Source organism: Treponema denticola ATCC 35405 (genome assembly GCF_000008185.1).
GTDB classification, from domain to species: Bacteria; Spirochaetota; Spirochaetia; order Treponematales; family Treponemataceae; genus Treponema_B; species Treponema_B denticola.
The window spans coordinates 1,899,940-1,957,610 of the sequence record NC_002967.9 but is presented as its reverse complement, the minus strand read 5'-3'; the positions used below and the strand labels follow the sequence as shown (position 1 = coordinate 1,957,610).

The 57,671-nt window shown below is 40.1% G+C and carries 50 protein-coding genes, 2 tRNA genes and 3 pseudogenes (2 of these 55 only partly in view); 34 read left to right on the top strand and 21 right to left on the bottom strand.

What is annotated here, in order from left to right:
• A protein-coding gene (locus TDE_RS09205; RefSeq protein WP_002679659.1) for a hypothetical protein crosses the window boundary here: on the top strand, positions 1-1,016 show its 3' portion. It extends 1,765 nt beyond the left edge of the window; the window shows 1,016 of its 2,781 coding nt (coding positions 1,766-2,781); its start codon lies off the left edge, out of view; it ends in the stop codon at positions 1,014-1,016.
• Positions 1,013-2,077: a hypothetical protein gene (locus tag TDE_RS09200; RefSeq protein ID WP_002679657.1), complete on the top strand. Its 1,065-nt coding sequence runs from the start codon at positions 1,013-1,015 to the stop codon at positions 2,075-2,077. Before TDE_RS09205 ends, TDE_RS09200 begins: the two co-directional genes overlap by 4 nt.
• Before the next feature lie 38 nt (positions 2,078-2,115).
• On the opposite strand, the gene TDE_RS09195 is transcribed toward TDE_RS09200, so the two are convergent.
• The 3 genes from TDE_RS09195 to TDE_RS09185 all read right to left on the bottom strand — a co-directional run bounded on the left by TDE_RS09195 (position 2,116) and on the right by TDE_RS09185 (position 4,385).
• A complete protein-coding gene (locus TDE_RS09195; RefSeq protein WP_002669765.1) occupies positions 2,116-2,874 on the bottom strand; it encodes a helix-turn-helix transcriptional regulator in 759 nt (252 codons plus the stop codon).
• 90 nt (positions 2,875-2,964) lie between these two features.
• On the bottom strand, positions 2,965-3,831 hold the full coding sequence (locus tag TDE_RS09190) for an Rpn family recombination-promoting nuclease/putative transposase (protein WP_002679655.1): 867 nt from the start codon (positions 3,829-3,831) through the stop codon (positions 2,965-2,967).
• A 365-nt stretch (positions 3,832-4,196) separates the two neighbouring features.
• Positions 4,197-4,385 carry a hypothetical protein gene (locus TDE_RS09185; protein ID WP_002679651.1) on the bottom strand — a complete coding sequence of 63 codons (189 nt, stop codon included), beginning with the start codon at positions 4,383-4,385 and terminating at the stop codon, positions 4,197-4,199.
• Positions 4,386-4,909: 524 nt separating this feature from the next.
• Between TDE_RS09185 and TDE_RS09180 the strand changes: the two genes are divergently transcribed.
• The 3 genes from TDE_RS09180 (at position 4,910) to TDE_RS09170 (ending at position 8,533) form a co-directional block, all read left to right on the top strand.
• Complete coding sequence (locus TDE_RS09180) at positions 4,910-7,921, top strand: hypothetical protein (RefSeq protein WP_002679636.1); 3,012 nt, start codon at positions 4,910-4,912, stop codon at positions 7,919-7,921.
• 190 nt (positions 7,922-8,111) lie between these two features.
• Complete coding sequence (locus TDE_RS09175; RefSeq protein ID WP_002679634.1) at positions 8,112-8,390, top strand: DUF4469 domain-containing protein; 279 nt, start codon at positions 8,112-8,114, stop codon at positions 8,388-8,390.
• A gap of 69 nt (positions 8,391-8,459) precedes the next feature.
• Positions 8,460-8,533, top strand: a tRNA-Arg gene (locus TDE_RS09170).
• Here the strand turns inward: TDE_RS09170 and TDE_RS09165 are convergent.
• Positions 8,531-8,941 (bottom strand): cytidine deaminase, encoded by a 411-nt coding sequence (locus TDE_RS09165; protein WP_002674983.1) that lies wholly within the window; start codon positions 8,939-8,941, stop codon positions 8,531-8,533. The two genes, TDE_RS09170 and TDE_RS09165, sit on opposite strands and share 3 nt — an antisense overlap.
• Before the next feature lie 23 nt (positions 8,942-8,964).
• Between TDE_RS09165 and TDE_RS09160 the strand changes: the two genes are divergently transcribed.
• Together TDE_RS09160 and TDE_RS09155 are read left to right on the top strand one after the other, a co-directional pair.
• On the top strand, positions 8,965-10,089 hold the full coding sequence (locus TDE_RS09160; protein WP_002679631.1) for a hypothetical protein: 1,125 nt from the start codon (positions 8,965-8,967) through the stop codon (positions 10,087-10,089).
• A complete protein-coding gene (locus TDE_RS09155) occupies positions 10,090-10,947 on the top strand; it encodes a hypothetical protein (RefSeq protein WP_002679630.1) in 858 nt (285 codons plus the stop codon).
• A 20-nt stretch (positions 10,948-10,967) separates the two neighbouring features.
• On the opposite strand, the gene TDE_RS09150 is transcribed toward TDE_RS09155, so the two are convergent.
• The 5 genes from TDE_RS09150 to TDE_RS09130 all read right to left on the bottom strand — a co-directional run bounded on the left by TDE_RS09150 (position 10,968) and on the right by TDE_RS09130 (position 15,494).
• Positions 10,968-11,723, bottom strand: coding sequence for a sugar phosphate isomerase/epimerase family protein (locus tag TDE_RS09150; RefSeq protein ID WP_002669752.1), 756 nt, complete (start codon positions 11,721-11,723; stop codon positions 10,968-10,970).
• A 9-nt stretch (positions 11,724-11,732) separates the two neighbouring features.
• Positions 11,733-13,487: a phenylalanine--tRNA ligase subunit beta gene (pheT, locus tag TDE_RS09145; protein WP_010957104.1), complete on the bottom strand. Its 1,755-nt coding sequence runs from the start codon at positions 13,485-13,487 to the stop codon at positions 11,733-11,735.
• Between the two features lie 209 nt (positions 13,488-13,696).
• Positions 13,697-13,768, bottom strand: a tRNA-Gly gene (locus TDE_RS09140).
• Between the two features lie 119 nt (positions 13,769-13,887).
• Positions 13,888-14,874, bottom strand: coding sequence for a Gx transporter family protein (locus TDE_RS09135; RefSeq protein ID WP_002679628.1), 987 nt, complete (start codon positions 14,872-14,874; stop codon positions 13,888-13,890).
• A gap of 71 nt (positions 14,875-14,945) precedes the next feature.
• Positions 14,946-15,494, bottom strand: coding sequence for an FKBP-type peptidyl-prolyl cis-trans isomerase (locus tag TDE_RS09130; RefSeq protein WP_002669747.1), 549 nt, complete (start codon positions 15,492-15,494; stop codon positions 14,946-14,948).
• Between the two features lie 406 nt (positions 15,495-15,900).
• Between TDE_RS09130 and TDE_RS09125 the strand changes: the two are divergent.
• The 9 genes and pseudogenes from TDE_RS09125 to ruvB all read left to right on the top strand — a co-directional run bounded on the left by TDE_RS09125 (position 15,901) and on the right by ruvB (position 26,632).
• A pseudogene (locus tag TDE_RS09125) lies at positions 15,901-16,608 on the top strand (Rpn family recombination-promoting nuclease/putative transposase).
• A gap of 183 nt (positions 16,609-16,791) precedes the next feature.
• Positions 16,792-17,202: a hypothetical protein gene (locus tag TDE_RS09120; RefSeq protein WP_002669743.1), complete on the top strand. Its 411-nt coding sequence runs from the start codon at positions 16,792-16,794 to the stop codon at positions 17,200-17,202.
• Positions 17,203-17,243: 41 nt separating this feature from the next.
• Positions 17,244-17,603, top strand: coding sequence for a lipoprotein (locus TDE_RS09115; protein ID WP_002679626.1), 360 nt, complete (start codon positions 17,244-17,246; stop codon positions 17,601-17,603).
• A gap of 27 nt (positions 17,604-17,630) precedes the next feature.
• Positions 17,631-19,202 carry a spiro-SPASM protein gene (locus tag TDE_RS09110; protein WP_002679625.1) on the top strand — a complete coding sequence of 524 codons (1,572 nt, stop codon included), beginning with the start codon at positions 17,631-17,633 and terminating at the stop codon, positions 19,200-19,202.
• A complete protein-coding gene (locus tag TDE_RS09105) occupies positions 19,177-20,130 on the top strand; it encodes a hypothetical protein (RefSeq protein WP_002679623.1) in 954 nt (317 codons plus the stop codon). Before TDE_RS09110 ends, TDE_RS09105 begins: the two co-directional genes overlap by 26 nt.
• Positions 20,127-22,757 (top strand): cytidylyltransferase domain-containing protein, encoded by a 2,631-nt coding sequence (locus TDE_RS09100; RefSeq protein WP_002679616.1) that lies wholly within the window; start codon positions 20,127-20,129, stop codon positions 22,755-22,757. Before TDE_RS09105 ends, TDE_RS09100 begins: the two co-directional genes overlap by 4 nt.
• A complete protein-coding gene (gene glpK, locus TDE_RS09095) occupies positions 22,754-24,244 on the top strand; it encodes a glycerol kinase GlpK (RefSeq protein ID WP_002669730.1) in 1,491 nt (496 codons plus the stop codon). Before TDE_RS09100 ends, glpK begins: the two co-directional genes overlap by 4 nt.
• A gap of 173 nt (positions 24,245-24,417) precedes the next feature.
• Positions 24,418-25,593 carry an iron-containing alcohol dehydrogenase gene (locus TDE_RS09090; protein ID WP_002679610.1) on the top strand — a complete coding sequence of 392 codons (1,176 nt, stop codon included), beginning with the start codon at positions 24,418-24,420 and terminating at the stop codon, positions 25,591-25,593.
• A gap of 7 nt (positions 25,594-25,600) precedes the next feature.
• Positions 25,601-26,632, top strand: a complete 1,032-nt coding sequence (gene ruvB / locus TDE_RS09085; RefSeq protein WP_002679608.1) for a Holliday junction branch migration DNA helicase RuvB — start codon at positions 25,601-25,603, stop codon at positions 26,630-26,632.
• A 21-nt stretch (positions 26,633-26,653) separates the two neighbouring features.
• Here the strand turns inward: ruvB and TDE_RS09080 are convergent, their stop codons facing one another.
• Together TDE_RS09080 and TDE_RS09075 are read right to left on the bottom strand one after the other, a co-directional pair.
• Positions 26,654-27,661, bottom strand: a complete 1,008-nt coding sequence (locus TDE_RS09080) for a class I SAM-dependent methyltransferase (protein ID WP_002679607.1) — start codon at positions 27,659-27,661, stop codon at positions 26,654-26,656.
• A 1-nt stretch (position 27,662) separates the two neighbouring features.
• Positions 27,663-28,295 carry a redox-sensing transcriptional repressor Rex gene (locus TDE_RS09075; RefSeq protein WP_002669725.1) on the bottom strand — a complete coding sequence of 211 codons (633 nt, stop codon included), beginning with the start codon at positions 28,293-28,295 and terminating at the stop codon, positions 27,663-27,665.
• Positions 28,296-28,683: 388 nt separating this feature from the next.
• On the opposite strand from TDE_RS09075, the gene dxs reads away from it, so the two are divergent.
• From dxs to TDE_RS09055, 4 genes are read left to right on the top strand one after another with little or no spacing between them, the layout of a single operon-like run.
• Entirely contained in the window at positions 28,684-30,645 is a 1,962-nt protein-coding gene (gene dxs, locus TDE_RS09070; RefSeq protein ID WP_010957098.1) for a 1-deoxy-D-xylulose-5-phosphate synthase, read from the top strand.
• 3 nt (positions 30,646-30,648) lie between these two features.
• Complete coding sequence (cdaA, locus tag TDE_RS09065; protein ID WP_002669723.1) at positions 30,649-31,473, top strand: diadenylate cyclase CdaA; 825 nt, start codon at positions 30,649-30,651, stop codon at positions 31,471-31,473.
• The gene (locus tag TDE_RS09060; protein ID WP_002669712.1) at positions 31,463-32,422 is read left to right on the top strand and encodes a CdaR family protein; all 960 of its coding nucleotides are present in this window, start codon (positions 31,463-31,465) and stop codon (positions 32,420-32,422) included. The genes cdaA and TDE_RS09060 overlap by 11 nt, the downstream gene beginning before the upstream one ends.
• Position 32,423: 1 nt before the next feature.
• Positions 32,424-32,795: a holo-ACP synthase gene (locus TDE_RS09055; RefSeq protein WP_002679605.1), complete on the top strand. Its 372-nt coding sequence runs from the start codon at positions 32,424-32,426 to the stop codon at positions 32,793-32,795.
• 28 nt (positions 32,796-32,823) lie between these two features.
• Here the strand turns inward: TDE_RS09055 and TDE_RS09050 are convergent, their stop codons facing one another.
• The gene (locus TDE_RS09050; protein ID WP_002679604.1) at positions 32,824-33,588 is read right to left on the bottom strand and encodes an Rpn family recombination-promoting nuclease/putative transposase; all 765 of its coding nucleotides are present in this window, start codon (positions 33,586-33,588) and stop codon (positions 32,824-32,826) included.
• A gap of 256 nt (positions 33,589-33,844) precedes the next feature.
• Here TDE_RS09050 and TDE_RS09045 point away from each other — a divergent pair.
• Positions 33,845-34,324, top strand: a pseudogene (locus tag TDE_RS09045) (hypothetical protein); the annotation flags it as partial.
• A 91-nt stretch (positions 34,325-34,415) separates the two neighbouring features.
• Here TDE_RS09045 and TDE_RS09040 read toward each other — a convergent pair.
• The 3 genes from TDE_RS09040 to TDE_RS09030 form a co-directional block, all read right to left on the bottom strand.
• Positions 34,416-35,054 (bottom strand): ABC-2 transporter permease, encoded by a 639-nt coding sequence (locus TDE_RS09040; protein ID WP_002679601.1) that lies wholly within the window; start codon positions 35,052-35,054, stop codon positions 34,416-34,418.
• A 177-nt stretch (positions 35,055-35,231) separates the two neighbouring features.
• Positions 35,232-36,080 carry an ABC transporter ATP-binding protein gene (locus TDE_RS09035; RefSeq protein ID WP_002679599.1) on the bottom strand — a complete coding sequence of 283 codons (849 nt, stop codon included), beginning with the start codon at positions 36,078-36,080 and terminating at the stop codon, positions 35,232-35,234.
• Positions 36,081-36,092: 12 nt separating this feature from the next.
• Positions 36,093-36,383 carry a GntR family transcriptional regulator gene (locus TDE_RS09030; RefSeq protein ID WP_245522462.1) on the bottom strand — a complete coding sequence of 97 codons (291 nt, stop codon included), beginning with the start codon at positions 36,381-36,383 and terminating at the stop codon, positions 36,093-36,095.
• Between the two features lie 247 nt (positions 36,384-36,630).
• On the opposite strand from TDE_RS09030, the gene secA reads away from it, so the two are divergent.
• From secA to purH, 3 genes are read left to right on the top strand one after another with little or no spacing between them, the layout of a single operon-like run.
• Positions 36,631-39,399 carry a preprotein translocase subunit SecA gene (secA, locus tag TDE_RS09025; protein ID WP_002679596.1) on the top strand — a complete coding sequence of 923 codons (2,769 nt, stop codon included), beginning with the start codon at positions 36,631-36,633 and terminating at the stop codon, positions 39,397-39,399.
• Positions 39,400-39,411: 12 nt separating this feature from the next.
• Positions 39,412-39,996 (top strand): phosphoribosylglycinamide formyltransferase, encoded by a 585-nt coding sequence (gene purN, locus TDE_RS09020; protein ID WP_002679594.1) that lies wholly within the window; start codon positions 39,412-39,414, stop codon positions 39,994-39,996.
• A 19-nt stretch (positions 39,997-40,015) separates the two neighbouring features.
• On the top strand, positions 40,016-41,617 hold the full coding sequence (gene purH, locus TDE_RS09015; RefSeq protein WP_002679591.1) for a bifunctional phosphoribosylaminoimidazolecarboxamide formyltransferase/IMP cyclohydrolase: 1,602 nt from the start codon (positions 40,016-40,018) through the stop codon (positions 41,615-41,617).
• Between the two features lie 6 nt (positions 41,618-41,623).
• Here purH and era read toward each other — a convergent pair whose 3' ends face one another.
• Positions 41,624-42,508 (bottom strand): GTPase Era, encoded by an 885-nt coding sequence (gene era, locus TDE_RS09010; RefSeq protein WP_002679589.1) that lies wholly within the window; start codon positions 42,506-42,508, stop codon positions 41,624-41,626.
• 1 nt (position 42,509) lies between these two features.
• Positions 42,510-43,358: an RnfABCDGE type electron transport complex subunit B gene (locus TDE_RS09005; RefSeq protein ID WP_002669703.1), complete on the bottom strand. Its 849-nt coding sequence runs from the start codon at positions 43,356-43,358 to the stop codon at positions 42,510-42,512.
• 145 nt (positions 43,359-43,503) lie between these two features.
• On the opposite strand from TDE_RS09005, the gene lepA reads away from it, so the two are divergent.
• Positions 43,504-45,309 carry a translation elongation factor 4 gene (lepA, locus tag TDE_RS09000; protein WP_010957093.1) on the top strand — a complete coding sequence of 602 codons (1,806 nt, stop codon included), beginning with the start codon at positions 43,504-43,506 and terminating at the stop codon, positions 45,307-45,309.
• Positions 45,310-45,500: 191 nt separating this feature from the next.
• On the opposite strand, the gene TDE_RS08995 is transcribed toward lepA, so the two are convergent.
• A complete protein-coding gene (locus TDE_RS08995; protein ID WP_002679585.1) occupies positions 45,501-46,265 on the bottom strand; it encodes an Rpn family recombination-promoting nuclease/putative transposase in 765 nt (254 codons plus the stop codon).
• A gap of 367 nt (positions 46,266-46,632) precedes the next feature.
• Between TDE_RS08995 and brnQ the strand changes: the two genes are divergently transcribed.
• From brnQ to TDE_RS08965, 6 genes are all read left to right on the top strand, one after another.
• Complete coding sequence (gene brnQ, locus TDE_RS08990) at positions 46,633-48,021, top strand: branched-chain amino acid transport system II carrier protein (protein ID WP_002669699.1); 1,389 nt, start codon at positions 46,633-46,635, stop codon at positions 48,019-48,021.
• On the top strand, positions 48,021-48,398 hold the full coding sequence (locus TDE_RS08985) for a bactofilin family protein (RefSeq protein ID WP_002669698.1): 378 nt from the start codon (positions 48,021-48,023) through the stop codon (positions 48,396-48,398). The genes brnQ and TDE_RS08985 overlap by 1 nt, the downstream gene beginning before the upstream one ends.
• Entirely contained in the window at positions 48,388-49,029 is a 642-nt protein-coding gene (locus TDE_RS08980; RefSeq protein WP_002679583.1) for a tetratricopeptide repeat protein, read from the top strand. The genes TDE_RS08985 and TDE_RS08980 overlap by 11 nt, the downstream gene beginning before the upstream one ends.
• A 3-nt stretch (positions 49,030-49,032) precedes the next feature.
• Positions 49,033-50,439: a tRNA (N(6)-L-threonylcarbamoyladenosine(37)-C(2))-methylthiotransferase MtaB gene (mtaB, locus tag TDE_RS08975; protein WP_002679581.1), complete on the top strand. Its 1,407-nt coding sequence runs from the start codon at positions 49,033-49,035 to the stop codon at positions 50,437-50,439.
• A 65-nt stretch (positions 50,440-50,504) separates the two neighbouring features.
• Entirely contained in the window at positions 50,505-51,647 is a 1,143-nt protein-coding gene (locus TDE_RS08970; RefSeq protein ID WP_002675036.1) for a hypothetical protein, read from the top strand.
• Between the two features lie 31 nt (positions 51,648-51,678).
• On the top strand, positions 51,679-52,611 hold the full coding sequence (locus TDE_RS08965; RefSeq protein ID WP_002679579.1) for a DMT family transporter: 933 nt from the start codon (positions 51,679-51,681) through the stop codon (positions 52,609-52,611).
• Between the two features lie 32 nt (positions 52,612-52,643).
• On the opposite strand, the gene TDE_RS08960 is transcribed toward TDE_RS08965, so the two are convergent.
• The 3 genes from TDE_RS08960 to TDE_RS08950 are packed head-to-tail and all read right to left on the bottom strand — an operon-like array spanning position 52,644 to position 54,936.
• Positions 52,644-53,927, bottom strand: coding sequence for a glycoside hydrolase family 1 protein (locus tag TDE_RS08960; protein WP_002679578.1), 1,284 nt, complete (start codon positions 53,925-53,927; stop codon positions 52,644-52,646).
• Positions 53,920-54,471 carry a 16S rRNA (guanine(966)-N(2))-methyltransferase RsmD gene (gene rsmD, locus TDE_RS08955; protein WP_002669684.1) on the bottom strand — a complete coding sequence of 184 codons (552 nt, stop codon included), beginning with the start codon at positions 54,469-54,471 and terminating at the stop codon, positions 53,920-53,922. Before rsmD ends, TDE_RS08960 begins: the two co-directional genes overlap by 8 nt.
• A 21-nt stretch (positions 54,472-54,492) precedes the next feature.
• Positions 54,493-54,936, bottom strand: coding sequence for a hypothetical protein (locus TDE_RS08950; RefSeq protein ID WP_002669683.1), 444 nt, complete (start codon positions 54,934-54,936; stop codon positions 54,493-54,495).
• A gap of 139 nt (positions 54,937-55,075) precedes the next feature.
• On the opposite strand from TDE_RS08950, the pseudogene ettA reads away from it, so the two are divergent.
• From ettA to TDE_RS08935, 3 genes and pseudogenes are all read left to right on the top strand, one after another.
• Positions 55,076-56,822, top strand: a pseudogene (ettA, locus tag TDE_RS08945) (energy-dependent translational throttle protein EttA).
• A 13-nt stretch (positions 56,823-56,835) separates the two neighbouring features.
• Positions 56,836-57,561: an HAD family hydrolase gene (locus TDE_RS08940; RefSeq protein WP_002679577.1), complete on the top strand. Its 726-nt coding sequence runs from the start codon at positions 56,836-56,838 to the stop codon at positions 57,559-57,561.
• A gap of 48 nt (positions 57,562-57,609) precedes the next feature.
• On the top strand, positions 57,610-57,671 hold the 5' portion of the coding sequence (locus TDE_RS08935) for a S41 family peptidase (RefSeq protein ID WP_002679576.1). The gene runs 1,417 nt beyond the window's last position; 62 of the gene's 1,479 nt are visible here — the first part of the coding sequence; the start codon lies at positions 57,610-57,612; its stop codon lies off the right edge, out of view.

Here is a 57,671-nt window from a genome sequence, read left to right as displayed (position 1 = left end):
CAAGGTTGAGCTCGAACCTTTATTGCGGAAAGGGAACAAACAATGTTCCATTTGCTTATTGGGTAAGCGGAACAAACCTATATGCCCTAAATTTAGCCGATAGACAATTAAAATCGATTAAACTTGATGATAAGGCCTATTTAAACCTCGATATTAAAAAGGGGGTTGTGGATTCCGTTTGGGCAGTATCTGCTCGAGGAACCGTTTACAAAACGGATTATAATCTGGAAGTGTCCTCAGGCTTTCCGATTCTAACCGGAGAAAAGTTAAGCTCTTCTCCGGCGATTATACAGGACAAGATAGTTGTTCCCGTTGCCAATAAGCCCGTTCTTTTATATGTCGACAGTGCAGCTTCCTTTTATTACTCGGATGAGATGAATACGCGTTTAAAGACTGCTCCCGCAGTGTACGGCAATTTTATTGCGGCTATTCCCCGTTCTTTTGACAGCTACATGTATGTTTTTGACGATAAGGGAAAAATTATTTCGGGTTATCCGAAAGAGCTTGACGGTATTTCGGCAGTTCAGCCTATTCTATATAAAAATAATACTTATGAAGCCGTTTTAACGGAGCAGGGCTTGTTCTCTCTTAAGCCTTCACTTATACAGGGAAAAGAGGAGTCGGTTTATTCCATAGACCTTAACAGCTCTTGTAAAACTCAACCCGTTTATTCCGAAAAGCTAAAAATGTTCTTTTTGATTACCGATAACGGCTTTTTATATAAGATAGATACCGAATGTAATATAATAGACAAAATTCCTTTAAAGCAAAAAAATGCATCCGATTATCTTATTACCCTCATCGATCTTGATTCGGACGGTTATGATGATGTGCTTGTTTCGGGAGGAGGAAATTCCATATATGCTTATAGTGCGAACCTTTCACCCATAAACGGTTTTCCTGTTGCAGGAACGGGAATTCCTTATCTAATCGATGTAGACGGAAACGGAAGGCCTGAATTGATAACCTGCGGTATAGATAACCGCATTCATTCTTATACGGGAGTTTCAAAATGAAAAATAAATTTATTCTTTTGCTGCTTTGTGTTTTGATGGTTTTTGTATCTTGTTCAACAATACAAAAAGATTCGATTTATTCTACTACATTATCTCAAGATAATATTCGGAATGTGGAGCATATTGAAATTAACATTGTCAGGCAGTACAGGGAAAACAATCAGGAAAAGATTGAAGATATAAAAAAGGATTTAAATGCTCTTTTAGCAGTTCCTTCATCGGATAGGTCCTATCTTGCCTTGGTGTATGCCCTTTATGCCGATTACTTTTTGCTAAACAGGGATAAGGTTTCCGCCAAAAAAATGCTTAAAACTGCGGAAAGCTATAATCCTCACGAAGAATATGTGCATTTGGTTAAATCGCGGCTAACCGACAAGCTTGAAGATAAAAAAGATTATTTGATTTCGATGATTAAATTGAATCCGAGGGCATACAGGCTGCAATCGGAGCTGGGCTTTGTCTATTACCTCTTGGAAGATTATACTAGGGCGCTTGTTGCCTTTGATGCTTCTTTGGATTTTTTAAATGAAGAGTACGGTCTTCTTTACGGTGAAAAGAGGGAGTATTGCCGTAAATTCTATAAGGTGGATTCGGATGTTAAAAACTCTACGGCTCAAATTTTAACTCAAAGTAAGATAAGTCTTATAGATATGACAACCCTTACTCAGGATAATACCCATGCCCTTGATTCAATTACGGGTACGGCTTTTTGGCGGCCTGCAATGCTTGCAGACAGGCTAAAGGCTGCCGGATGGTATGCCGATTCGGTCAACATTTCGAAGGGAACGGCAACACGGAAGGATGCAGCTCTTTTTTTGTGGCACCTCCTTATAGGTAATGACAATGAAGCCCTCACTCAATACAGCCGCCAATATGTTTATAGCGGAAAATCGAGCCCCATACAGGATGTCGCCATAGACGGTGTTTTCTTTGATGCAATCATAGGTTTGGTAGAAGAAGATATAATACCCCTGATTGACGGCCGGCTCTTTGTGCCTGACGGAGATGTTTCCGGTCTTGATTTTTATGAATGGCTGAAAAAAGCCGACGGTTTGAGATAAAATCAACAACCCCGGCGCAGAGCGTTCATCTATTATCTTTACTCAATTTTATACTGCAGCAGCAAAATCCTCAAATCTTCTTTGTTTGTTACACCTAAAAGACGGCATGCTGCTGCCATATCTTTTTTTACAACCGAAGTACTTACGTGATATTCGGCAGCGAGCTCTTCGTATGTTTTTCCGCCGTTGACTGTGCCTTGAATAAAAAACTTTTGCCGCTCCGAAATGCCGTAGTCCGACAAGCGTAAGACTGAGCCCTTAACAGGGAGCGGAATTTCAGGACTAATAATTTCTTCAACAGGCAAAAGAAAGGATAGCTTTGATTCCAGCTTTTTATAAAGACAGACCAGAAGCCCGAAGTGAAAAAGCGTAAGTGCAATTTCGAATATCGCCATTTTTATATTAAACGAAAAATAAAGACCTATCGTAATGAGTATCCAGTACAAACATAGTGCCGCAATCTTTTCTTTATAGCGGGTTTTAAAATCTCCGTTTACAAAAACTATAACACAGCCTGCAGTAAAAAGGAGGGTGCCTATACCGACAAAACCCATATGAGCGGTAATCCCGCCTTCAATAAAAAACAATAGATACGAAATCATTTTGCAGCCCGGTTTTATAAACAAAAAGACACACAAACCGGCGGCAACCGCATTAACGGCAACATCAATCCATCGCACAACAGGAATAAAGCCGGCAAGCGGAACTTGCGTGGTAATATTCATCACGAGTGCAACACACAACACAAAAAAAGCGGATGCATACATAATACGGTTTACGGTAAAAAACTTTCTCATAACAGAGCTAGTATAAAAAAATACGGTATAAAATACAAGTAGACGTAAATTAATGGTTAATGGGTAATTGGCAATCGATTACTGCACTTTCTAAAGTTTTTCGATTTCTTCTTTGGAAAGACCGGTCATCTTTTGTATAAAGGAAATCTCACAATTTTCCTCTTTCATTAGTTTTGCCGTTTCAAGCTTTGTTTGGTATGTGCCTTTTTCTTCACCTTGGGCAAAAGCTATTTGTCTTTCTTCAGATCTCTGCACTGCAATGTCCGTATCATAATCGTATTCGGCTACTAACATGTTTATTACCTCCCGTGATTTTCTCTGTAAGTATTCTTTTAAGATGCCTTTTTCTATACATATCTTTACAGCATTGGTAAAGCCATTTTCCGGATCGAGTTGTGTTTGATTTCTTACCTCTTCAACAAAGAGGCTGTATTCTTCAAGCGGTTTGCACGCTGTTAGGATTTTGTTTGCCTTATCAGTGTTAATGTTTAAGACTTGCACTGTCAATTCCAGCGGAATTGACTCTGGTTTTGTGATGAACGCATCGGATAGCTTTAATGTTGTAGTTTCAGGATAATCTTCCTTGCCGTTATAGAAAACGTAGAATTCAGGTGTGGGTATTTTTGACAGCTTTCTTAAATATCTGTCTGTGGGAGCTTGCAGTTTTTCATAAAGCCGAGCGATGTATTCTAAAAAACGCAGGGGCATATTTTCGTTTATGGTAGATTGATGTTCTGCAAGAATGATGATTTTACCATCTACAAGGCAGGAAACATCGTTGATAATATTCATGTACATGACATTTTCAAGCCTTATATTTTCGACCGGAGACGAAAGCGGAAGGTTTGTACCGTGCAAGGCGTTGTAAAGAGATAAGAAATTTTCTTTTGCTTTTTCGTCCTCACTGAACAAGTCTACAAAAACCGAGTCTTTATATTTTCTGTTTGACATACTCATAGCCATTCCTCATTGATTGTATTATACCATACTTACCGCAGTTTTAAAAGAGCCGCTTTTCAATTTTTAATTGGTAATTTGTAATTGCCAATTACCCATTAACTTTATGGTCAGTGGAAAAGTCACACAGACTGTCCTTATGCTTACATACATCCCGATATTAGCGTATCGCACTGCAAGTGTAAAATCCCCTGCCGGAACCGATGAATCCAAAAAAAAGATGAGGCGAGAAATGTACAATGATGTACATTCATAAGCGGGTATACGAATTTTAACTTCTGCAGGTTTTAATTTGCTCTTTGCACCAGTCTACAACAATATCCATTTCAACAAACCGGAGCCATTCATTTACATCATGTTCAAGGTCATTTTTCATATATTAATATTCCTTCGGTTGAAACCGTTTTTTCCAGTGTGGGCCTTTTTATGCGCTCATCAAAGTTTAATACATCGTTTACAATTACATCGCAAGGGGTTGTTCTGCAGTTACGAATAGCCCGATATGCTTTTTGAGAAAGTAAAATCGGATTACCGCTTTTTTCGTCTACAACCACTAATCATCGGTTATATTATACACAAAAAATAGGACATTTGCAACGGAGAAAAACACAACAATGCCGTAAATTTCAAGTGGTTCCATTCTCACGATGTTTTGCCGTAAGGCAAAACTCGAAGTTCAAAATCGGACACTGATGTACAATCCTTCAGCGGCACGGATGCCGCTGGTTCCACTCCTTACGAGTTTGCAACGCAAACTCGAAGCTGAAAAATGTACACGGATGTCCGATCATAAGCCGGACAGGATGTCCGGTGGTTCCATTCTCGCGATGTTTTGCCGTAAGGCAAAACTCGAAGCTGAAAAATGTACACGGATGTCCGATCATAAGCCGGACAGGATGTCCGGTGGTTCCATTCTCACGATGTTTTGCCGTAAGGCAAAACTCGAAGCTGAAAAATGTACACGGATGTACATTTTTCAGCGAGTAACCAAAGTTCTTTTTCGGTAACCTTGGTTCTTTTTAGCAATATGAGTCCGTTTTAAATAGATAAAATATTAAAACCGTAGTATTATGCCCTCATGAAAAGACCTTTAAATATTTTAATAGCGGCTGTTGCCGTAATTTTACTTTTTACAGCTTGTCAACAATTTCTGGAAGATCCGGAAGATTTTTTAAGCTATTGGGCGAGCGAGGCTTTTGTCAAAGACCATAGCATAGGTTCGGCACATAGGCCGGATAATGCAGGTGTGCCGTGTGTCGGCTCTTCGGAGCCCGTAGATATTACGCTCTCAGTGCATAACCCGAAAGGCTTTTCGTTTGTTATGCCTGCTTCTTCGGCACCGGCAGGCATTGTCGAATTTAAAGAACTTTCTTCTCAGCCTACGGCAGAAACCGACTATGCACTGGAGCGAACCGGTTTCGGCGCGCTGAAGCTTACATATAAACCGTCCCTTTTACAAAAATACGAACAAGGTTCAGGCAGTTTAAACCCGACCATCACCCTAAAAGCTAAAGACGGCAGGGTATTTAAGCAAACCTACACCTTCGGCATAAAATCGAACACCCCGCCGCCAAAACCGGCAGTCGTGCTTGCAAAACAGACTAATGCTTCTCCTGAGCCTTCGTATTACGTGCTCTGCATAGATACAAAAGATTTGGTTGATACTTCTGCCTTTGTAGGCGGAAAATATATCCATGATGATATTGCATACGTTACCGTAAACGGAATACGATACAACTTAAAAATGAATGATGCCCATAACGGTTTTAGCAAAAAACCGGCGGCACCCTCATTTCTTGAAAACGGTACAGGGCTTATGGCGGTCGGCAGTGAATCGCTGCCTACAGCGAGCCATTGGGTTTTATACTACAAAACGAACATAAGAATAGGAGACGGCAACCCGCCTACAACATACCATATAACCTTGATCGACAACGAAGGCGTTACTTCGGATGAGGCTGTCAAAACGATAGAAGCAAGCGGTAAGACTCACACCGTAACATTCAGCGTTGTAGACGGAACTGGAGGAACGCTTACAGCAAAAGTTGATGGTAGCAATATTCAGTCGGGCAGTGAGGTTGGACGCGGAAAGACGGTAACCTTCACTGCGAATCCCGATACGGTAAACGGTTATGAGGTTGAAAAATGGACGCTTGACGACAACGAAGTATCCGGTCATACAAGTACGGAGTATACGCTTTACAACATAACCGACAATGCAACCGTAACGGTAAAGTTTAAAAAGAAGATTTACACCGTAACCTACCGCGTAGAAATCGTAGACGGAGAAGCGGGAGGAAAGATTAAAGCCGATTCAGGTAACTTTGTAGAAAACGGCAGCACATCAGTTGAATACGGCGGAAGTGTAACCTTTACCGCGCACCCAACCAATACAGACTGGAAAGTTGCGGAATGGAAAAGGGACAATGCCGAAGAAAACGGAACGAATGGCACCTATACGATTTCTGTAACCGCTGCTACAACCGTAACGGTGAAGTTTTACCAGTCGACCTTAAAGAATCCGGCAACGTGGAAAGACCTTGCGCGTGCGGTTAAAAGCGCACCCGATAACGCTGTCATCACCATAAACGGTGAAATACAGGCGACAGATGTCGCAAACAATGCGAGCAGAATTAAGGTCCAAAAAAACCTTACCATAAAAGGCGAAAACAACGCCATTTTGAACGCAGTCGGCAAGCAGGGCATCTTTGATGTGTTTAGAACATTCACCCTTCAAGACATAACGCTTAAAAATAGTGCACTGCCCTCCGAGTACTCAGGCGGTGCCGGCGTATACGTAAACCCGTCCGGTACACTCATTATGAAAGGCTCAAGCGTTATCACCAAGTGCTCGGCGGCGAATTCCGGCGGTGGCGTGTATGTAGGCGGCGGAACCTTTGAAATGCACGACACAAGCGCTATCACCGGCTGCACGGCAAGTAAAGGCGGCGGCGTTTATGTAAGCGGCGGAATCTTTAAAATGCAAGATTCCGCAATCGTTACCCCCTCTACCGGATCTGAGCAATATACGGCGGGTAAAAACGATGTGTATTTGGAGAGCGGAAAGATGATAACCGTTGACGGCACATTGTCAAACAACCCCGCCGCGCGCATTACGGTACCGGACAACAAATACCAGTCGACTACCAAAGTGCTTGACGGAAGCGCAGTCGGTTCGGAACACGCCAAGTTTGCCGTAACGCCGGAGAAAGTTACGGAGGACTCGGAGAACTGGAATGTATTTTGGTATGTTGACGCTGGCGGTAGATTGAAAGCAGAATTTGAGGATCCTTCACTGTTGCAGGAAGTAATTAGTAGTAGACACGACAATACGCCCTTTATTATAAAGCTGGGGAATATCAGCAACCTTACAAATGTTGGAATACCAGGTAATAAAAAGATTATGCTCAAGGCTGATAGAGAGGTAACCTTAACATGTCCTCAGAAGTGGAACGACCTTAAACACTTACAGGTATACGAAAATGCCTCATTAACATTAAAAGGGCCGATAACACTGCAAGGCAAGGACTACGGCATTAATTCTCAATACGCGCTTTATGTAGAAAAGAACGGTAAGGCAGAAATCAAAGACGGCGTAACAATTACCGGGTTTAAAAACGCCGGCAGAGGTACGGTATTTGCAGACGGAGACCTTACGATGACAGGCGGAACAATTACCGGCAACAAAGCCGACAAAGGCGGCGGCGTATATATAGCTCCCAACAGAAGTTTTACGATGAAAGGCGGAAGCATTAAGGGAAATACGGCTGGAAATGGCGGCGGCGTATTTGTGGACTTTGACAGCGACTATTATATGTACGGAACTTTTACGATGTCAGGCGGAAGGATTGAAGGCAACACAGCCGACCATGGCGGCGGCGTATTTACACATGGAAGTTTTACGATGTCAGGCGGAATAATTACCAAGAATAAAGCAAATACTGACGGCAAGGCAGTGATGCTTGATCACTACTTTGATTGGGAAGACGGCGAGATAAAGGACAACAAAGAAGGCAACGGCGCGGTAATTGGAGGCAATGTCTCTCGCTATCTTAGAAAAGCCCCCGGTAATAGTAATACGGAAAGCTAAGGGGATGTGTTCAATTGGTAATGGATAATTACAAATTACACATTGCCAATTACAAATTAAAAAAAAAGCGGCTCGCAATTTTGATAAATTGCTCTCCGCTTAATTAATAATGTATAATTAATAAAGTATAATTAATAATTGTTAATGGAGAATTGATAACCTATTATCAATTAAAAATGAGGAAGCTTTTATGTTGAAGTATTCACTAAAAACCGAGACGGCAAATATCGGCCCGTGCATAATGGGCGTTTCGGACAAACAGAACGGCACCATCACAATAGACTCGGTCATGGAAATACTCGGCAGCCGCTTAAAATTCGACCCGAAAGATGCGGGTCAAGGAGTATTAGCCGTCTCGGGCTCCAAAACCGTCCGCTGTGCTTCGGTCATAGAAAATAAATCCGGCCGCCTTATAGTCCTTTTGAATCAAGTGTTCCGGCAGGCGGATAATGGGTACATTACCAATTAAAAAAATATAATTATTTTTAAATTGCCGTATTGAACTTTTAGGGCTTTTTGAGTATAATCCTTTCTTGTTGATCCGTTAGCTCAGTTGGATAGAGCGGCTGCCTCCTAAGCAGCAGGTCGGACGTTCGAATCGTCTACGGGTCATTTTTTTAATTCATGCAGGGCATCAAAGGGATAGATTCCTTTAACATCCGTCAACACTACATTATCAAGCGAGGAGCCGAAGATTACCGGCGTATCTCCGCCCATAAATTCCGAAATAACCTGCCTGCAGGCTCCGCAGGGGCTTACGGGATAGTCCGCATCGGGCGTTGCAATGGCGATGGCCTTAAAATCCGTTTTTCCTTCAGAAACCGCTTTAAATATTGCGGTCCGCTCTGCACAGTTTGTAAGTCCATACGAGCGGTTTTCTATGTTCACTCCTGTGACAATTGAACCGTCTTCCAACAAAATAGCCGCTCCCACATGAAAATTGGAGTAGGGGGCATAGGCTTTCTTTGCAGCCTCAAGGGCTGTTTTGAATAAATTTTCTAACTGACTTGAAATTTCCATAAAAGTAGTATATCATACTTTTTATGTTATTTAAAGGAAAAAATAAATTTATTTTTATCGGTGTAATTATTATTCTTGTTATATATATTTTTGCCGCTGCCGTTCCCATGAGGAAGGATGTGTACTTGATGCCTAAGTGGTCTTCACCTATGCCGAAGGTTCAAACCGGACAAATGTATTTCGGAGAAGCGGAGGCCTCCGGAGATGAACTTAAACAAAAATTTGCCGGGAAAACTCCGATTCCTTTTTCTTTGGGTAATTTGTTCGGGTATTTTACCGAAGACGGCGAGATTTTAAGGGTCGAAACTGCGGAAGAAAGATTCAGCGCTTCTTTTTATGCTTGGACAAGATATCCCCAAAAGCCTCTTTTTACGGATATTTATAAGCCTGAGGAATTCGATTTGGAAAAGCCTTTTTTACGTATCGATAAGCCCGGTTATGTTTATCTCGATAAGGATAGAATTTTTTTGTTTGAACCGGAAGGTTCTTCTCTTTCAAAATATGATAATGCCGGTAAAAAATTATGGCACTACACCCATACCTTTCCTATAACGGCCTTTCAGTCATCTAAGGCCGGCTGCGTTATAGGTCATTCGGATGGACTTTTAGTATGCCTCGATTCTGATGGAAACACTCTTTTTAGTTTTTACCCCGGAGGCAGCACCTATCAGGCAATCATGGGGGCTGCGATTTCGGAAGACGGAAAACAAGTTCTCTGCTTATGCGGCCTTGACAAGCAAAGGGTGGCTCTTATAAATATTTCGGGCCGCCAGCATAAAATAGTATTTCATTCTTCTTTTGAAGAGGATTTAAGAAGACAGGCCTTTGCTTCATTTGATAAAGCGGGGCATTTTGCCGTTTTTGAATCCGCTGAAGGAATAGGTATTATCGATTGTAGAAATTTAACTCTTTCACTTATAAAAGAAGAAGGTTTTATTGCCGGGTTGGGATTTCAAGATAAAAGCTCATTACTTACAGTGCTTCTTAAAAAAGATGATGAATGTTCTCTTTTGTTGATAAACCCTCCCGATTTGATGATTGGAAAAACTAAATTTAAGTCTGAAAATGCCTTTTTAATTCAAAAGGAAAATAAAATTTACATAGGTACCGATGAAAAGATTACTGCATTGGATATACGGGGGCTTTAAATGAAAAAAAATCTTTATATATTTTTATTCTTTATGACTTTTTTATACTCTTATTCTTTTGAATGGCCTGTAGAAAATCCTTCTCTTTTACGTTTGTTTGCTCAAAGAAATGATGCTTTCGTTTCCCGCTCCTTGGTGTTCAAAGAAGTTGATACGGTTCGAGCTTCGGGCTACGGTAAACATATAATAAGTATAGAGGAAAAAAACAGTACACGCTTTTTTCCAAGCACCTTGGGAAATGCTATGATTTTTATAGATGATGAGGGCCTTCAAAGCATTTATGCAAATCTTTCCGATACGGATTTATTTACCTCCAGAAAAGAAACCGAAGCCGGTTCTATTTTAGGATATGCAGGAAAATCGGCATGGACCGAAGAAAAGAGTTTAATCTTTCAGGTTGCGGATACACGCAATAATGTTTTAATCAATCCTCTTTTATTTATGCCGGCTATTGAAGAAAAAACGGAGCCTCAAATTCAAAATACCGTTTTAATAAACGGCGATAAGCAGACAATCAGTTTGGAAACGGTAAAAAAAATAAAGCAAGGGTCCTATGACCTTTATTCTTCAATCTCCGATTCAACCGAAAAAGGAGGTCCGCAGCTTGCTCCTTTTAGAATTACGGTTTCCATTAACGGAATGAATATATCGGATCTTCCCTTTGAGGTTTTGAGTTCCGACGGTAAGGACCTTTATTTGCAAAATAAAAAATCGTCTTTATCTCTTTTATATGAAAAAGAAGGTACGATGCATTTGGGAAAAATAAATTTACCTGCAGGAAAGATTGAGCTTATAATTACCGTCCTCGACAAAAGCGGAAATCAAAAAAAGGCTTCTTTTATTTTTCAGGTAGAATAAATTTTTAAAATCATGTTATTTTAAAATAAGGATATCCTTTCCATTTCTTTTTTTATATCGATGTCCCAATATTCCAAGCAGATGGGACAGTTGAGTCCGTATTTTTCTAACAGGTCGGACAGCTTTGCAAAGTCTTCTTTTGAAACGGGGTTGTGTAGATCGTTTTTTCCGTCATTGGAATGGAGATGCATGTAGGCTATGTGTTTTTGATTATTGGAAAACCAGCTTTCGATTTTTTCGCCTGAAATTAGGGCATGTCCCCAATCGAGGTTTAATTTTACTTGAGGCAGGGCGACGGCTTCTATAAGTTTTGCAGTGAGGCTGCTGTCTTTTTCGCAGACGTTTTCTAAAACCACACAGCCCTTAAAGCCGGAATTTTCTACGGCCTCGTTAAAAAATTCCGCATTGCTTTTTAAAAATAAATCGAATTTAAAATCTTCCTTAAACCAAGGCATAATCTGAGTATGAAAAATTATAAAATCAAGGTTCAAGAGCTTTGCAAAAAATAAATCCCTCTTGTACATTTTTCTGCTGTAAGCGGCTATGTCCCTATTAAAAGAAGCTATATTTAAATCGATAAAGCTGCCGTGCATGGATTTTATTCCTTTTAAAGAGGGCAGCTTTTTTTCGTATTCGTTTAAAAGAGAGTATATCTCCGAGTCGGTTAAACAGGGCTCGGTAAAATCTTGAAGTTCAAGTCCTAAATTAAGCTCATTAAAAAGATTAAGATCAAAATCAGCGATTGTCCTAACGGCCTTAATCAGCTTGTTTTTCATAAAAAGTTTTTAATTTTGGCTCTTCAAAATTTTTTCGATATTTAATTCTCCTGCAAAGCAGGGAATGTTTATATCCCAGTTTTCCAAGACCTGAGGATGAACCTCCCCGAATATGCCTATTTGTTCTCCATTGTAAAGAAGACCTGCCTGCCTTCCCGGAATAAATCGGGGGTCGTCGGTTTCGCAAACCTTGTATTCTATTCCGAGGTAGTATAAGAGATTTGCCGCCTCGCTTGCTGCCGTATTAAAGTTGGCATTTTGTTCTGCTGTTAAAAAGCCTAAACTTTGGCTTGTACTTGTGCCTGTGGAGTTGGAGTCGTCAAAAAAGGCAATTTTTCCGGTCTCAAATATTTTGTGCGGATAGACTGCATTTGCAGAACCCATCTCGGCATTTAAAAGAGAGGGGAGAATAGAGTTGCGTACAAACTGATAGTTTTCGGACATCGGGTTTGAAATCTCGATAACCGAAGCTTCATCTATGCACATTCTTTCAATATAGTCTTTTTTGGAGCCCAAATAGTTAAAAATCATTTCCTGATAGCCCATGCCCGTCATAAGCCCCTTTATTTTTCGGCTCAACATTGTTGCAGGCAAAAGTCTTCCGATTGTAAATTCGTTCGGCCTTTCTGGCGTAAAGAAATTAACGGTTTTCCCCATCATTACGTCTTCGATTATGTCCACTTCATGAAGAAAATCGTTGCGGTAAGGAGATGGCTTCAGCCTAATCTTATTTCCCGAAATTTCGGTTTCCGAGTCCATGCGCTTTAGGGCATCTGCAATTTCTTCTGCCTTAAAAGAGGAGCCCAAGAGCTTGTTGACGGCTTCCACTGAAGTTTCTGCATTTTCTTGAAAATAAAACGGGGTAGTAATGGTTTTTCCGTATCCCGTTTCATAAGGATGCTCTATTTTAACGGGTAGAATCGTATATCCGCAGTCGGCAAAATCGCATGCGACTATATTTGCCGAAAGCAAAATGCTCGTCATATCAGTGCCGGTAAATTCTACAAAAAGATCTGTATCTCCTGCTTGGACGGCTCCTATTTTAGCACTGTTTATAACGGGAGGCATCGAAAGGACTTCTCCGTTTGCATCCTTCAAAAGAGGAAAGAGCTTTTTGTCTTCAAGCAATGAGGCATACTCGATTCCCTTGGGGTGTTCTTTTAGGATTTTGCGGCATGAAAGAGGCTTTTCCATATCGAGCGGAGTGAATTCCGTTTTGTCGGGATCTACGGCCGTGTATTCGATGGGCCATTTTATAAGTTTTGAACGGTAAACGCCCATAGAAACCGTTTTTCTTTTTCTTCCGAAGTTGCGGCAAAGTTTTTCCTGTGTTTGGATTATGTCGGCAAGCATGAGCTCGTCTATGGGCTTACCCGAAATTACAAAGCCTGCCGCAAAGGGGCGGATTTCTTTAAGTTCGGGCGAGGCCTTAACCATACGCTCGGCAGAGTCTTGAGTTTTTTCTTTTGATGAAAGAAAGCTCTGATAGCTTTTTGTATTTGATTTTCCTCCCGCATGGATGCGTAAAAGCCTTGCAAGGCCTGCCGTAGACCAAAGGTCGGGACGATTTGTATCGTTTAATTCTATCTTAATTATGCGCTCTTTTTCGGGAAGCGAGGTATCGGGTTTTTCGTCAAGTTCTGCCTTGGCTGATGTTAAAATTTCTTCAAGTTTGTCGTAATTCTGCTTTGCGCCGAGCTTCGCTTCAAGTTCTGCTCCTAGCATATTAAAAAAAAGAGATTCATTTACTTCAATCTTAGGCATTTTATCCTCCGCAGTTAAAAAACTGGAAGGGATTATACCATAAATTATGGCTTTATACAAGTATCGATATATTTTCTAAAAACAGCAATCTTGCAGCTAATAAAACAAAAACTCACCGAAAAAATTATGCGACAGTCCATCAAAAAGAGAGAAGTCTTATTACGGATTGAAAATATGTAAGTGTAGACTGGATATATAGTTGTAAGATAAGCGGATGATGGGAGTCGAACCCACGTCTCCAGCTTGGAAGGCTGGGGTAATAGCCGTTATACGACATCCGCAAGACTCATGCATTATATAGATTTTTAAAATTTATGTCAATACTTTTTTTAAAAAAAACATAAAAATTACAGGCACACAAAGGCGGCTATTACAGCGAAAATCTATTGAGCTTGGCTGCTTAAAGTCTGTTTATACTTAAAAGTACCGAATCTATTGTGGGAATTATCATTTTGGGTTTGATTTCATGTTTTACCGATAATAATTTGTAAAATACATCGAAAGCTTCCTGTATCGATTTTCCTATTCGGCTTTTAAAATTCATTTTTGCTTTCAGCATCCATTTCGATATATATATCATTCCTAACAACACAATAGCTTTTTCAAATCCGCGTAATAGGGCTTGATGAGTTATATCTATACTTCCTATGCTAAAAATTATCTTGCCCATGGGCGGGAAAAGGTTGAAAACGGTAATTGCCGTAAACATAAAGATTAAATTTAAAAAATTAAGTTTTTGTTTGTCGGCTGCACAAAGAATCAGGGCTGCTCCCAAGACAAGGGCTTGTACCGGCAAAAAAGGAACAAAGAGTAAGATTAAAAAAAGGCTTATACCGGAACCTATTCTAAGATACCTGTCCCTTAAAGTCCGGCTTTTTGTTTTTTCCGATTCGTTTTCACTCTTATAATGCCTTACCGCTTGTGAATTATCAGGGACAAAATCGAACCTTTCGGCCTTTACTCTTTGGTACCAGACGGATTGTATTTCAAATTCGGATGCGAACCAACCTAAAAATAAGGCTGTTAAGGTGCCTAAAGAAAATACGGGCGGAATTATGTAGACAGCCGATTTTCCGAACATGAGTAAGACTGCTAAAAGAAATTGCAGGCTGTTTGAAACAAAGGCTCCTGCCAAACTTATACCCATAAAGGAAATTGTTTTTCTCGGAATTTTTCTCATGGCATACATTAACAGACCCGAAGAAAATGTTCCGATTGCTGAAAAAAGAACGATATAAGAAAAAAGCGTTCCCGAAATAAGGGCTTGGCCTAAAACTTTTATAACTAAAAGAAGTACAAAGGCCGGAAAAGAGAAGAGGTCTATGCCTAAAATTACGGGCAGATTAGCCAAGCCGATTCTAAAAAAAGGAACCGGCTTGGGTATCATTATCTCGATTGCCGAAAGAAAAAAACAAAATCCTCCGAACAATGGAATAAGGGTATCCGCCTTTTTGGTTTTTAATGACAACCTGAGCACCCGCAGCCGCAAGCATCTTCGTCATGTTCATGACCGCATCCGCAGCCGCCTCCGCATCCTCCGGACATTTGCTGAATCAAAGCCTGCAATTCTTCTTCGGTGGTCTTTTTTACCGATAAGACTTTTACATCAAAATGGAGGGTTTCTCCTGCCAGCGGATGATTTGCATCTATGGTAATCTTATCGCCGTCTATTTTTGTAATTCTTACAATTCGGGCGTGATGACCTTCTCCGGCTTCAAAGTCCATACCGACTTCAAGTTTTACACCCTCAGGAAATTGCTCTCTGGTTGTTTCGACTATTAGATCGTCAAAAACTTCACCATAGGCTTCTTCAGGAGGAACAACTTGCTTAAACTCGGCCCCTTCTTCTTTGCCTTCAAGGGCTTTTTCCAAGCCTGAAATAATCATATTATATCCGTGGATGTACTCCAATGGACCCATTACATCGGACGAGTCAAGGACTTCGCCGTTAGCATCTTTCAGTGTGTATTCCAAACTGACTGTTGTATCTTTTTCTATTTTCATCATAAAGATAATACATATTTTATAAACAAAAATCAAGAGAAGATCCGGCAAGAAATCTCGCAAATCCTTGGGGAAATCAAATTTTTATCGGTTAGTGCACACAAAAAAACTGTCCTCAAGGCGGAGTTTTTTTCAAATTGAGGGTGGTTAATTTAATTACCGGCACGGATTGCGGTGGTATAAATTCAAGCAAATTTTTTATAATTTACTATTTTTTTCAAATAATAACTATAAATATAATGAGGAGGGGGAAATGTGAAAAAATTAGGAGGACACAAATGGTAAAAAGATTTGAAGATTTAACATTTACAAGACGATTGATTAAAAATGTACCTCCTTGTACATTTTTAATCTAAGAGTTTTGCTGTGCAAAACTCTCGAAGCAGGAACCACCGCCATCCATAGCGGTATGCAAAATCCGAGGCTATGCAAAAAACTTATTGAAATGATATTATCAGATACAATAGGTAAAATTGCTTATATCTCAATACAGCATAATATTAACACTTACGAATAGGCTAAGTCTGTAAGATTTGATGTTTTAGTGCAGGCAGAAAACGGTAAATTATACGATGTAGAAATGCAGGTAAGCAATGAACTCAATATCCCTAAACGTATGCGGTTTTACCAAGCTGCCATAGATATTTCTTTTTTGGACAAAGGCAATTCCTATAATAGCTTAAACGACAGCTTTATAATTTTTATCTGTACCTTTGATGCCATAGGCAAAAATAGGCCTGTTTATACCTTTGAAAATCTTTGTATAGAGGACAAAAACACCCCTTTACAAGACGGCACACGAAAGGTTATAATAAATGCAGAGGGCTTTAATAACACTGAGGAGAAAGAATTAAAAGAATTTTTAGAATACCTTAAAACAGGTAAGCCGAATAATGAATTTACAATGGAGATTGAAAAAATGATACAAACAGTAAAAAATAATGAACAGGCAAGGCAAGAATACAGATTATTATCTACTTTTGAAATGGATATTAAAGACAAAGCGGAGTACAGAGTAAAAAGAGAAACGGCTAAACTTATGAAACAGCGAGGCTACCCAATTTCTGAAATTTTATTAATGACAGGCCTACCTGAATCCGAAATTGAAAAGCTGTAATTTTCTATATTTAAAAAGTAAATCTCCGTATATCTAATGAAATTGGTTTATGCTTCTATAAATTACAAATTTGATTACCGTGTCAAAGTCAAGGGCTTCTTACCCCTTGATTTTTTATATAAAATGACTTAAACTTAATCTAATGCAGTTATTGCAGGATTCAACAATGTACCGGAGGACAAAATGTTACCTTTTTATTTTCTTTCAATCACAACAAATTTGATTATGGGGCTTATTCTTGTATTTTTTGACAAGACTGTTAGAGGTGATGAGCCTGCTGACCGTGAAAATAGATATCCCGTTTTAAGGGATTCAACTTTTTTGCTGTTGCTTACAATATTTTCCGGTTTTACGGCAATTTCAAAAATGCTGAGTCCTGTCGGAACCAATATAGTAATATTGGGAGATTTTTTACCCGTAGTTGCAGGACTTGCAGGTTCGATAGTATTTTTAGGGCGATATTTGGAGTCTAATTCAAATATTACCTTACCGGATTTTTTCGGCTTAGTAAAAAATTATGACGAAATAATCGGTTATGTATGTTTGGCTTCTTCCGTCTTACACCTATTATTTTCAAAGGCTATCTTTCTTTAATATTGCCGTATTTGGATTTACAGGTAATAGAGTTTTAATTTATGAAGCGGTTTGCTCTTTTTTTCTTATTTCTTATTTCTTTAAGTCTTTTGGCTTGTTCAAAAGAAGATCCTTTACAAACATTGGATTTGCCGTCGGATTCGGCTATGAACGATGCGAACCGCTTTGCCTTAATAATCGAAACCTATGTTTCTCTTTTAGATAAGCCGGGAGATGACGGCATAACCGTCTCGCATGCCAGAAAATTTGATGTCTTTCCCGTTGAAGGACTTGAGATCGTAAAAGAAGATGGAGAACAGGTTCTTTGGGTAAACCTAGGAAAAGGCTGGATTCAAAGATCAAGTGTTCAGCTTTATTCTTCTAAAGAAAAAGTATTGACTGCAGCTAAAAAATTAAAATAATGGCCATTTTTTGCCGATATAGGAGCTATGAAGTCTTTTGCTGTTTTATCCGCCTATGATATTTCGGAATATTCGTTTAAAAAACTCGAAAACGGTATAATCCCATTTGAAGCCTCTTTCCGTGCGGCTGCCGCATTTCCCGATTGTAAAAAGGTTGTTATTTTAACCTCTGCTTCATGTGAAGCCCCTATCGTTTCCATATTAAAAAATATAAAATCTGACGAGCTGAAAATAGAGTGGAAGGTTAAGGTTTTGGAAAAAATAAGTCCTCAAGCCGTATTTGAAGAAGCTGCAAAAGAAGCCGAAGCGGAATCTTCCGGCTTTGAAAATGTTTTCTTTTTGCATGGGGATGAGCCTTTTATCGATTTAAATGCAACGGAAAAACTTTTTAAGCAGCATTTGGAATACAGAGCAGAATACAGTTTTGCCGACGGATACCCTGAGGGCCTTATCCCTGAAATTCTTACCTCAGGTCTTTGTCCTATTCTTGCAAAGCTTTCAGAAAACGAAACTTCTTTTGAGCGTTCTTTTATTTTCGATACGATAAAAAAAGAAATAAACAGCTATGATATCGAAACTATGATAGCCCCCTTCGATTTAAGGCATCTAAGGCTCCGCTTTGCAGCCGACTCAAAACGGAATGCTCTTTTATGCAGCCGCTTTACAGGCATAAATGCTGAAAATTATGCAGAATTGATTGAAGAAAAAAAGGCAGAACTTTTTACTCTTCCTGCATATTACGGTATCGAGATAAATTCTTCCTATCCTTTAAAGTCGATATATAAGCCTAATGAGGTTTTAGGACTTACAGAAAAAAAAGAAATGGATAAGGCTGCTCTTTTTTCTCTTATCGAAAAAATTGCGGAATATTCGGATGATGCCGTAATTTCTCTTTCGGTTTTTGGTGAGCCTTCAATGTATCAGGATTGCCTTTCGGTAATCGAAAAAATTTTGTCGTTTCCGAAGTTATCCGTTTTGATTGAAACTTGCGGTTTATATTGGCCTTCATCATTTATAGAACGAGTTGAAAAAGTTATTGCGTCAGCTCCCGAAAGAAAAAACAAGATGCTTCCGGTTTATTGGATTGTATGTATTGATGCGGTCAGTTCAGGAATGTATGCTAAGGTGCACGGTCTTTCCGAAGATGAGGCAAACATTAAATTAAAACAAGCTCTTACTTTTACCGACAGTTTAAAAAAAGTTTTTCCCGATGCCGTATGGGCTCAAATTATGCGCATAAAAGAAAACGAGATAGAGGTTGAGCCCTTTTACCGTTTTTGGAAAAATTTGGGTGTTAATGTAATTATTCAAAAATACGATACCTTTTGTAAATTGCTTGAAGATAAAAGAGTTGCAGACTTATCGCCTTTTAATAGACATCCATGCTGGCATTTAAAAAGGGATATGTATATTTTGGCTGACGGCTCGGTGCCTCTTTGCAAAGAAGATGTTAAAAGAAATAATATTTTAGGAAATGCTTTTTCGGACAGCTTAGACTCAATCCGTAAAAAAGCATTCGAGGCATATAAGAAGCATTTGGAATGCAAATACGGAGATTTGTGCGGAGCCTGCGATGAATACTATACCTACAATTTTTAATGAACGGAAAATCCCTTATACGGTTTTAGGAAAAAGCTCCGGCGATTTTAAAGCCCCTATTTCCGTTTTGGTATTGAACCGAGGTGCCAGATATTATCTTTCTTCTCTTTTTCAAAACCTGATAGATTTGGGTTTTAACTCAATAGTTTTTGTGGATAGCTCAAAGCGGGGCTTTGAGGTAGAGGCTTTGTCTTCTCAATTCCCTGAAGTAAAATTTTTACTTCCGCTTGAAAAGGTTACTGCAGGGGAGATGATTAACTTGGGTATTTCGGAAGTATCTTCGGATTATGTTATGGTTCTGTGGAACGATATGGCTTTGTCATCTTCGGCCTTTCCTGAAACCGTGATAGATACCCTTACCCAATCGGATGTAATCTGTGTTGCTCCGGTTTTAATCGATGAAAAAAATACCCTTATTCCCGTTCAGATTGTTCCTTCTCTTACTCGCAGAGATTTTTCGACGGAACAATTTTTGTGCAGAAAAGATTTAACTCATACTATTTATATGTATGATTTTGCAGGTATTTATAATCGGGAAAAATTTATCGAGATGGGTGGCTTTGATTATACTATAGAAAATCCTTATTGGCAAAATTTGGATTTCGGATTTAGAGCCCATCTATGGGGTATGGAAATTCTTATTTCAAATTTATATAAAATGAAATATGCCGGAGCTTGTCCCCTTGAAGATATTTCCGCAGATGATTCTTATATAAAATTTTACTTAAAAAATTTAGCGCCTATTGTAGGTAAAAAAGGAGGGGGCCTGCCTTGGTATTTGTTTTTTTCTTATGCGATAAGGTCAGGCTTAAATCCTTTTAAGGCCTATAAATATTTTAAGGCTGTACAAGACTGGGTGCATATAAATAAATACCGTTTTGTAAAATCACCTCAAGACTTAATTTGTAAATGGGAGCCCAGCATATGATTGGTTTATACGAAGGAACGGCTGTAATTGTTCAAGCTCGATTAAGTTCCAAGCGTTTGGTTAGAAAGGCTTTGTTGGACTTGGGCGGCATGCCTATATTATACAGGGTTTTGGATTCGGTTAGAGAATTACCTGCCGAACATTTTATTTTGGCCTGTGATACCAATTCAAAAAAAGAATTTCAGCCCATAGCCGAATCCTTAGGCTATCTTTGTATTGACGGTTCCGAAGAAGATGTTTTAAGGCGTTTTTGTGATGCCGTTGAGTTTATAAATTCCAATTTTCCGAATAGACCTTTAAAGGCCGTTATCAGGGTTACAGCCGATAATCCGTTTCTTTTTGTACAAGCTGCCGAAGCTTCAATCCGCCGTTATTTTGAATTGGGAGAGCCCGATTATTTTACTTACACAGGTCTTCCTCACGGATCGGGAATAGAAATTATCAAGGCCGATTCTCTTTTAAAAGCCGCTTCCGAAACCGATGACGAATATGCTCATGAGCATGTGTCTCCTGCAATTTACGGACATTCCGATAAATATAGGTGTGTCAGAGAGACAGCTCCGCCTGTGTGGTATTATCCCGAACTGCGGACTACCGTTGATACCGCCGAAGACTATGAAAAAGCAAAAGAAATTTATAAGCACTTAATTTCAAATAAAAAGGCGGTTCCGTTTACGCCTGCCGACATAGTTGAGGCTGTAAGTTATGCCGACAGATTGGTTGTATTCTGTCCCTCGGTTACTCCGGGGCGGGGAAGCGGACACTTGCACAGGGTTTGCGATTTAGCGCGATCTCTTTTGGGAAAGTTAAGATGTTTGATTTATATATCCGAGTCGGATTATCCTAATTTTTCAAAATCTCTTTTAAATTCCATTCCTTCCGAAATAGTCGTAAATGAGTTTCCAAAAAAAGCGGCACTAATCGTATTGGACAGATTTAGAACATCTGAAGATGAGATGGCTTTTTTTAAAAATAGGGGGCATGTTATCGCAATTGACGATGGCGGCTCCGGCCGAAGATTTGCCGATTTTATTTTGGATATATTACCTTCACTTAAAAATGTAAGCTCGTCTGACGATGATTCCGGCTCTGAATGGCTTTCTAATCTTTTTTCGCCTGAGTTGATATCCCTTCCGGTAAATAGGCGAAAGCTCCTTTCAACTCAGAGATTGGCAAAAAATAAAAAGATACACTTAACTCCTAAACAAACAAAGGTTCTTGTAGTTTGCGGAGGGGAAAATTCTTATAGGATGACCCTTCCAATTGCACAAATTCTAGCCTCCTTAAAATTCGATGTTTCTGCAATAGATATAAATTTAGGTTTTGAAGATATAAAACGGCTTGAAGGAAAGGTTAAAGCTTTTTCAAGAATTGATAACTTAAAAGAGAGACTTTATGAATGGGATTTGGTTGTAACTCATTATGGGTTCATTGCCTTTGAAGCCTTGGCTGCAGGCTGTTATGTGCTTTTGGTTTCTCCTACCGACTATCATTATAAGTTAGGTTTAGCCGCCGGCTTTACATCTCTTCCTGCCGGGATACCTTCCAGTACCGACTTTGCTAATGTCTTTTCTCATGGAATTAAGATACCTAAAATTATTACACCTTATTCTGAATCCAAGGATTTATATTCCTTGATAAAAAATTTGTCTTTCGGTTCACGGTATCTCTGTCCTATTTGCGGGGAAGCCGGTACCTCCGAAGTTACGGCCAGAACTCCCGATAGGACTATGGCACATTGTTTAAAGTGCGGAATGTATCATATTTCTTTTATAATAAGTCCTCCAAAACAATATACCAAAACTTATTTTTTTGATGAGTATAAGGCCCAATACGGTAAAACCTACTTAGAGGATTTTGAGTCTATAAGAAAGCAGGGTATGCGCCGAATGGAAATTATCGATAAACTTTATATAGATATTTTTTATCGAAAAAGGGAATACAGTATTTTTGACGGTGAAAAGAAAATATTGGATATAGGCTGTGCTTACGGCCCCTTTGTTCTTGCTGCAAAGTATTCGGGTTGGTATGCCGTCGGAACCGATATTTCGGAAGCCGCCGTAAAATATGTAACGGACGAGTTAAAACTGCCGGCCTTTGTTTCGGCTTTTCCGGTTCTCCCGAAATCCTATGAGTATATTTACCAAAAACGAATGACGGGAAACGGGTTTGAATCGGTTTCAAGACCTATTGAAGACGGAGGTTTTGCGGCCCTTTCTATGTGGTTTGTTATCGAGCATTTTAGGGACTTGGATTCGGTTTTAAAAAAAGTAAACGATCTTTTGATGCCGGGCGGTATTTTTGCTTTTTCAACTCCGAACTTTTCCGGCGTTACGGGAACTTTTTCGCCTTATAAATTTTTTGCAGAAAGTCCTACCGACCATTATTCCATATGGGATTCAAGAACTGTAAGGTCTCAGCTCAGTATGTACGGCTTTAAAGTTTTAAAGGTTGTTTCGATAGGTCATCATCCTGAAAGATTTAAGTGGTGTAAAAATCTTAAAAAGAACGGAATACTTTGGAACATAGTTATGGCCATAGGCATGGCTATAAGCAAACTTTTTAAACTCGGAGACAGTATGGAAGTTTATGCAATGAAGCAGGGAAGACTGGAGGATATAAAATGAAAAAATATGTTTTAGCCTTTGATCAGGGAACTACGAGCTGCAGGGCAATCTTGTTCGATAAAGACGGAAAAAAAATTGAAACTGCCCAGCAGGAGTTTTCTCAAATTTTTCCTAAGCAGGGCTGGGTCGAGCATGATGCCATGGAAATATGGGGAAAGCAAAGCGGTGTAGCCCGCGAAGTTTTGGAAAGAAGCGGAGTTTCCACCCAAGAGATTGCTGCAATCGGAATTACCAATCAGCGTGAAACAACCGTTGTTTGGAACAAAAATACCGGCCGTCCCGTTTGTAATGCTATAGTTTGGCAGTGCCGCAGAACCGCCGATATCTGCGATGCTCTTAAAGAAAAAGGCCTATCCGATTCTATCAGAAAAAAAACCGGCTTGATAATAGACGCTTATTTTTCGGGAACCAAGATAAAGTGGATTTTGGATAATGTTCCCGAAGCAAGAACTCTGGCCGAAAAAGGCGAGCTTCTTTTCGGAAACATCGACACTTGGCTTATCTGGAATTTGACCAGAGGTAAGGTGCATGTAACCGATTATACAAACGCATCCCGCACCTTGCTTTTTAATATTCACACCCTGCAATGGGATAAGGAGCTTTTAAAGGCTATGGATATCCCCGAATCTATGCTGCCCGAAGTCAAGCCTTCAAGTTATGTTTACGGTTATACCGAAGAGCATACATTCGGAGGATCTAAGATTCCGATTGCGGGGGCTGCAGGCGATCAGCAGGCAGCCCTCTTCGGGCAAGCCTGTTTTGAAGAAGGCTCTGCAAAAAACACTTATGGAACCGGCTGCTTTATGTTAATGAATACCGGAGATAAGATAATAGAATCAGAAAACGGGCTTCTTACGACTATTGCCTTCGGTATAGATAATAGTGTAAAATATGCCTTGGAGGGAAGTAGTTTTATAGCGGGTGCTGCAGTTCAATGGCTGAGAGATGAGTTAAAACTTATCTATACTGCCCACGAAACGGAATACTATGCAGGGCTTGTAAACGACACAAACGGAGTTTATTTTGTTCCGGCCTTTTCAGGTCTGGGTGCTCCCTACTGGGATATGTATGCCCGCGGTGCTCTTTTGGGCTTGACAAGGGGAGCGAAAAGAGAGCATATTGTACGTGCGGTCTTGGAAGCCATCGCCTATCAAACAAAGGATGTCCTTTATGCTATGGAAAAGGATTCCAAGATAAACTTAAAATCGCTTAAAGTAGACGGCGGAGCTTGTGCCAATAATTTTTTAATGCAGTTTCAGTCGGATATTTTAAATGTGCCCGTTTTACGCCCCTACGAAAAAGAAACGACGGCCTTGGGGGCTGCCTATCTTGCAGGCCTTGCCGTTGGCTTTTGGAAAGAGCAGGGCGAAATAAAACGGATTCAGGATATCGAAAGGGAATTTAGGCCGGACATGGAAGAAGAAAAAAGAAAGACTCTCTATGCCGGATGGAAAAAGGCTGTAGAACGCTCAATGAAATGGGCCTAAAATTTTAGGAGGTACGATAAACAGCTCGGCAGGAATTCAGCCTCACTGTTTATCTTCGAGTTTGCCGTAAACGGCAAACATCGTTTATCGTATGCGGTTTGTAAACAAACCGCTTGAAAAAACTTTTTTCGGAAACTAATGTTTCCTGCAAAAAGTTTTTAGAGAGGTAGGTTATGTATAATTTTGAATTTGAAGTGCCGGTTAAAATTTTATTCGGTAAGGGCAGTATTGAGAACCTCGTACCTGAGATTCTCAAATACGGAAAAAGAGTTCTCCTATGTTACGGCGGTGGAAGTATTAAAAGAATGGGGCTTTATGATACAATCATTAAAAAACTGGATCAAGCCGGAATCTTTTATAAGGAACTTTCCGGTATTTCGCCCAATCCCCGCATTGAAGAAGTTGAAGAGGGAATAAAGATAGTCCGTGAACACAAGCTGGATTTTATTCTACCCGTCGGAGGGGGAAGCACCATCGATTGCTCGAAGGCTGTTTCTGCCGGTGTAAATTATGCAGGAAGCGCATGGGATTTGATTACGGGCAAGGCCGAAATTAAAAATGTACTTCCGATAGGAACGGTACTGACTCTTTCTGCTACCGGTTCCGAGATGAACTGCGGAGCCGTTATTTCAAACCTTAAAACGAAGGAAAAGCTGGGCTTCGGAGCTCCGCCCCTTCTTCCGAAATTTTCGGTTCTTGATCCCGAATACACCTATTCCGTTCCTAAAAATCAGACAGCCGCAGGTACGGCCGATATTATGAGCCACACCTTCGAATGCTATTTTAGCCTAAATGACGGGGCCTATCTTCAAGACAGGTTTGCAGAAAGTATCTTAAAAACCTGTATCGAATACGGACCCTTGGCTATTAAAAATCCCGAAAGCTACGAAGCCCGCTCCAACCTTATGTGGGCAGGTACATGGGCTATAAACGGCCTTTTAAGCGACGGTAAAAAAACGGCTTGGTCTGTTCATCCTATGGAGCATGAGCTGAGTGCTTTTTATGACATCACTCACGGAGTGGGGCTTGCTATTTTAACTCCTCATTGGCTGAGGCATTGCTTAAACGATAAAACCGTTAAAAAGATTGCAGATTACGGTGTAAATGTTTGGGGCCTTCCAAAAGGAGAAGAAGTTTATAAAACTGCCGAAAAGGCAATCGAGTGTACTTCGGACTTTTTTAAATCTCTTGGCATTCCGATGACCCTGAAGGAAGCGGGAATAGGCGAGGAGCATTTAAAAGAAATGGCTGAAGCCGCTGTTGCTCACAGAGGTAAAAACGGAGTTATCTACGGCTTTCAAGAACTTCGAGCCGATGATGTTTATGCAATATATAAGGCTGCTCTTTAAGTAAACTATGAGCGATGATTTTGAGGTAGTGCGTCCCGAAGAGCAGGCCGGGGACGAAAAGGACAGAGATCTTCGTCCCCGCTCTCTTGTAGACTTTCAGGGGCAGACAAAGGCAAAAGAAAATCTTTCCGTTTTTATAAAGGCTGCCCGCGAAAGGGGAGAAAGCTTAGATCATCTTTTTTTGATAGGTCCGCCGGGATTGGGAAAAACAACCCTTGCCCAGATTACGGCCAACGAACTCGGTGTCGATTTTAAGGTTACGGGGGCTCCCGCCCTCGATAAGCCCAAGGATTTGGCAGGTATTCTTACTACCTTGACGGAACGCTCCGTATTCTTTATAGACGAGATTCACCGTTTAAAGCCGGCCATCGAAGAGATGCTTTATATCGCAATGGAAGACTACGAACTTGACTGGATAATAGGGCAGGGGCCGGGAGCCAGAACCGTGCGTATTCCGATTCCGCCTTTTACCCTTGTCGGAGCGACCACGAGGGCAGGCATGGTTTCAAGCCCCCTTATAAGCCGCTTCGGTATTGTGCAGCGTTTTGAATTTTACAGCCATGAGGAGCTTGCCTCAATTATAAGCCGCTCCGCTTCAATCCTCGAAATCGAAATAGAAAAGAAGGCTGCCATTGCCTTAGCCCGCTGTTCCCGCGGAACCCCAAGGGTAGCAAACCGCTTATTGCGGCGTATGAGGGACTTTGCCCAAGTTGCAGGCAAAAGCTCGATTGACGAGATGACGGTTGCTGCAGGCCTAAAGCAGCTAAACATCGACGGCCTCGGCCTTGAAACCTATGACAGGCAGATACTCCGCTCCATTATCGAAAATTACTCGGGCGGCCCCGTCGGCGCCGAAACCCTTGCAATTTCTATAGGAGAGTCTCAGGATACCTTAGAGGATTATTACGAACCCTACCTTATCCAGTCGGGCCTCCTTCAGCGCACTCCCCGCGGCCGAATGGTTACGCTTAAAGCATACGAACACCTCGGCCTAAATCCGCCTAAACTTGGCGATGGGCAAGAGGGGCTCTTTGATTAAGGGAGAGCCCTGCCTTTTTGATTAGGGGAGATAACCCGCCTCAATCATCCACATCTTATGTATTTTTTGATTTCTAAAGTCTTCGGGGATTGAGGCCTTTGTTATGTCTTTTACCCTTATCTTTTGTTCGGAAAAATTAATAAGCTCTGCCTCATCGAATTTTATCTTTTGGGAATTGGTAGAAAAATAAAGCTTTCCGTTTTTTGACAGCACTTTTAGGCAGAGGAGGCAGAGTTTTAGCCAATCTCTGTTTACATCAAAAATATCCGCACTTTTTGAATTTGAAAAGGTAGGAGGATCGCAGATAATTAAATCCCATTTTTTTTGTTCTTCGATTGCTTTTTTTAAAAAAACGATTACATCGCTTTTTATAAGCTGGGTTTTTTCTTCATCGAAGAGCTTATTTAATTTTAAATTTTCTTTTGCCCAATTTAGATAGGTATTTGAAAGGTCTACCGAATCAACGGAAGCGGCTCCGCCCTTTGCCGCATGAACCGAAAAACTTCCCGTGTATGAAAATAGGTTTAAAACTTTTTTATTTTTTGCTTCTTTAAAAACCATGGAACGGGCAGGGCGGTGATCCAAAAAGAGACCTGAATCAAGATAGTCTTCGACATTTACATAGAAAAAACATTCTCCTTCCTTTACTCTTATAAGATTTTTACTTGAGCCTGCCTTTTCGTATTGGCTTTTCCCTTTTTGCTTTTCCCGCAATTTTATAAAGATTCTTTCTTTAGGTATTAAGAGACTTGAAGATGCAGCTTCTTCAATTACTAAAAGCCATTCCCTTTCTTCTTCCTGGGATTTTTCGTAAGGTCTTTTGTAAAGATAGATAAGCAAAAAGGCTCTTTTTTCCGTTTCTTCTGTTTCGGCAAAGTAGATGTCGACTGCAAGAGGAATTTCAGGTATATCCTTGTCATAGAGCCTGTAAGCAAAAACGCCCTCCCGTTTTGCCCACTTTAACAAATGTTTAAATCTTTTTTGAAGGCGGTTTTTAAAAAGCTCCGCCTGATATTGATTTTTTTGCATCTTATTTTTTGGTATTCATCATAACGCCGAGCATTGCATAACCTGAGCTTAAATCTTCTTTTTGGACTATAACCTTATCGGGCACGGTGATTTTGATATTTGTAAAATTCCAAATTGCCTTGATTCCGGCTTTTACAATGGCGTTTGCGGCCTCTTGAGCATATTTTGAAGGAACCGTCAAAATAGCGATTTCGGGCTTATATTCTTTAACTTTTGTTTCCAATTCATCCATTCCAAACACAGGAAGTTCATGAATTTCTTTTCCAATTTTTCTTTTGTCTGAATCAAAGGCGGCACAAATGTCCAGCCCATGTTCTTTAAAACCTTGGTAGCCTGAAAGAGCTGTACCTAAACTTCCTGCCCCTATTACAAAGGCCTTTTTTTCTTTATTCCAGCCTAAAAATTTTTCGATGGCCGTTATCAGTAATTTGACGGGATAGCCTTTTTTGGGCTTACCTACAATTCCCGTAATTGTCAGGTCCTTTCTAACCTGAATGGGTTCAAGTTCCAACTCTTCGGCAATGACCGTTCCCGATATGTATTCCAACTTATCGGCCTCTGCTTTTTTTACAAGGTGAAGATAAGAAGGCAGCCTCCGTACAGATGGGGCCGCCGGTACTTTTTGTTTTGCCATAGTATCCTTCTTAAAATAAAAGTATTTATACTATCAATATTACATTCAAATACTTGTAATGTCAAGGAAGCTTACAGGAAGACGCAGATGATTTTAAATTATCCGGTAAAAAATTGTGCATTAGTCCTTGACAAGCTCTCTATTTTGTAATATTATTGATTTTATACTATTTTATTTAAGGAGAGCCGGAATGCCTTGCGGAAAAAAACGAAAACGAAAGAAGATGTCGACGCATAAACGAAAGAAGAAGCTTAGAAAGAATCGACATAAGAACAAGAAATAAATTAGGAGGGTATACCCCTAATTGTTCAAATATCTATAGCTTTCGGTTAAACGGAAGGGGGGCTCAGCTTTGAAGCCCCTTTTTTTTAGATTTGAGCGGAATATAATGACAAAAAACAGCTTATTAAGTAAAATAAAAGGCCCCGAGGATATAAAGCTCCTTTCCTATAATGAACTTAAAGACCTCGCTGTAGAAATACGAAAAGAAATTCTCACTGTAGTAGGCCATAACGGCGGCCACCTTGCAAGCAATTTGGGTGTAATAGAGCTTACGCTTGCGATTCACAGGGTTTTTTCAAGTCCCCATGATGCGGTTGTCTGGGATGTAGGTCATCAGTCATATACGCATAAAATGATAACAGGCAGGCAATCCCGCTTTTCTACCTTACGCCTTTGGGAAGGCCTTTCAGGTTTTCCAAAAAGAGAAGAAAGTGTTCACGATGCCTTTAATACCGGCCATGCTTCAACTTCAATTTCTGCAGCTCTGGGTATTCTTGAAGGAAAAAGATTAAACAAGGATTCCGGAAAGGTTATAGCCGTTATAGGTGACGGTGCTATGACCGGCGGAATGGCCTTTGAAGCTCTTTCAAATGCCGGAGAATTAAAAAAAGATTTAATAGTTATAATAAACGACAATAAAATGTCCATAAGCAAAAATACGGGGGCTTTTTCCGAGTACTTGAGCCGCCTTACGGTTCATGAAGGCTACCAGCGTTTTAAGTACCTCTTTGACAAGGCTGTGGGCTCAATACCCCTTGTAGGAAACAAACTTAATTCCATAATTTGGCGTTTAAAAAGAGGAATGAAGGGGATATTCTACAAGAATAATATCTTTGTTGATTTCGGTTTTGAATATGTCGGCCCCATAAACGGCCACAATATGAGAGAACTTGAAAAGGTTTTAAAAAACGTAAAAAAATTAAACAGCCCCGTTGTAATGCTTGTAGAAACCATCAAGGGTAAGGGCTATCCTTTGGCGGAAATAAATCCTGCGGCCTTTCATGGGATCGGGCCCTTTAACATTGCCGATGGAAAGGTAGAAAAAAATGATGCGATTACCTTTACGCAAGCCTTTGGAAAGGCTTTGGTAAAAGCCGCCGAAAAAAATTCGAAAATTGCAGCTATAACGGCAGCAATGGAATCGGGGACAGGCCTTTCTCTATTTCATAGCAAATTTCCTGAAAGATTTTTTGACGCAGGTATTGCCGAAGGCCATGCCGTTACCTTTGCAGCAGGACTCGCCTCAGCAGGAATGAAGCCTGTTACGGCAATTTACAGTACCTTTTTACAACGCTCAATCGACCAGATTATACACGACACTTCAATACAAAATTTGCCCGTGATTTTTGCTATAGACCGTGCAGGTCCCGTTCCGGCAGATGGAGAAACCCATCAGGGCCTTTTTGACATAGCCTTACTGCGCCCTGTTCCCAATATGACAATTCTTTGTCCTGCATCCGAAAAAGAGTTGGAGCTGATGCTTTCTTGGGCTCTTATGCAGGATAATCCCATAGCAATAAGGTATCCTAAGGCCGACTGTCCGAAAGAAATCCCCGAGTTTTCTCAAAGCATAGAAAAAGGACGCGGTGTACTTATAAAGAATTCCGATAAGAGCCGCATTTTAATAACCTGTACCGGAGGGATGTACAATGAAGTTAAAGAGGCTTCTGCAATTCTTGCTCATCGAGGCTTATCCACCGATATTTATAATGTGAGATTTGCAAAGCCCATAGACGAAAACTACTTTTTAAATATTACAAAAGACTACTCATACATTCTTTTTGTAGAAGACGGTATGAAGATAGGCAGTCTAAGCTCATATTTGGAATCCCTTATTTTAAGGTACGAAAGCAACAAGACCGGGTCTCAAAGTAACAAGACCGGGCTGCAAAATAAAAAAACTGCGGTATTGGCTTTTGAAGATATGTTCTTCCCCCATGGTACCCGCTCCGAAATTTTTAAGGGTGCAGGCGTATCGGCCGAACACATAGTACAAGCAGCAGAGCTGCTTTTTACCGAAACTCATACCGTTTCGGCTTCTACCGCTATTCCGGTAAAGGAGAATTAGGATATGGAATTTATTAGAAACATTACGGCTTTTTATTCTTCATATCTAAGGCCTGTTTTTGATGTGCTTTTACTCGCTTTTTTGATGTATAAGGCTTATCAAATTTTATTAAAAACTCAGGCAATTCAGCTTATAAAGGGTGCAATGTCTATATTGGTCATTTATGCTGTTGCCATGATTTTTAATCTTAAAACTCTTTTATGGCTTTTAAATACCTTGGGACCGGGACTTGTTATAGGTGTAGCCATCGTATTTCAGCCCGAACTTCGTAAAATATTTTTAAAGATAGGACAGAGCAACTGGCTTAGAACCGGAAAGCACTCAAACCACAGCCATATCGACTCGGTTGTTACTGCTGCCGAAATCTTATCCGATAAAAGGCGGGGAATGCTGGTAGTTTTTATGCGCCGGAATAATTTAAAGGATATTATCGATACGGGAACAAAGCTTAATGCAGGGCTTTCATCCAGCCTATTGGTTACGATTTTCGGGCATGATACCCCTCTTCATGACGGAGCTGCCATTGTTCAAAACGGAATGATAGTTTCTGCAGGCTGTTTTCTTCCTCTTTCGGAACAACAGGATATAAGAAAGAGCTTTGGAACCCGTCACAGGGCGGCAATAGGTGTTTCCGAAGAAACGGATGCAGTCGTTCTTGTCGTATCCGAAGAAACGGGAGCCTTGAGCCTTGCCTATGATTCCCATCTTTATTACGACTTAAGTGCGGATGAAGTTGTAGCCCAGCTTGAGCAGCTTTTGGAAATAAAAAAATATTTTGCTCAAGAAGAATCTTTGGATTTAGCGGAGGCCTTACAAGATGAAAATTAGAAAAATTTTTGACCGTTTAGCGGAAAACTGGCTTGCAAAGGTTATAAGTTTTGCTCTTGCCATAGTTTTGGTACAGTTATATAAGGGCAGTCTTTTAGAGAAGAAGTATTTTTATGCTCCTCTTGTTATAGAAAATTCGGGAGATCTGGTTCCGGCTGTGAATATTCCGAGGCTGGTTAAAGTTTCGGTTTGGGGAGATTCAACCGTAATAGCCCCGATCATGGAAGAGCATATAACGGCCTATATGGATTTGTCTGCAATCAGCAGTCCCGGAGAGTACCGTATTCCCATACAGGCTAAACTAAAGGGCTTGGCTTCAAACATCAGTGATTTTGAAGTTGAAGTTGAACCTTCCGATATAACATTGACACTTGAGGAGAGTTTATCTAAGAGGGTTAATGTCCGCTTAAATCTGGGGGGCGTTCCGGCGGAAAATTATGAAGTTTATGAAAGAGATGTGGACCCTGCCACAGTAGAAATAAAGGGCCCTCACTCTGTCGTTTCACAAATTGAAGAAATGCTGACAAACAGTGTACAAATAGATAACCGCAAAACCGGATTTTCAGGCTATGTAGAGGTCTTTGCCTCTAATCCTCTCGTTTCCGTAATAGGGACTTCCAGAATTGCCTATTCGATTAAGATACGTGAAATAGTAAGTTTACAAACTTATGAGGAAATAGCTCTTTATTTTGAAAATCTAAACGAGAAATTTGAAGTTGTGACGGATTCTGTTTTGGGAAATATCACTGTAAAAGGTACTAAGTCTAATATTGCTTCATGGACTCTGCCTGAAAATGTTTTGAGAGTAAACTGCAGCAATATAACAAAGCCCGGCGTGTACAGCTTGCCGGTTCAAGCCGTTATTCCGGGAAAGCTTTCTCTTATAGATGCGAATCCTAAAAATATTCAGTTTGAAGTCAAGATAAAAGAAGCAAAGACATCCGAATAAGATGATACTCGGTCTAGGTATTGATATAGTTGAAGTTTCCCGTCTCGAAAAATGGCTGAACGATAAAAAGCTCCTTGAAAGGTTTTTTAATAAAGAAGAACTTGAATATGTGCTTTCCAAGAGAGACGGGGCTGCCCCTTCCTTGGCCGTCCGCTTTGCGGCAAAAGAAGCCTTTGGAAAGGCCCTTGGAACCGGCCTCGCAGGGATAGAGCTAAAAGATATAGCCGTTGCAAACGATAAAACGGGAAGGCCTTTTTTAGAACTTTTCGGCACCGCCCTTCAAGCCTTAAAAGAAAAGGGCGGGGCATCTATTCATCTTTCTCTAACTCACGAAAAAACAACCGCCGCCGCCGTTGTTATAATTGAAGGGTGATGTGTAATAAATAGCGGGGGGAAATAAACTATAATTTTTCAATTTCTGCTTCGGGAAGGCCTGTCATCAGCAAAATCTCAGAAATTGGATAACCTCGCTTTTTCATAAGTTTAGCTGTTTCTATACTTTTGTCATAAGCTCCCTTATATCTGGCGTCCATTTCAAAAGTAGACATTAACCTGTATTCTTGCCTTGCTTGTTCGTTTTTTTTTATTGTTTGTATCATAGCTTCTATCTCCCTCGTAAATTCATTTTTTGCCTTACCTGTTTTAAGATATTCTAAAAATTCCTTTAATTCTTTGTTCTTAGTGTTATAAAAGGCTTCTGTGTTTATTATAATCTTTTTTGTTCCATCTTGTAAAGATATGTTTTTATCTTCAAAACAGATGTTTTCAAAAGTATAAACAGGTCTGTTTTTACCGATAACATCAAACAGACAAATAAAAATTATAAAGCTGTCGTTTAAATCATTATAAGAATTTCCTTTATCCAAGAACGAAATATCGATGGCTGCTTGGTAGAACCTCATTCTTTTAGGTATATTCTTTTCGTCACTTACCTGTATTTCTACATCATAGAATTTACCGTTTTCAGTTTGTACCAGCACGTCAAACCTTACGGATTTAGCCTGTTCGTAGGTGTTAATATTATGCTGTATCGAAATATAAGAAATTTGACCTATCGTGTCTGATAGAATCATTTCGATGAGTTTTTTACATAAATCCGGATTTTGCATAACTTTACAGAACATAAAGTCATCTTGTAATGTTAAATCTTCAAATCTTTTTAGCATTTTTTTCTCCTAATTTTTTCACATTTTCCCTCCCCATTATATTTATAGAAAATATTTGAAAAAAATAGTAAGGCTAGAAAAAGATTTTTGTAATCGATGCAGTTTTAAAACTATCTTTGCGGTCTTTGCGTTCGCTGCGGTTAAATCAACAACTGCCATTACAAAAATGAGGGAAATGTGTTATAATATAACAGGTGAGGATATGCTATGAGTACGGCAAATAGAAAATACAAAGGTTCCGTTTTTGTAGACCGTCAGTGATAAGACACTTAAACTCTCAGCCGCTTTTATAGAACAAAATGAGTATTCTCATCTTGAGTTGAACGTTAAGGTAATAAACATAAATCAGCAAAATCAGCATCCGATATTGAAACACTGTCAAACAATGTGTGAGTATAGCGTATTTGTAAATACGGTAAGAAAATGGAAGGGTGTAGATACTCAAAACGGCTTTCAAAAAGCGATTGAAGAGTGTATAGCAAATAATATCTTGAAAGATTATCTCAAACGTAAGACTAGGGAGGTATTAAATATGTTACTAGCTGAATATGATTATGAAGCAGATATAGCAGTGCAAAGAGCCGAAGAACGGGAAATAGCCTTCGCCGAAGGCGAAGAAAGAGGCTCTTACCAAAAAGCCATTGAAACGGCAAAACTTATGTGTAGGCATAATTATCCGATTGCCGAAATTTGTACAATGACAGGTCTCAGCCAAGAAGAAATTGAAAGCGTTTAATTAATCGGTAGCGGATAGCCTCAATTTTTCATAAGTTTGGCTGTTTCTTTCTTGTTGCCGAAACATCGCTTTATTGTATGCTGTAGCTTTATCAAAACTCTTTTTTTTCATATATTTTTATGCTAAAAAAAATGGAAACTGGAATAGACAAAATAATTATTCCAGTGAATATCATAACATAAAAAGAATTTTCTTTAAAAGTATTTAAAAGATTTAAAACATAGATATTTAAATTTTTAATACCTGAAAACACAAAAATAGCCCCCATATATACCACTCCCTTAATAATTTGAGACTTGGCGAAACTCAAATATTCTAAAGGAATAAATAAAATATTATATATAAATTGAATTATAAAAAAGTTTATAAAAAATATACTTGATATTTGAAAGGGGTTTCTAACTAAAAAAGATATTATAAAACTAAATCCCAAGAAGGTGCTGATCATTAAAAGACCGAACAAAAGTATAATAAGGTAACGGCTGATAACTATTTCTTTTCGGCTTACAGGCAGGGAGTTCAATAAAATATCTTCTCCCTGCTTTATTCCCTCCTTGCGTTCAACCTTGGTTATCCCCGAAAACAGATGCATGGATACAAGATAAGGGAAAAAAACCATCAAAGGATTATTTGTAGCCGCAATGATTATGGGGGATAATAAAAAAAGGATTATAAAAATTTGTTTGTTATTCTTTATTTTTCTTATATGTGTTAAAAGCAATTGTCTCATAAAAATTCTCCTATAAAAAATTTTTGCAACAAATATCAATTTGCGAAAAAAGTTTTTTCACGCAGTTTGTTTACAAACTGCATACAATAATGCGACGTTTGCCGAAAGGCAAACTCGGCAGATAAACAGTGAGGCTGAATTTCTGCCGAACTGTTTATCACACCTCCTTATAAAAATTTAATTTGAAGCTTTTTCATAAAAAAACATAATGTCTTCTAAAGCAGGTTTTTCGATTATGAGGCTTGCAGGAAGACCTTGTTTTTCTTTTGTGAGGGCTTCAAAACCTACTCCGGTTTTGCGTATTCCGATAAGTTTACTTTCTATTCCTCTTTTTAACTCATCGAGCCCACCCTTGACCAAGGCATATTCCGAAAAAATATCGTCCTTTCTCTTTGAAAAAACTACCTCTCCGTTTTTGATAAATGTGACATAGTCTGCAATACGTTCCAAGTCGCTTGTAATATGGGTAGAAAAAAAGATGCTGCATTTTCCGTCACTTATTACATCATAGAAAATATCCAAAAGTTCCCGTCTTATAACCGGATCCAAACCGCTTGATGGTTCGTCCATAATTATAAATTGTGCATTATGGGATAGGGCGAGGGCAAGTGAATATTTGGTTTTCATTCCCTTTGACAGCTGTATTATTTTTTGTGTTTCATCCAGCTTAAATTGCGAAAGATAATTTTTGTAAGCCTTCCAATCCCAGAAATTATAAAATGAAGCGATAATCTTTGTCATGTCTTTTATTTTTAATTGTTCATAAAAACAGGGTTCATCATAAACAAAGCCTATCTTTTGTTTTAAAGAGCTGAAGTTTTTTTCGGCAGACTGACCGAAAATTTCTATGAGTCCCGAATCTTTTTTGATTAGCTGCATTATAAGCTTAATCGTTGTGGTTTTTCCTGCTCCGTTTGCTCCTATAAAACCCATAACCGTTCCTTGAGGGATTTGAAAGCTTATGTTTTTAAGGCTAAAAGTTTTATAGTTCTTGTTTAAGTCTTTTATGTTTAAAATATAATCCATAATTTTCTCCCGTTAGTATTCTTCATCAAAAAGAAGCTTTACGATTTCTAAAAATTCTTTTTGTGTTATTTTTAGCCTTTTTGCCTCATCTATAGCCTCGGCTATCTTTTCTTCGATTATACATGTTCCTGCTTCTTTGAGCCTTTCAGGATTTTGATAGGCTACAAAGGAGCCCTTTCCTTGAACCGAATCTATAAAGCCGTCTCTTTCCAATTCGTCGTAAGCCCTCTTGGTTGTAATAACCGAAATTTGTAAATCCTTTGCCAATGTCCTTATAGAGGGAAGGGGTGCTCCTTCTTCTATTTCTCCGTTTAGAATTGCCTTTTTTATAGCAGAATATACCTGTTCGTATATGGGAGCTTGGGATGAATTGGATATAATTATTTTTAGAATTTCCTTTACCTCTTTGAAAAAAATAGCGGCGCCTAATGTATATATAGTATATACTGTATATAAACACTTGTCAAGACCTAAAAAGAAATTTTATAAAACTAAGTAAATACATTTCCCTCTTCTCTTTTTTCTTAAATTTTGATACATTATAAGGCATATGTTAGATTCTATAATTAAAATTCTTTTCGGTTCAAAGCATGAGCGGGATATTAAGGCCATGCTCCCGATTTTACACAAGATAAACGAAAAAGAGGCTTGGGCTCTTTCTCTCTCCGAGGAGGAGTTTAAGGCAAAAACGGATGAGTTTAGGGAACGCTATCAAAAAGGGGAATCATTGGATTCTTTTATCCCCGAAGCCTTTGCCCTTGCACGGGAAGCTGCCAGGCGTATCTTGGGAGAGCGTCCATACGATGTTCAGATTTTAGGCTCCCTTGTTCTTCATTCCGGTAAGATTGTTGAAATGAAAACGGGTGAGGGTAAGACCCTTATGAGCGTTGCAGCCGCCTACTTAAACAGCCTTACAGGGAAGGGTGTCCATATTGTAACTGTAAACGATTACCTTGCAGAACGTGATGCCGATTGGATGAGACCCGTTTATTCTTATCTGGGTGTAAGTGTCGGTGTTATTCTTTCCAATATGGAAAACGATGCCCGCCGTATAGAATATAACTGTGATATAACCTACGGTACCAATAACGAGTTCGGCTTTGATTACCTCCGCGACAATATGCAGATGAGGCTCAAGGACAAGACCCAAAGAGAATTTTCTTTTGCAATCGTAGACGAAATCGACTCTATCTTGATAGACGAGGCTAGAACTCCCTTGATTATTTCGGGAGCTGCCGAAGACGATACTCAGCGCTTTTTTGAAGTTGACCGCCTCATAGGTCAATTAAAAGAAGTCGAAAAAAATCCCGAAACGGGCGAATATCCGAATGAGCTTGAGGGAGAAGAAGTTATCGGGGATTATACGATAGACGAAAAAAGTAAGAGGGTTTCTTTTACCGATTCAGGTATGCTCCATATTCAGGATATCCTTCAAAGGCAGGGACTTATCAAAAGCGGGAACCTCTTTGATGAAGAAAACTTTGAATATATTCACTATTTTACCCAATCGGTAAGGGCTCATGTTCTTTTCCATATTGATGTGGACTATGTTATTCAGGATGGTCAGGTACAGATAGTAGACGAGTTCACAGGCCGTGTTTTAGAGGGCCGCCGTTATTCGGACGGGCTCCATCAAGCTATTGAAGCTAAGGAGCATATTAAAATCGCTCAAAGGAACAGAACCCTTGCGACCATTACATTCCAAAACTTTTTTAGAATGTACGATAAACTTTCGGGCATGACCGGTACTGCAGATACGGAAGCCGTTGAGTTTACAAAGATTTATAACTTGGATGTTGTCGTTATCCCGACAAACCTCCCTGTTGCCCGAAAAGACGAACACGATGTAATCTACCTAAACGAAAACGATAAATTTGAAGCCCTTTGTACCGAAATAAGCGAGGCTTATAAGAGGGGGCAGCCCGTCCTCGTAGGTACGGTTTCTATCGAAAAATCTGAGCTTATTTCAAAACTCTTAACAAAGAGAGGCGTAAGACACGAGGTTTTAAACGCCAAAAATCACGAGAGGGAAGCTCTTATAATTGCAGAAGCCGGAGCAAAGGGTTCCGTTACCATAGCCACCAATATGGCGGGACGAGGTACGGATATTAAGCTGGGCGGAAGTCCCGAAATGAGGGCTAAAAAACGCACTGGCACAAATCCCAATCCGGATTATTATGAAAAGGTTCTTGCCGAAGAATATGCAAAATGGCAAAGCGATTATAATGAGGTAAAAGAACTCGGAGGCCTTTACGTAATAGGTACGGAGCGTCATGAAAGCCGCCGAATCGATAATCAGCTTCGAGGCCGTTCGGGCCGTCAAGGAGATCCGGGACGCTCCAAGTTCTTCCTTTCCCTCGATGATGACCTGATGAGGCTTTTCGGAGGCGAAAACTTAAAAAATGTTATGTCCAAGATAGGAATGAGGGCAGGGGAACCCATCGAGCATCCTTGGATAAATAAGAGCATCGAAAAGGCTCAGACAAAGGTAGAAAACCGCAACTTCGATATTCGAAAACATTTGTTGGAATATGACGATGTACTGAACGAACAGCGCTCTTTTATCTATGAGCAGCGAAATGCAATCCTTGAAGATGAAAATCTTATCGAGCGTATTTACGCAACCCTCGAAGAATTTATAAGCGAAAAATTCGATGAGTATAGTTCAAGCTCAAAGGCCGAAAAAGAAGAAAGAGCCCGTCTTATAAAAGATATCTTTAGAGAAAAGTTTTCCTATACTCTGACCGAAGAAGATTTTGCAAATATCGACAAAAAAAATCATGAAGAAGAGATAAACGAATTTGTAGAGCATTTTACAAAGGAGCTTAAAGAAAAAGAAGCTCTTGCAGGTAAAGAAAACCTGAACATGTTTATCCGCTACCAATACTTGCAGGCTATAGACAAAAAATGGCTCGACCATCTTGAAAATTTGGAATCCTTGCGTGAGGCAGTTTATCTTCGCTCCTACGGACAAAAAAATCCTTTAACCGAATACAAACTTGAAGGATTCGATATTTTTTATTCCATGCTTGACGATATAAGAATCGAAATAGCCTCCCGTCTTGTCCGTGTTCAAATCAGTACGGAAGAAGAAGCCCATGCTTCACGCCAAATGCGTTCCATTCAGGGAAATGCCCAGCACAATTCGATGGGAAGTTTTTCAGGTTCAGGTCATGGAATGGGACCCACAGCCCTTTCTGCACGAAGCCGTCCTGAAAATGCTCAGGTTGTGCGTACAGTTCCCAAGGTCGGAAGGAACGATCCATGTCCATGCGGCAGCGGAAAAAAATACAAATACTGCTGCGGAAAAAACGGTTAATGGGAATTTGGAATGAAAAAAAAACTTGCGGTGCTGGTTTCGGGAAACGGGTCTAATCTTCAAGCCGTAATTGACGGAATAAAAAACGGCTCCATTGATTATAAGATTGAGGCTGTGGTTTCAAACAAAAAAGAAGCCTTTGCCCTCAGCCGTGCCGAAAGGGAGGGAATAAAGACTATTTATCTTCCTTTTAAAAAAGGCTCATCTCGAAATGAATATGATGCTCTCCTTGCCGAAAAGGTTAAAGAGTTTAAGCCCGATTATGTTTTATTATTAGGCTGGATGAGAATTTTAACTGACAGCTTTATAGCTACGTTTAAGGATAGGCTTATAAATCTTCATCCGGCCCTGCCCGGAACTTTTCCGGGGACGGAGGCTATCGAAAGGCAGTACGAAGCCTTTATGAAGGGAGAAATCTCCCGCTGCGGGATTATGACCCACTTTGTCCCGGATGAAGGAGTAGATTCGGGGCCTGTGATTTTTACTGAGGAAGTTCCGGTTTTTCAAGGAGACAGGCTTGAAGATTTTGAAAAAAGAGTGCATGAGGCGGAACATCGCCTTGTAATAAAAACGCTAAAATTTTTATCAAAGGTTTGATAAGCATGGAGAGAAGATTATGGGATTGGTATTGGCATCGGTTTCCGATAAGACAGGTTTAAAGGATTTTGCATTCCGCTTAAAAGCGGCAGGTTATGATTTTATTGCCTCAGGAGGAACGGCAAAGACCTTACAAGAGGCCGGCATTAAAGTAAAAGAAGTTTCGGAATACACCTCTTCTCCCGAAATTTTAGGCGGGAGGGTTAAAACTCTTCATCCTATGATTCATGGCGGTATTTTAGCCCGCGATACAAAAGAGGATAGGGCAGAGCTAAAAGCTCTCGGCTTTAGCGGCATAGACATTGTAATAGCCAACCTATACCCCTTTGAAAAAACTATCAGTTCCCCCGATTCAACTGAAAGCGATTGCATCGAAAACATAGACATAGGCGGTGTAGCTCTTTTAAGAGCTGCCGCAAAAAACTATTCCCGCGTTACTGTTATCTGCGATCCGGCCGACTATGACGAAGTTTCTTCCGAAATTGAAAAGACGGGAGAGATTTCTCTTTCTTTACGCAAAAGACTGGCAATAAAGGCCTTTGACCTTTGTACCCGCTACGATGCTGCAATAACTTCTTGGCTTAGCGGGCTAAGCCGGCTTAGCGGGGGTATAGAAGAAAAAACCTCTCTTACCCTGTGTGCTTATCCCGGTCAGGATTTGCGTTACGGGGAAAACCCTCATCAAAAAGCTTGGCTCTATACAAACGAACCTAAGGCCGGTCCCTTGGGAGGAAAGGTCTTACAGGGAAAGGCTCTTTCCTATAACAATATCCTCGATGCCGACGCCGCATGGAGGGCTGTTTCTATGTTTACAAAACCTGCAGCCGTTGTGGTAAAGCACCTTACCCCTTGCGGCCTTGCCGAAATAAATGAAGAACCTGCAAAAAGCTCTTCATCTTCTTTGCCTAATTCGGAAGTTTCTCTTGCTTTAAGGGCAGCAATCGACTGCGATCCCGTTTCGGCCTTTGGAAGTATAATCGCCTTAAACCGTCCCTTCGATAAGGCTTCCGTTGAAGCCCTTGGAGCCTTATTTGTTGAGTGCATCATTGCTCCTCTTTTTACCGAAGAAGCAAAAGAACTTTTATCCGGCAAAAAAAACTTACGCTTAATCGAGGCTCCCATCCTTCAAGAAAAAGAGCCGTATGAATATAAGTCTGTCTTGGGCGGCTTTTTAAAGCAAGAAAAAGACTTGGGAGACCCCGAAGGTACTGAATATAAAGACGCAGCGGAAAGAAAGGCTGAGCCTTTTGAAAGGGCTCTTTTACAATTTGCCATGAAGGCTTGTACTATGGTTAAGTCCAATGCCATTTTGCTCGCAGCCCCGATAGACTTGTCAAATCCCCAAAAAGGTTTTTGTTCCGTCGGCATAGGCTGCGGTCAGCCCAACAGGGTAGATGCTGCCCGCCAAGCAATAGAAAGAGCCGGCGAAAGAGTTAAAAACTCTGTCCTAGCCTCCGATGCCTTTTTCCCCTTTCCCGACACAATCGAGGAAGCTGCAAAAGCCGGCATAAAAGCCGTAATCCAGCCCGGCGGCTCAATCCGCGATTACTTAAGCATCGAAGAATGTAACAAACACGGAATGGCCATGCTGATAACAGGCGTAAGACATTTTAAGCATTAGAAATTTTTAATACGAGATTTTTTTTATGATATTATCTTTTTGACGCCAGTTTTTGTTTACGCGGACTTGAAGATCCAATTGAACCTTGTAGGGAAAAATTTTACGCAGTTCGGCCATGGATTTTATCCTTATACTCTTAATTACTGCGGCTCCCTTGCCTATGAGCATAGCCTTTTGGCTTTCTTTTTCGACATAGAGGAAGGCTCGAACCCAGAGTTCTTTGCCGTTTTTATGCATTTCGGCATCTTCTACGCCTGCATAGAGGGCGTGAGGAATTTCTTCCCTTGTGTGAAGAATAGCCTGTTCCCTTATAATCTCCGTAATCCTAAAGACTACATCCTGATCGGTGTAGATGTCTTCGGGGTAGAGGGCTTCCCCTTCGGGGAGGAGCTCTATGAGGAGGGAAAGAATTTCGTTTATGCCCTCATCCTTTAGGGCGGAAATTTCAAAGATTCTTTCTTGCGGAATATCGGGTAAGAGGCTTAAAAGCTCTTTTTTTACAAGGTCTGCTTTCGAGGATTTGAGGTCGGCTTTGTTTAGGCCTATTACGGTTTTGTTTTGCAGGGGGATAAGAAGAGAACAGATATTTTTTTCTTCCTCTCCGAATTCCCGTGAAAGGTCTATCAGATATAAAACAGCATCCCCTTCTTCTAAGCGGGTTTTAGCAATTTCTTGAAGTTTTAGGTTTAATTTTTTTTCGGATTTGTGGTAGCCGGGGGTATCTATAAAAACTATTTGTCCCTTGGTAGTGTTTACGATACCCCTGATTGCGTTTCGGGTGGTTTGCGGAATTGCTGAGACAATCGAAACCTTTTCGCCTGAAGCCGTATTTAAAAATGTAGACTTTCCGGCTGAAGGGCGGCCTATTATCGTTACAACTCCGCTGTTCATTTTATGCGCTTTGGCATCCTTCGCAAGATGTGCAAGAGTTAAACTTTACCTTGTTTTCGGTAAGCACAAGTACCTTTGTCGGGCAGCCTTCAACACACTTATTGCAGGAATCGCAAAGAGTATAATCTACCTTGGGTATTCCGTCTATTACCTTGATAGCTCCCGTAGGACAATTCTTTTCGCACTTCATGCACTTTATGCAGCCTCGTTTACAGTTTTTCATAATTTGAGGCTTACGCGGGTTTCTGCATGAACAGAGGGCTATAGCTCCTTTTTGATCTTTAGGAACTGTTGTTAGGACATGCTGCGGACACAGGGCCACACAGACAGCGCAGCCCGTACACTTATCATAGTCTACCTCAGGAAGTCCGTTTTCTTTGATATGAATGGCATCAAAGGGGCATGCACGTTCACAGTCTCCAAGGCCTATACAACCCCAGTCACATTCCTTTGTTCCGTTAATTGAAATTTTTGCGGCCTTACAGGTTTTTACGCCTACATAGTCGCACTTGTCTCGGCAAACATCATGAGAGCCTTGGCATGTCAAAACCGCAACTCTTGCGGAAGCTGAGGCATTAACTCCCATTATCTTTCCTATGGCCTCGGCAACAGGGGCTGCTCCTACAGGGCATCCGTTTACGGGTGCATCTCCTGCGGCAACTGCTGCTGCAAATCCGTCACAGCCGGGATAACCGCAGGCACCGCAGTTTGCTCCCGGAAGAACCTCTCTTACGGCTGCAGCCGTTTTATCCGGTTCTACATAAAAGATTTTCTTAAAAAAGCCCAGCAAAAGGCCCAACAAAAGAGACAATACCAGCGATACGGCCAAGGTCAATAAAATAATATTCATGCATACTCCAATAAAACTTTATTTCCCTTGTATAATGCCATATTTTTACATTTTGTGCAAGTAATGGGTTTTAAAAATACTTTAAGAAAATGGTAATAAAATTTGAAAATTGACATAATCTTATTTTTTCATTATAATGAGCCCTATGTTAAATCCTGAAAATATACGCAATTTTTGTATTGTAGCTCACATAGACCACGGTAAGTCTACCTTATCCGATAGGCTTATCGAAAAGACTAAGATAATCGATGAGCGCTATCACCGCAATCAGATGACCGATGATATGGACATAGAGCGGGAGCGGGGCATTACCATAAAAAGCCATGCCGTCCGAATTCCTTATACGGCTAAGGACGGTAAAAACTATGTTTTAAACTTTGTAGATACGCCCGGACACGTAGACTTTTCCTATGAGGTTTCGCGTGCCATAGCTTCTTGTGAGGGGGCCATCTTAATTGTAGATGCCACTCAGGGCGTTGAATCCCAAACCCTTTCAAATATGTATCTTGCCCTTGAGCATGACTTGGAAATTCTCCCCGTCATAAACAAGATAGATTTACCTGCGGCCGATATAGATGCTGCAAAACATCAGATAGACCATGACCTGGGACTTGATTCCGATGCGGCTGTGGCCGTTTCTGCAAAGACAGGCGAAAATATCGATGCTCTTTTTGAAGCTATTATAACAACCTTTCCGCCTCCCAAGGGTTCAAGGGATAATCCATTACAGGCCCTTATCTTCGATTGTCACTACGACCCTTATCGGGGAGTTGTAGTCCATGTACGTGTTTTTGAAGGAATGATAAAACCCGGAATGACTATCCGCTTTATGAATACCGGAGGCGAATACAAGGTAGAAGAAACGGGAACCTTTGTCCTAGACCTTGTAAAGCAGGATTCATTGCAGGCCGGAGAAGTAGGCTATATAATTGCAGGCATTAAAACCGTTTCGGATGTAGGTGTAGGAGATACCATCACCGATGCAGCCGCTCCGTGCAAGGCCCCATTATCCGGTTTTAAAGAAGTAAAGCCCGTAGTTTTTTCTTCCGTCTATCCTACGGATACAAACGATTATGAGGAGCTCCGCGAATCTTTTGAAAAATTAAAACTGAACGATGCAAGTTTAACGTGGGAAAAGGACTCTTCCCTTGCCCTCGGCCACGGTTTTAGGTGCGGCTTTTTGGGCCTTCTTCATCTTGAAATCGTACAAGAAAGGTTGGAAAGAGAATTCGATCAGTCGGTTATTTTTACGGCTCCCTCGGTACGCTATAAACTTACCATGCGTACGGGAGAAGAAATTATTTGCGATAACCCTGCCGATTATCCCGACGAGGGACTTATAGCCTCGGCTGAAGAGCCCTATATAAAGGCAACGCTTATAACGCCTACAAATTATCTTGGAAATGTTATGTCCCTCTGTATGGAAAAGAGGGGAGTGCAGACCAATATGACTTACTTGGACGAAAAAAGGGTTGAAATGACCTACGAGATGCCCTTAGCCGAGGTCTTGTTTGATTTTTATGACAGGCTTAAAAGCATAAGCCGCGGTTATGCTTCATTTGATTATGAGGTTATAGAAACCCGTCCTACCGATTTGGCAAAGATAGATATTTTAATTAACGGAAAGCCGGTTGACGCCCTCGCCCAGCTTGCATATAAACCGAGCGCCTATGACAAGGCTCGTCTTGTCTGCGAAAAACTTAAAGACGAAATTCCGCGTCAACAGTTTAAGATACCGATTCAGGGAGCTATCGGAAGTCAGATAATAGCCAGAGAGACAATTTCGGCCTTGCGTAAGGATGTTCTTGCCAAATGTTACGGAGGTGACATCACCCGAAAGCGAAAACTTCTCGAAAAGCAAAAGGAAGGAAAAAAGCGCATGAAGATGATAGGCGATGTAGAGCTCCCGCAGTCCGCATTCTTAGCAGTATTGAAGACTAAGGAAGATTAAATTATTAGGGGGAGAGAACACCCCGTTCAGAGCAGGGTTTAGCCTTGAAGCTCTGCTGGCTGTACTCTCCCCCTATAACCCCCTCTTTTTCCCGCACTGCCAAAGGGGTATCCCCTTTGGAAACCCCGCTTTATTACAAATTTTATGGTTTATTTTTTGGTTGAGATGAATACAAAGGAGGTTGGGTGAAATTACAGTTTTTCGATTTCGGATTCGGTAAGACCTGTAACTTGCATAATTTTTTGCAACGAGTCCCCCAGCTGTTTTAATATTTTAGCCGTTTCTCGCTTATTTTCATAAATACCCTTATACCTAGCGTCCATTTCAAAAGTAGACATTAACCTGTATTCTTGCCTTGCTTGTTCGTTTTGTTTTACTGTTTGTATCATTTCTTCTATCCTCCTTGTAAATTCACTTTTTGCCTTACCTGTTTTAAGGTATTCTAAAAATTCCTTTAATTCTTTGTCTTTGGCGTCCTTAAAAGCCTCTGAATTTATTATAACCTTTTTTGTTCCATCTTGTAAAGATGTGTTTTTATCTTCAAGACAGATGTTTTCAAAAGTATAAACAGGTCTATTTTTGCCTATAACATCAAATAAACAAATAAAAATTACAAAGCTGTCATTTAAATCGCTATAGAAATTCCCTTTATCCAAGAACGAAATATCAATGGCTGCTTGGTAGAACCTCATTCTTTTAAGTATATTCTTCTCGTTGCTTACCTGCATTCCCACATCATAAAATTTACCGTTTTCTGTCTGCACTAAAACATCAAACCTTACGGATTTTGCCTGTTCGTATGTGTTAATATTGTGCTGTACCGAAATATAGGCAATCTTACCTATTGTGTCGGCCAATATCATCTCAATGAGCCTTTTACACAAATCCGGATTTTGCATAACTTTACAGAACATGAAGTCATCCTGTAGTGTTAAATCTTCAAATTTTTTTAGCATTTGTTTATCTCGCCTCCTCATTATATTTATAAGAATTATTTGAAAAAAATAGTAAATTATAAAAATATTTCTATAAATTGAATTAAAATTAAATTGTAAAAATCGGACTCAGGATGTCCATGGTTCCAAACTTCGAGAGTTTTGCGCAAGCAAAACTCTAAGATTAAAAATGTGCATGGATGTACATTCCCCAACCGCCATGGACGGCGGTGGTTTCAAACTTCGAGAGTTTGCGCTTGCCGCAAACTCTAAGATTAAAAATGTGCATGGACGCACATTTTTAATCCACCCCCTTTTTCTTTTCCCAAAAGAATGATATAATCGCTTGTTGTTTTAATAAATAATTTTTTAAGGATGGGAACAATTTATGAGCAAAAAGACCACCGATATTATTGTTATAGGTTTTGCTTTATTTGCTATGTTTTTAGGAGCCGGAAACTTGATATTTCCGCCTACTTTGGGACACTTATCGGGAAAGGATTGGATTTTTTCTCTTTTAGGTTTTTTGGTAACGGGAGTCGGAATGCCCGTTTTGGGTATCATATCCATGGGAAAATGCGACGGACATCTTTCCAATTTTACTAAAAATATAAACCAGTTATTCGGAACTTTTTTTATAATCTTTGTTATGCTTATAATAGGGCCGCTTTTTGCCATTCCCAGAACTGCAGCTACTACTTATGAAATAGCTATCAGACCCAACTTCGGGATAAGCTCTGTTCTATCGTCCTTTATATTCTTTGCGATTACTCTTTTCTTTGTTTTAACCCCTAATAATGTTATAGATAGGGTAGGAAAGTTTTTAACGCCTGCCTTGATAGCCGTTTTAGGTCTCTTGGTTATAAAGGGCTTTATTACTCCCATAGGTAGGCCCTCAGATCCTTCAGTCGATAAGATATTTTTAAGAGGCTTTAAAGAAGGCTATCAAACTATGGACGCTCTAGGCTCTATGATATTGGCCACAATAGTTATTTCAAGTATCAGTGCAAAAGGCTACACGGAAAAAAAATCTCTTTTAAAGATGACTATCTGGACGGGGCTTATTGCATGTATAGGCTTAGGTCTTGTTTACGGAGGCCTTGTATATGTTGGAGCAACAGGAAGTGCCGTCTTACCCGATAATCTTTCACGAACCGAAATTGTAGTTCAATCCAGTGAGATATTATGGGGAAGGGGAGGCCGAATAGTTTTAGGTTTGGCAATAGGTTTGGCCTGTTTAACTACCTCAATCGGTCTTACCGCAACTGCAGGAGAGTATTTTTCCAAAAGATTTAAAGACGATATAAGCTACCGTGCCACCGTTATCATTATCTGTGTCGTAAGTTTTTTCCTTTCAAACTTCGGAGTAGATAATATTATCTCTATTGCAGGTCCTATTTTGGAAATTATTTATCCTGTAGCGATTGTGTTGATAGTTTTAAATTTGTTTGCAGAATTTATACCGAACAAGTACTTTTTTCATGGTGCAGTAATAGGCACTCTTTCGATAAGTATCCTCCAAGGCTGGGTTGCGGCTCAAGAGCTTATCAACAACTTACTTATTAAACTTGAAGCCTTTCCGGCAATGGATCAAGTGGGTATGAGTTTTAATACTACCATCAATGTATTAAAGACCCTCCCCTTTGAAGGTATAGGATTCCCATGGCTCCTTCCTGCTTTGGGTCTTTCTCTCTTATTCGGATTTGGTTATATTATTATGCAAAAGACAGAAAAAGCACCCTCAATGAAGAGGGAATCTCAAAAAAAGGATGAATAATGGCTGAGATAGAAAAAGTTAATTTATTGGATTTGGATGAAGAAGATTACGATACGGTTTTAGCTCCTGATATTCAGTTTAGCGGTAAGATAGAGTGTAAAAAACCGTTTATGATTAAGGGGCATGTGGAGGGCTTTTTGGTTTCCACAAGCGATGTAACCGTTGATGAAAATTCTGTTGTTAAGGCCAATATCAGGGCTGACAGGGTTGTGATCAAGGGGGCGGTTGAAGGTAATGTTTTGGCCGATACTATGGTGCATGTTTTTTCTTGCGGAAAACTGATAGGCGATGTTACGGCTCCGGAAGTCGTTCTTGAAAGTGGCTGCGTATTTAACGGTATTTGTACCATGACAAAGGATAAGCAATTTGGAAGATAAAAAAACAAAAATTAATTTTATCTTTAAATTTACTCTTGTTTTTTTTATGCTGTGTTGGGCTCCTCTTTTTTCTCAAAATAAGCCTGATGCTCTGGTCTTGTATAAGAACGGCCGCTATGCCGAAGCTATTGCCGTCTGTGAGGCCGAAATTAAGCAGTCTCCCAATAATTTGGACAGTTATGTTGTAATGACATGGGCTCTCTTGGCTGACGGACAATACCAAAAAACCTATGATATGGCCTTAGCCGGACGTAAAATTGCACAAACCGATCCTCGTCTTATAGCAACTCAGGCTGAGGCCTGTTATTATTTGGGTAAAAATTCCGAAGCCCTTAAACTTTTTCAAGATTATATTTCTTATGCTCCCAATGGAGTGCGTATTTCTTCTTCCTATTATTTTATGGGAGAAATATATTTGAGAATGGCAAAGTACAGGCATGCCGACATTTCTTTTTCCGTAGCCGTAACCCTTGATTCCTTTAACAGTCTTTGGTGGGTTCGTTTAGGCTATGCCAGAGAGCAGATAAAAGAATACCGTTATTCCCTTGAAGCCTACAATAAGGCCTTGAGCTTAAACAAAAACCTTGTTGATGCTCAAAAGGGGCGTGAAAGGGTTCTGCAGCGTTTTTAATCTATGAGTAATTTTTTTTCGGTTAGAATAGAAACGCTCGGTTGCCGCTTAAATCAGGTAGAATCCGAGGCTCTTGCCGTCCGTTTTGCCGAATGCGGTTTTGACGTGTTTTCAAAAGAAGCAGAGACTTCAATTTTGCCTGTAAAACTGTGTATTGTAAATACCTGTACGGTTACGGGAAAGGCGGAACAAAAAGCCCGCCGTCTTATCCGGCTTTTACTAAAGGAGCATGAAGAGTCTGTCATCCTTGTTACAGGCTGCTATGCAGAACTTGAAGCCGATTCTATCGAAAAAATAAATAAAAGAATTATAGCCTTTTCGGGCAAAAAAAAAGATGAGCTTGATGGACTTCCTCAGTTTTTAAAAGATTCCTGCCTTAAAAATAAAGATTTAAAAGAAGATACCGTTAATCTTAAAAAAAATCTTCTTATTTTTCGAAATGAAATATATGCAAAAGAAGATCAACAGGATAAATCTTTTTTGCTAAAGGAAACGGAAAGAAGAAAGTCAATGTTTAAGCTGAGCTCTCCCGTTTTTGTTTTTCATTCCAGAGCCAGTTTAAAAATACAAGACGGATGTAATAATGCTTGCGCCTATTGCAGAATAAGGCTTGCACGCGGTACTTCCGTTTCCCTGCCTGCTGAAGAAGCCGTAAGGCGGATAGTTCAAATAGAAAAAAACGGAGCCGCAGAGGTTGTTTTGTCGGGTGTAAATTTATCCCAATATAGGGACGAAACCTATGGAGGCTTTGCGAATCTTTTGGCCAAGCTTTTGGAAAATACAAAAAAAATAAGGCTCCGTATTTCGAGCATGTATCCCGAATGTGTAGATGACGGCATTTTAGAAATTGTAGCAAATAAAAGGATTTGCCCTCATTTTCATCTTTCGATACAGTCGGGAAGCGATAAAATTTTAAAGGCTATGAATAGGCCCTATAGGGAGGCCGACATCAGAATGGCGATAAATAATTTGCGCAAGGCAAAGGATAATCCTTTTATCGGATGCGATATTATTACCGGTTTTCCTTCCGAGACGGAAGAGGATTTTTTACAAACATTTAAGATGTGTGAAGATTTAAAGATTCCCGGTATCCATGTTTTTCCTTTTTCGGCCCGCCCGGGAACAAAGGCTTTTTCGATGAGACCTAAGGTTCCTGAAAGAGAAGCAGGTAGAAGGGCTTCGCTTCTTTCGGAATTGAGCGGAAAAAACTATCAAAGTTATTTGGCCTCTTGTAACGGAAAGTTGTTTTTTGGTGTTATCGAAAAACCTCAAAACAATGAGGATTTGAGGATTGTAACCGAAAATTATCTAAGTCTTCCTTTAGTAGTGAACAAGAAAGCCGAAAACTATAAGGGCGGAGAGGGTCTTTTTGTTGTCATAAAGGATGGAAATGCATATCTTGCGGATTAATGTATTTTATGATAAAATTATTTGGAAGCTTAATAAAGATATAAGGAATTTGAGCGGAGGTAAAAATGAAGAAAGTAATTGCGTTTTTGTTTTTGTGTATAATTGTTGGTTCGGCGTGTTTTGCACAGATTTCTATGCCTGAACCGGTTACTCCCTCATATGTTTCTCCCCGCATAAGCGGATTGGGGGCCCCTTTTACAACATATCAGGCCGGAACCGAGACATTGTTTACAAACCCGGCTATATTTCCTTTTTTGACCAAACGTTGGTCGGCAGGAAAGATTGCTCTCCATGCAAATGAAGATAGTTTTGGAGGTTTTGGTTCTATCTTTGCCTCTGAAAAACTAAAGACCCTTGCGGAATATCTTTACAAAGGTGACAGTAAGTATTTTGACTTTTCTGCTACAGGCCCTTTAGCCCTAAGCTTAGCCGATAGGAATTTTGCGGTAGGCCTTTTTAATAGAACCGTTTTTCATGCTGATGTACAAAATACTATAATGAAAAAACTTTTAATAGGAGAAGAGCTTTTAGTAACCGGAGGCTACGGTATCTGTCTTTATGACGATGATGTTAATAAGGTATCGCTGGGCTTTCAGATGAAGGGCTTTTTTCAAACATTTTCTTATGCTTTGAATAAGAGCAAGGCAGATATGACTTTGGCTGTGAATTCAGGCTTAAAGGATTTAAATATTGTTTTAGCTAGCGGTATCGGTTTGGATGCAGGTTTTTTATATAAGTATGACAACTACTTTTTTTTAGGTATTACATGTAAAGATGCTTATACTCCGGTCTTTTTAACCCCTTATAATAATTTTTCCGATTATAAAAAGGCAATTACGGCAGGTAAAACACAATATAAAACTCTTTTGCCTAATTTGAGTGCCGGCATAGGCTCAATGCCTGTTTTTGACGATGTATGGACTACCGTTTCTTCATGGTCATTTTATCTTGATTATCAGAATATTCTCGAGCCGATTTTTAACAAAAATAGGAGTCCTCTGCTCAACCTAGCCTTTGGAACCGAAATAGTTTTTCACAAGGTTTTAAGTTTTAGGTTGGGTATGCATGAACTTTACCCTCATTTGGGAGTCGGTCTTGATTTTACCTATTTTCAGATAGATTTTTCTGCCTTTTTAAAGGAACTGGGTAATAAACCTTGGGAAAAGCAAAAAATAGGCTTGGATTTTGCTTTTTCATTTGAATATTGATTTTTAACGTAATTTATTTTTAGGAATTCTTATGTCTTTTAAATTAAAATCAGGCAGCCGTATTAGAATTCTATCACGGCTTGCTCTTCTTTCAGCCACCCTCTTATGGGGAAGTACCTTTGTTGCAGTAAGCAGCACAAACGATTTTTTCAAGCCCAACTTCTTATTGGCTTGTCGTTTTTTGCCTGCCTGTCTGATTCTTTGTGCCGTGTTCTTTAAGCGTTTAAAACAGCTTGATAAGCGTTATGTAAAGGCCGGAATGATTTTAGGGCTGATTATGTTTGCCGGTTATTCTTTGCAGGCCATTGCAATTACTACTGCAGGGGGGCTTCCCGGCCGAAGCTCTTTTTTGGTGGCTACCTATTGTGTTTTGGTTCCCTTTGTAAACGCTGTGGTTTTAAAAAAAAGGCCGGACAAATTCAATCTTTTTGCTGCCTTTCTTTGTTTTGCGGGAATCCTTGCAATTTCGATGCCGGATTTGATTTCGGAAAGCCAAAAGGGGATAAACTGGGGAGATGTTCTTTCCCTTATAAGCAGTTTTATATTTGCCGTATACATAGTTCTTCTTCCTAAATTTATGGAAGAACTCGATGTTCCCCTAATAACGCTAACTCAATTTGCTTTTGCAGGAACTTATGCCCTTATTTTTTCTCTTTTGTTCGAGGACAATTCCAATACCGTTTGGAATTATCAGTCTGTTTTTACGCTTGTTTATTTAACCGTTCTTTGTACGGCCCTCTGCGTTCTGCTTCAAGCTGTGGGGCAAAAGAACACGCCTCCGACTACGGCAGCCCTTATTTTTTCTCTTGAATCCGTGTTCAGTATCTTTCTTTCGATAATGCTCACCGACGAAAAATTTACGCCTGCTTTAGCCCTAGGTTGTTCCTTTATCTTTATTGCAATTATAATCTCCGAAACAAAGCTTTCGTTTTTAAAAAAGAAATCGGTAGAAGTAAACTGCTAAGCACGTCAAGAACGAAAAGGCTTTTGATAAATTTACCTTACGTTATACTTACAAGGTTCAATATATTTTTCCATCATCGATTTATCGACACCTCGTTTTTTGATCATTTCGCTGTAGAATTCACCGCTTTTTTTGATGGTCCTTTCTTGAGTTTCGTAATTACAGTGTACAAGGCCGAAACGGGCGGCTTCTCCTTCTTTCCACTCGAAGTTATCGATAAAGCACCAATGATAATAGGCTTCAAAGGGGAGGGGAGATTCGCTTATAAGCTTTAGGTGATCATAAATATAGCGGCATCTAAACTCATCCTTATTGTCGCAGGTTCCGTTTTCGCTTATGACTATCGGAAGGGGAAGGCAGTTATAGCAGGTTTGAGCGCACTCGATTAGGCCCAAGGGATAAATATCCCAGCCTAAATCGTTTTTAGGCGTGTTTTCAAAGGCCTTGTAAGAAAGTCCCCTTACTGCCTGCCTTGAATAATAGTTGATAGCTATAAAATCTACATAGTTTTTCTTTTTTATGTTTAGGATATTTTTAAATGGGAATGAAAACTCTCCTTTAAAACAGGCTTCCATAATTCCGTCTTGGAAAATTTTGCTTATTCTTTTTGCCGCTCTTTGATCGGCTTTTCTATTCTTATCCTTTGGGTGGAAGGCCTGCATGTGGTGGGCAAAACTTACTCTTGTATCCGTAAGACCTTTTTCTTTGCGTATTTCATGGATTAGATCGTAGGCTTTGCAGTGTGCGGCTATGAGGACGTTCATTACCTTTAGAGTTTTTGCAATCGATTTTTTTTCGGGCGGCCAAAGGCCTAAAAAAAAGGACTGAACTGCATAGACATTCGGCTCATTTATTGTAACATAGTCGCTGCAAAGATTCCCAAGCTCGCTTATGCAGGTCTTTACATAATTTAAAAAAACTTCGACATTTTCTTTTTTTGTAAAGCCTCCCGAGTTCTCAAACCACATAGGATGGCTGAAGTGGTAAAGGCTTATTAAGGGTCTTATACCTGCTTTTTTTAAAAGGCTTAATTCTTCCTTGTAGTGGTCAATGGCTTTAGTGTCGAACTTTCCTTTTTCAGGCTCAATGCGTGCCCATTCTAAGGACATGCGGTAAGTTTGAATTCCCATCTTTTTTAAAAGTTCGGTGTCTTTTTCAACCTTTTCGTAGTGCATATTTGCACGGGCTACATCAGAGCCGTCATTTGTCATTTTGCGGTCACAAAAATCGTTCCAGTTGGAATTTACCCTTCCTCCCTCAATTTGGGTAGAAGCCGTAGCAACCCCAAGTAAAAAATTTTCTTTTAACTTAAACATCATTTTCTCCAGGAATTTTTTTACGATAAAAGTCCACGATGGATCTTCCATATACCCTTTCATCGCTTTTTGTCAAAGAGCCTATTGTTTGAGGCATAGCCTTTTCGGATGGCCTGTGCATCATCACAAGGCCTCCTTCTTTTAATATTTTTGATTCTTCTATTTTTTCGAGAAGTTCTATGTGAAATTTATAGGGAAAGGGAGGGTCGAGGTAGATAATATCAAATGATTCCTTAGCTCTTTTTATAAATGTTTCTGCAGGCATCCTTTTACATTCAAGCTTTTTATCTGCCATTGAAACGTTTTTTAATAAAACGGGGAATTTATCGGCATCTTTTTCTACAAGATAGACAGGGTAGGCTCCGCGCGAGTAGGCTTCCAAACCGCAGACTCCTGAGCCCGTAAAAAGGTCTAAAAAAGAAAGACCTGAAAGGTCTCCAAGTATGGAAAAAACAGACTCCCTCATTCTATCCATTGCGGGGCGTATTATTCCCTTGGGGCATTCTACCTGCCTGTTTTTTAAACTGCCGCCGGTTATTCTCATAAGAAGAATTATAGCACAGACCTATCCTAAGTTCAATAACTCTGAAAGTTCATTTTGAGAAACTATGTTGTATGTTTCATTTTCAATATTCGTATCGGAAATATCTATATTTATTTTGCCGAGAAAATCCTGATGCTTTTTGTAAATACCTTCAATACGGGTTTTTTCCGTATTAAAAATAGATTCGCCTCCAAGCTTTTCCGTTAGGATGAGTTTTAAAACGCTCATATATTTTTTGATGCAAAAATAAAGACAGTTCATTGTGTCTATATAATCAGGCAGATGGGATTGAGGCTCTATCTGATTGAAGAGTTTTTGAAGAGCCGCATCAAAAAATAAAATATCCCTCATCATCTTATCTGCAAAAATACTTTCTGAAAGGTCTAAATTAAGACCGTCCTTTATTACGTCCAACATTCTTGTTATTTGAAACAAATTATCCTGAAAAACAATCTTATGAAGCATCTTCTTTCCCCTTTTAAAATAAACTAAAAAAAACTACAGCTCTATTTTATTTTCGGAAGATAAATTTATCGGCTTTAATTCTTACCTTCCTTTTTCTCTTCCCCTTGCTTTTTTAGCGGTTCTTTGATAGACTGACACCATGGCAAAGACAGTAGACGATAAAAAGATTATTTACACAATGGATAGGGTTTCAAGAACCCATGGAACAAAACAGGTTTTAAAGGATATAAGCCTTTCTTATTTTTACGGTGCAAAAATAGGCGTTATAGGTTCTAACGGATCCGGTAAGTCAAGCCTCTTGCGCATTATGGCAGGGATTGACGGGGATTATACGGGAGAAGTTTCTTCGGCTCCCGGCTATACTATAGGCTATCTTGAACAGGAGCCCCAGCTTCAAAGCGGCAAGACCGTTCGAGAGGTTGTTTCGGAGGGGGTTCAGGAATTGGTAGACCTTCTTGCGGAATTCGACAAGATAAACGAGGCATTCGGCGATCCCGATGCCGATATGGATAAGCTGATGGAAAAACAGGCTAAGGTGCAGGAAAAGCTGGATGCAACAGATGCTTGGAATTTGGACAGCCGCCTCGACCTTGCTATGGAAGCCTTGATGTCCGCCCGCCGATCAGGTAATCGATGTACTTTCAGGCGGAGAAAAAAGACGGGTCGCTCTTTGCAGACTCCTCCTTCAAAAGCCCGACATTCTTTTATTGGACGAACCTACCAACCACTTGGATGCGGAAACGGTAGCATGGCTTGAGAGGCATCTTCATCAATATGCAGGAACAATTATCTGCGTAACCCACGACCGCTATTTTTTGGATAATGTTGCAGGCTGGATATTGGAGCTTGACCGCGGAGAGGGCATTCCGTGGAAGGGCAATTATTCAAGCTGGCTCGATCAAAAACAAAAAAGACTTGCTCTTGAAGAAAAGGGAGAAACGGAACGCCAAAAGGCTTTAAAACGGGAGCTTGAATGGATTGGTATGAGCCCGAAGGGAAGACATGCCAAAAGCAAGGCCCGTATCAACGAGTACGAAAAACTTTTAGCCCAAGGCTCAAAGGAAAAAATAAAGGATTCTCAGATTACCATTCCGCCGGGACCGAGGCTGGGGAACTTGGTTATAGATGTTAAAAATGCCGCAAAGCATTACGGCGACAGAATTCTCTTTGATAAGCTTAATTTTTCGGTTCCTGCGGGAGCCATAGTCGGTATTATAGGTCCGAACGGTGCCGGTAAGACAACCCTCTTTAAGATGATAGTCGGGGCTGCAGGTTTTGAAACCCCGGAAGGAGCCGATCAAAAAAGGCAGATCGTAAAACCCGATGAGGGTGAAATCAAAATAGGGGATTCGGTAAAACTTTGCTATGTAGATCAGACAAGAGAAAAACTTGATCCTAACAAGACCGTTTGGGAGCAGCTTTCAGACGGGCTTGATATTATAAAGCTGGGAGCCTCGGACGGTTCTTCCGGTGTACGCGAGGTAAACTCAAGGGCTTATTGTTCTTGGTTTAACTTTTCGGGACAAGACCAATCCCGCAAGGTAGGCGTACTTTCAGGCGGAGAGAGGAATAGGCTCAATTTGGCTATGATGCTAAAAGAAGGCGGAAATGTTTTAATGCTCGACGAGCCTACAAACGATTTGGATGTTACCACTCTTCGAGCTTTGGAAGAAGCCCTTGAAAGTTTTGCAGGTTCAGTCCTCGTCATAAGCCATGACCGCTGGTTTTTGGACAGAGTTTGCTCCCATATCTTGGCCTTCGAAGCTGACGGAGAAGTTGTATGGTTTGACGGCAACTGGACGGAATACGCCGAATGGAGACGCGAAAAGTACGGTAAGGATGCCGATACTCCCCACAGAGGCGTGTACAGAAAGCTTGAAAGGTAACCGGCTTAACCCTATGAAAAGCCCTGCGATGATTATATTCGATTATGGGAATACTCTTATTTATGAAAAGGAGCTTGATTTGGAAAGAGCCTATAAGGCCCTCTATGCTCAAATTCATAAAAATCCCGATAAAATAGATTTTATTACCTTTTATAAAAAAGGAATGGCTATTTTTGAGAGGGTAAAATCGCGGGCTTTACAAAACGATGTAGAAATACACACTCATAATTTTTATAATTGTCTTTTTCAAATCCTTAATGTAGAATTTAACCTATCCTACACGGAGCTGGAAATCCTTTTTTGGGAAGCTCTGGCACCGTGCAGGGCAATGCCCAATATCGAAAAACTTCTGCTCTTTTTGGAAGCCAAAAATATCAGAACTGCCGTCATAAGCAATATTGCTTTTTCGGAAAAAGCCGTGATTGCAAGAATAAATAAATATCTTCCGCAAAACAAATTCGAATTTATAATAGCTTCAAGTGAGTACGGGTTTAGAAAGCCCGATTGCCTTCTTTTTGAAGCTGCCTTAAAAAAAGCCTGCCTTTCCGCCGATGAGGTGTGGTATTGCGGAGACAACCCGCGGGCCGATGTTATAGGCTCGGCTGCCATCGGAATAAAACCTATCTTATATACAAGCAGCCTTGCCTGTCCCTACGATAACGAAAGCCATATTTCTCCCGATTTTGAATTTACCAAAATAAGCGATTGGGACGAGCTGATAGAACTGATTGAAGGCTAAAATTCTTTACCCTATTGACAAATTTACAATATAGTTCAAAATAGAAAGATGAATAAAAGAATAACTTGGATAAATACTATTATCTTTTTAACTCTTCTGTTGGCGGCTAT

Excerpts from the sequence above, each read along its gene's own strand:
- TDE_RS09200 (WP_002679657.1), top strand. The coding sequence starts at position 1,013 with ATGAAAAATAAATTTATTCTTTTGCTGCTTTGTGTTTTGATGGTTTTT.
- TDE_RS09195 (WP_002669765.1), bottom strand. The coding sequence starts at position 2,874 with ATGAGAAAGTTTTTTACCGTAAACCGTATTATGTATGCATCCGCTTTT.
- TDE_RS09190 (WP_002679655.1), bottom strand. The coding sequence starts at position 3,831 with ATGAGTATGTCAAACAGAAAATATAAAGACTCGGTTTTTGTAGACTTG.
- TDE_RS09180 (WP_002679636.1), top strand. The coding sequence starts at position 4,910 with ATGAAAAGACCTTTAAATATTTTAATAGCGGCTGTTGCCGTAATTTTA.
- TDE_RS09175 (WP_002679634.1), top strand. The coding sequence starts at position 8,112 with ATGTTGAAGTATTCACTAAAAACCGAGACGGCAAATATCGGCCCGTGC.
- TDE_RS09165 (WP_002674983.1), bottom strand. The coding sequence starts at position 8,941 with ATGGAAATTTCAAGTCAGTTAGAAAATTTATTCAAAACAGCCCTTGAG.
- TDE_RS09160 (WP_002679631.1), top strand. The coding sequence starts at position 8,965 with ATGTTATTTAAAGGAAAAAATAAATTTATTTTTATCGGTGTAATTATT.
- TDE_RS09155 (WP_002679630.1), top strand. The coding sequence starts at position 10,090 with ATGAAAAAAAATCTTTATATATTTTTATTCTTTATGACTTTTTTATAC.
- TDE_RS09150 (WP_002669752.1), bottom strand. The coding sequence starts at position 11,723 with ATGAAAAACAAGCTGATTAAGGCCGTTAGGACAATCGCTGATTTTGAT.
- pheT (WP_010957104.1), bottom strand. The coding sequence starts at position 13,487 with ATGCCTAAGATTGAAGTAAATGAATCTCTTTTTTTTAATATGCTAGGA.
- TDE_RS09135 (WP_002679628.1), bottom strand. The coding sequence starts at position 14,874 with ATGATACCCAAGCCGGTTCCTTTTTTTAGAATCGGCTTGGCTAATCTG.
- TDE_RS09130 (WP_002669747.1), bottom strand. The coding sequence starts at position 15,494 with ATGATGAAAATAGAAAAAGATACAACAGTCAGTTTGGAATACACACTG.
- TDE_RS09120 (WP_002669743.1), top strand. The coding sequence starts at position 16,792 with ATGTTACCTTTTTATTTTCTTTCAATCACAACAAATTTGATTATGGGG.
- TDE_RS09115 (WP_002679626.1), top strand. The coding sequence starts at position 17,244 with ATGAAGCGGTTTGCTCTTTTTTTCTTATTTCTTATTTCTTTAAGTCTT.
- TDE_RS09110 (WP_002679625.1), top strand. The coding sequence starts at position 17,631 with ATGAAGTCTTTTGCTGTTTTATCCGCCTATGATATTTCGGAATATTCG.
- TDE_RS09105 (WP_002679623.1), top strand. The coding sequence starts at position 19,177 with ATGAATACTATACCTACAATTTTTAATGAACGGAAAATCCCTTATACG.
- TDE_RS09100 (WP_002679616.1), top strand. The coding sequence starts at position 20,127 with ATGATTGGTTTATACGAAGGAACGGCTGTAATTGTTCAAGCTCGATTA.
- glpK (WP_002669730.1), top strand. The coding sequence starts at position 22,754 with ATGAAAAAATATGTTTTAGCCTTTGATCAGGGAACTACGAGCTGCAGG.
- TDE_RS09090 (WP_002679610.1), top strand. The coding sequence starts at position 24,418 with ATGTATAATTTTGAATTTGAAGTGCCGGTTAAAATTTTATTCGGTAAG.
- ruvB (WP_002679608.1), top strand. The coding sequence starts at position 25,601 with ATGAGCGATGATTTTGAGGTAGTGCGTCCCGAAGAGCAGGCCGGGGAC.
- TDE_RS09080 (WP_002679607.1), bottom strand. The coding sequence starts at position 27,661 with ATGCAAAAAAATCAATATCAGGCGGAGCTTTTTAAAAACCGCCTTCAA.
- TDE_RS09075 (WP_002669725.1), bottom strand. The coding sequence starts at position 28,295 with ATGGCAAAACAAAAAGTACCGGCGGCCCCATCTGTACGGAGGCTGCCT.
- dxs (WP_010957098.1), top strand. The coding sequence starts at position 28,684 with ATGACAAAAAACAGCTTATTAAGTAAAATAAAAGGCCCCGAGGATATA.
- cdaA (WP_002669723.1), top strand. The coding sequence starts at position 30,649 with ATGGAATTTATTAGAAACATTACGGCTTTTTATTCTTCATATCTAAGG.
- TDE_RS09060 (WP_002669712.1), top strand. The coding sequence starts at position 31,463 with ATGAAAATTAGAAAAATTTTTGACCGTTTAGCGGAAAACTGGCTTGCA.
- TDE_RS09055 (WP_002679605.1), top strand. The coding sequence starts at position 32,424 with ATGATACTCGGTCTAGGTATTGATATAGTTGAAGTTTCCCGTCTCGAA.
- TDE_RS09050 (WP_002679604.1), bottom strand. The coding sequence starts at position 33,588 with ATGCTAAAAAGATTTGAAGATTTAACATTACAAGATGACTTTATGTTC.
- TDE_RS09040 (WP_002679601.1), bottom strand. The coding sequence starts at position 35,054 with ATGAGACAATTGCTTTTAACACATATAAGAAAAATAAAGAATAACAAA.
- TDE_RS09035 (WP_002679599.1), bottom strand. The coding sequence starts at position 36,080 with ATGGATTATATTTTAAACATAAAAGACTTAAACAAGAACTATAAAACT.
- secA (WP_002679596.1), top strand. The coding sequence starts at position 36,631 with ATGTTAGATTCTATAATTAAAATTCTTTTCGGTTCAAAGCATGAGCGG.
- purN (WP_002679594.1), top strand. The coding sequence starts at position 39,412 with ATGAAAAAAAAACTTGCGGTGCTGGTTTCGGGAAACGGGTCTAATCTT.
- purH (WP_002679591.1), top strand. The coding sequence starts at position 40,016 with ATGGGATTGGTATTGGCATCGGTTTCCGATAAGACAGGTTTAAAGGAT.
- era (WP_002679589.1), bottom strand. The coding sequence starts at position 42,508 with ATGAACAGCGGAGTTGTAACGATAATAGGCCGCCCTTCAGCCGGAAAG.
- TDE_RS09005 (WP_002669703.1), bottom strand. The coding sequence starts at position 43,358 with ATGAATATTATTTTATTGACCTTGGCCGTATCGCTGGTATTGTCTCTT.
- lepA (WP_010957093.1), top strand. The coding sequence starts at position 43,504 with ATGTTAAATCCTGAAAATATACGCAATTTTTGTATTGTAGCTCACATA.
- TDE_RS08995 (WP_002679585.1), bottom strand. The coding sequence starts at position 46,265 with ATGCTAAAAAAATTTGAAGATTTAACACTACAGGATGACTTCATGTTC.
- brnQ (WP_002669699.1), top strand. The coding sequence starts at position 46,633 with ATGAGCAAAAAGACCACCGATATTATTGTTATAGGTTTTGCTTTATTT.
- TDE_RS08985 (WP_002669698.1), top strand. The coding sequence starts at position 48,021 with ATGGCTGAGATAGAAAAAGTTAATTTATTGGATTTGGATGAAGAAGAT.
- mtaB (WP_002679581.1), top strand. The coding sequence starts at position 49,033 with ATGAGTAATTTTTTTTCGGTTAGAATAGAAACGCTCGGTTGCCGCTTA.
- TDE_RS08970 (WP_002675036.1), top strand. The coding sequence starts at position 50,505 with ATGAAGAAAGTAATTGCGTTTTTGTTTTTGTGTATAATTGTTGGTTCG.
- TDE_RS08965 (WP_002679579.1), top strand. The coding sequence starts at position 51,679 with ATGTCTTTTAAATTAAAATCAGGCAGCCGTATTAGAATTCTATCACGG.
- TDE_RS08960 (WP_002679578.1), bottom strand. The coding sequence starts at position 53,927 with ATGTTTAAGTTAAAAGAAAATTTTTTACTTGGGGTTGCTACGGCTTCT.
- rsmD (WP_002669684.1), bottom strand. The coding sequence starts at position 54,471 with ATGAGAATAACCGGCGGCAGTTTAAAAAACAGGCAGGTAGAATGCCCC.
- TDE_RS08950 (WP_002669683.1), bottom strand. The coding sequence starts at position 54,936 with ATGCTTCATAAGATTGTTTTTCAGGATAATTTGTTTCAAATAACAAGA.
- TDE_RS08940 (WP_002679577.1), top strand. The coding sequence starts at position 56,836 with ATGAAAAGCCCTGCGATGATTATATTCGATTATGGGAATACTCTTATT.